The 57,671-nt window shown below is 37.3% G+C and carries 51 protein-coding genes and 4 pseudogenes (1 of these 55 running past the window's edge); 22 read left to right on the top strand and 33 right to left on the bottom strand.

Translation table 11 applies throughout. The annotated features are described in order from the left end of the window. Both ACM03V_RS14880 and ACM03V_RS14875 read right to left on the bottom strand, forming a co-directional pair. On the bottom strand, positions 1-224 hold the start of the coding sequence (locus tag ACM03V_RS14880) for a hypothetical protein (RefSeq protein ID WP_414621567.1). Its footprint begins 280 nt before the window's first position; 224 of the gene's 504 nt are visible here — the first part of the coding sequence; its start codon is at positions 222-224; its stop codon lies off the left edge, out of view. A gap of 123 nt (positions 225-347) precedes the next feature. After that, positions 348-836, bottom strand: a complete 489-nt coding sequence (locus ACM03V_RS14875) for a hypothetical protein (protein ID WP_414621566.1) — start codon at positions 834-836, stop codon at positions 348-350. Positions 837-2,068: 1,232 nt separating this feature from the next. On the opposite strand from ACM03V_RS14875, the gene ACM03V_RS14870 reads away from it, so the two are divergent. Beyond that, positions 2,069-4,657 carry a choice-of-anchor U domain-containing protein gene (locus ACM03V_RS14870; RefSeq protein ID WP_414621565.1) on the top strand — a complete coding sequence of 863 codons (2,589 nt, stop codon included), beginning with the start codon at positions 2,069-2,071 and terminating at the stop codon, positions 4,655-4,657. Positions 4,658-5,241: 584 nt separating this feature from the next. Here ACM03V_RS14870 and ACM03V_RS14865 read toward each other — a convergent pair. Both ACM03V_RS14865 and ACM03V_RS14860 read right to left on the bottom strand, forming a co-directional pair. After that, on the bottom strand, positions 5,242-7,674 hold the full coding sequence (locus tag ACM03V_RS14865) for a chloride channel protein (protein WP_414621564.1): 2,433 nt from the start codon (positions 7,672-7,674) through the stop codon (positions 5,242-5,244). Positions 7,675-7,688: 14 nt separating this feature from the next. Beyond that, positions 7,689-9,284: a CHAT domain-containing protein gene (locus ACM03V_RS14860; RefSeq protein ID WP_414621563.1), complete on the bottom strand. Its 1,596-nt coding sequence runs from the start codon at positions 9,282-9,284 to the stop codon at positions 7,689-7,691. 769 nt (positions 9,285-10,053) lie between these two features. On the opposite strand from ACM03V_RS14860, the gene ACM03V_RS14855 reads away from it, so the two are divergent. Then, positions 10,054-10,434 (top strand): VOC family protein, encoded by a 381-nt coding sequence (locus ACM03V_RS14855; protein WP_414621562.1) that lies wholly within the window; start codon positions 10,054-10,056, stop codon positions 10,432-10,434. A gap of 474 nt (positions 10,435-10,908) precedes the next feature. On the opposite strand, the gene ACM03V_RS14850 is transcribed toward ACM03V_RS14855, so the two are convergent. From ACM03V_RS14850 to ACM03V_RS14840, 3 genes are all read right to left on the bottom strand, one after another. Next, positions 10,909-11,883 (bottom strand): hypothetical protein, encoded by a 975-nt coding sequence (locus tag ACM03V_RS14850; RefSeq protein ID WP_414621561.1) that lies wholly within the window; start codon positions 11,881-11,883, stop codon positions 10,909-10,911. Next, complete coding sequence (locus tag ACM03V_RS14845) at positions 11,837-12,139, bottom strand: hypothetical protein (protein ID WP_414621560.1); 303 nt, start codon at positions 12,137-12,139, stop codon at positions 11,837-11,839. The genes ACM03V_RS14850 and ACM03V_RS14845 overlap by 47 nt, the downstream gene beginning before the upstream one ends. 67 nt (positions 12,140-12,206) lie before the next feature. Next, positions 12,207-12,341 (bottom strand): hypothetical protein, encoded by a 135-nt coding sequence (locus ACM03V_RS14840; RefSeq protein ID WP_414621559.1) that lies wholly within the window; start codon positions 12,339-12,341, stop codon positions 12,207-12,209. Positions 12,342-12,368: 27 nt separating this feature from the next. On the opposite strand from ACM03V_RS14840, the gene ACM03V_RS14835 reads away from it, so the two are divergent. The 8 genes from ACM03V_RS14835 (at position 12,369) to ACM03V_RS14800 (ending at position 20,336) form a co-directional block, all read left to right on the top strand. Then, positions 12,369-12,521 carry a hypothetical protein gene (locus ACM03V_RS14835; RefSeq protein WP_414621558.1) on the top strand — a complete coding sequence of 51 codons (153 nt, stop codon included), beginning with the start codon at positions 12,369-12,371 and terminating at the stop codon, positions 12,519-12,521. An 87-nt stretch (positions 12,522-12,608) separates the two neighbouring features. Then, positions 12,609-12,806, top strand: coding sequence for an AAA family ATPase (locus ACM03V_RS14830; protein ID WP_414621624.1), 198 nt, complete (start codon positions 12,609-12,611; stop codon positions 12,804-12,806). Between the two features lie 4 nt (positions 12,807-12,810). Continuing rightward, positions 12,811-13,272 (top strand): transposase, encoded by a 462-nt coding sequence (locus ACM03V_RS14825; RefSeq protein WP_414621557.1) that lies wholly within the window; start codon positions 12,811-12,813, stop codon positions 13,270-13,272. A 992-nt stretch (positions 13,273-14,264) separates the two neighbouring features. Beyond that, entirely contained in the window at positions 14,265-15,410 is a 1,146-nt protein-coding gene (locus tag ACM03V_RS14820) for an acyl-CoA dehydrogenase family protein (protein WP_414621556.1), read from the top strand. Beyond that, on the top strand, positions 15,407-16,906 hold the full coding sequence (locus tag ACM03V_RS14815; RefSeq protein WP_414621555.1) for an amino acid adenylation domain-containing protein: 1,500 nt from the start codon (positions 15,407-15,409) through the stop codon (positions 16,904-16,906). The genes ACM03V_RS14820 and ACM03V_RS14815 overlap by 4 nt, the downstream gene beginning before the upstream one ends. Before the next feature lie 115 nt (positions 16,907-17,021). Continuing rightward, a complete protein-coding gene (locus ACM03V_RS14810) occupies positions 17,022-18,152 on the top strand; it encodes an alpha/beta fold hydrolase (RefSeq protein WP_414621554.1) in 1,131 nt (376 codons plus the stop codon). Between the two features lie 100 nt (positions 18,153-18,252). Continuing rightward, entirely contained in the window at positions 18,253-18,969 is a 717-nt protein-coding gene (locus ACM03V_RS14805) for a class I SAM-dependent methyltransferase (RefSeq protein ID WP_414621553.1), read from the top strand. Positions 18,970-19,085: 116 nt separating this feature from the next. Continuing rightward, positions 19,086-20,336, top strand: a complete 1,251-nt coding sequence (locus ACM03V_RS14800; RefSeq protein ID WP_414621552.1) for an NAD(P)/FAD-dependent oxidoreductase — start codon at positions 19,086-19,088, stop codon at positions 20,334-20,336. Between the two features lie 137 nt (positions 20,337-20,473). Here ACM03V_RS14800 and ACM03V_RS14795 read toward each other — a convergent pair whose 3' ends face one another. Continuing rightward, positions 20,474-21,028 (bottom strand): carboxymuconolactone decarboxylase family protein, encoded by a 555-nt coding sequence (locus tag ACM03V_RS14795; protein WP_414621551.1) that lies wholly within the window; start codon positions 21,026-21,028, stop codon positions 20,474-20,476. 1,074 nt (positions 21,029-22,102) lie between these two features. Here ACM03V_RS14795 and ACM03V_RS14790 point away from each other — a divergent pair. Beyond that, positions 22,103-22,198 (top strand): IS1096 element passenger TnpR family protein, encoded by a 96-nt coding sequence (locus ACM03V_RS14790; RefSeq protein WP_414621623.1) that lies wholly within the window; start codon positions 22,103-22,105, stop codon positions 22,196-22,198. A 58-nt stretch (positions 22,199-22,256) separates the two neighbouring features. Here the strand turns inward: ACM03V_RS14790 and ACM03V_RS14785 are convergent. The 3 genes and pseudogenes from ACM03V_RS14785 to ACM03V_RS14775 form a co-directional block, all read right to left on the bottom strand. Continuing rightward, positions 22,257-22,823, bottom strand: a pseudogene (locus tag ACM03V_RS14785) (N-acetylmuramoyl-L-alanine amidase family protein); the annotation flags it as partial. Between the two features lie 235 nt (positions 22,824-23,058). After that, positions 23,059-23,289: pseudogene (locus ACM03V_RS14780) on the bottom strand (phosphopantothenoylcysteine decarboxylase); the annotation flags it as partial. A 320-nt stretch (positions 23,290-23,609) separates the two neighbouring features. Further along, positions 23,610-24,263 (bottom strand): PEP-CTERM sorting domain-containing protein, encoded by a 654-nt coding sequence (locus ACM03V_RS14775; RefSeq protein WP_414621550.1) that lies wholly within the window; start codon positions 24,261-24,263, stop codon positions 23,610-23,612. Between the two features lie 275 nt (positions 24,264-24,538). On the opposite strand from ACM03V_RS14775, the gene ACM03V_RS14770 reads away from it, so the two are divergent. Both ACM03V_RS14770 and ACM03V_RS14765 read left to right on the top strand, forming a co-directional pair. Continuing rightward, on the top strand, positions 24,539-25,543 hold the full coding sequence (locus ACM03V_RS14770; RefSeq protein ID WP_414621549.1) for an HNH endonuclease: 1,005 nt from the start codon (positions 24,539-24,541) through the stop codon (positions 25,541-25,543). A 309-nt stretch (positions 25,544-25,852) separates the two neighbouring features. After that, positions 25,853-26,266 (top strand): Hsp20/alpha crystallin family protein, encoded by a 414-nt coding sequence (locus ACM03V_RS14765; RefSeq protein ID WP_414621548.1) that lies wholly within the window; start codon positions 25,853-25,855, stop codon positions 26,264-26,266. Positions 26,267-26,436: 170 nt separating this feature from the next. On the opposite strand, the gene ACM03V_RS14760 is transcribed toward ACM03V_RS14765, so the two are convergent. Next, positions 26,437-26,673 carry a helix-turn-helix domain-containing protein gene (locus ACM03V_RS14760; protein WP_414621547.1) on the bottom strand — a complete coding sequence of 79 codons (237 nt, stop codon included), beginning with the start codon at positions 26,671-26,673 and terminating at the stop codon, positions 26,437-26,439. A gap of 181 nt (positions 26,674-26,854) precedes the next feature. Between ACM03V_RS14760 and ACM03V_RS14755 the strand changes: the two genes are divergently transcribed. Continuing rightward, entirely contained in the window at positions 26,855-27,007 is a 153-nt protein-coding gene (locus tag ACM03V_RS14755) for a hypothetical protein (protein ID WP_414621546.1), read from the top strand. 244 nt (positions 27,008-27,251) lie between these two features. On the opposite strand, the gene ACM03V_RS14750 is transcribed toward ACM03V_RS14755, so the two are convergent. From ACM03V_RS14750 to ACM03V_RS14740, 3 genes are read right to left on the bottom strand one after another with little or no spacing between them, the layout of a single operon-like run. Beyond that, positions 27,252-27,530 carry a hypothetical protein gene (locus tag ACM03V_RS14750; protein ID WP_414621545.1) on the bottom strand — a complete coding sequence of 93 codons (279 nt, stop codon included), beginning with the start codon at positions 27,528-27,530 and terminating at the stop codon, positions 27,252-27,254. Continuing rightward, positions 27,517-28,176 (bottom strand): hypothetical protein, encoded by a 660-nt coding sequence (locus ACM03V_RS14745; protein ID WP_414621544.1) that lies wholly within the window; start codon positions 28,174-28,176, stop codon positions 27,517-27,519. Before ACM03V_RS14745 ends, ACM03V_RS14750 begins: the two co-directional genes overlap by 14 nt. Positions 28,177-28,231: 55 nt before the next feature. Next, positions 28,232-28,591: an XRE family transcriptional regulator gene (locus tag ACM03V_RS14740; RefSeq protein WP_414621543.1), complete on the bottom strand. Its 360-nt coding sequence runs from the start codon at positions 28,589-28,591 to the stop codon at positions 28,232-28,234. Here ACM03V_RS14740 and ACM03V_RS14735 point away from each other — a divergent pair. Beyond that, entirely contained in the window at positions 28,582-28,809 is a 228-nt protein-coding gene (locus tag ACM03V_RS14735) for a CHAT domain-containing protein (protein WP_414621542.1), read from the top strand. The genes ACM03V_RS14740 and ACM03V_RS14735 overlap by 10 nt on opposite strands. 128 nt (positions 28,810-28,937) lie before the next feature. On the opposite strand, the gene ACM03V_RS14730 is transcribed toward ACM03V_RS14735, so the two are convergent. After that, positions 28,938-31,154 (bottom strand): caspase family protein, encoded by a 2,217-nt coding sequence (locus tag ACM03V_RS14730; RefSeq protein ID WP_414621541.1) that lies wholly within the window; start codon positions 31,152-31,154, stop codon positions 28,938-28,940. Positions 31,155-31,661: 507 nt separating this feature from the next. Here ACM03V_RS14730 and ACM03V_RS14725 point away from each other — a divergent pair. The 5 genes from ACM03V_RS14725 to ACM03V_RS14705 all read left to right on the top strand — a co-directional run bounded on the left by ACM03V_RS14725 (position 31,662) and on the right by ACM03V_RS14705 (position 36,847). Further along, positions 31,662-35,666, top strand: coding sequence for a CHAT domain-containing protein (locus ACM03V_RS14725; protein ID WP_414621540.1), 4,005 nt, complete (start codon positions 31,662-31,664; stop codon positions 35,664-35,666). Between the two features lie 174 nt (positions 35,667-35,840). Continuing rightward, complete coding sequence (locus ACM03V_RS14720; protein ID WP_414621539.1) at positions 35,841-36,083, top strand: hypothetical protein; 243 nt, start codon at positions 35,841-35,843, stop codon at positions 36,081-36,083. Further along, on the top strand, positions 36,080-36,211 hold the full coding sequence (locus ACM03V_RS14715) for a hypothetical protein (protein ID WP_414621538.1): 132 nt from the start codon (positions 36,080-36,082) through the stop codon (positions 36,209-36,211). The genes ACM03V_RS14720 and ACM03V_RS14715 overlap by 4 nt, the downstream gene beginning before the upstream one ends. A gap of 179 nt (positions 36,212-36,390) precedes the next feature. After that, a complete protein-coding gene (locus ACM03V_RS14710) occupies positions 36,391-36,612 on the top strand; it encodes a hypothetical protein (protein WP_414621537.1) in 222 nt (73 codons plus the stop codon). Beyond that, positions 36,590-36,847, top strand: a complete 258-nt coding sequence (locus ACM03V_RS14705) for a type II toxin-antitoxin system RelE family toxin (protein ID WP_414621536.1) — start codon at positions 36,590-36,592, stop codon at positions 36,845-36,847. Before ACM03V_RS14710 ends, ACM03V_RS14705 begins: the two co-directional genes overlap by 23 nt. Positions 36,848-36,892: 45 nt before the next feature. Here the strand turns inward: ACM03V_RS14705 and ACM03V_RS14700 are convergent, their stop codons facing one another. Beyond that, a complete protein-coding gene (locus tag ACM03V_RS14700; protein ID WP_414621535.1) occupies positions 36,893-37,150 on the bottom strand; it encodes a hypothetical protein in 258 nt (85 codons plus the stop codon). A 95-nt stretch (positions 37,151-37,245) separates the two neighbouring features. Between ACM03V_RS14700 and ACM03V_RS14695 the strand changes: the two genes are divergently transcribed. Further along, positions 37,246-37,725, top strand: a complete 480-nt coding sequence (locus tag ACM03V_RS14695) for a CHAT domain-containing protein (RefSeq protein WP_414621534.1) — start codon at positions 37,246-37,248, stop codon at positions 37,723-37,725. Between the two features lie 19 nt (positions 37,726-37,744). Here the strand turns inward: ACM03V_RS14695 and ACM03V_RS14690 are convergent, their stop codons facing one another. Beyond that, positions 37,745-38,374 carry a restriction endonuclease subunit R gene (locus ACM03V_RS14690; protein ID WP_414621533.1) on the bottom strand — a complete coding sequence of 210 codons (630 nt, stop codon included), beginning with the start codon at positions 38,372-38,374 and terminating at the stop codon, positions 37,745-37,747. 232 nt (positions 38,375-38,606) lie between these two features. Here ACM03V_RS14690 and ACM03V_RS14685 point away from each other — a divergent pair, with 232 nt between their 5' ends. Next, complete coding sequence (locus ACM03V_RS14685; protein WP_414621532.1) at positions 38,607-39,047, top strand: CHAT domain-containing protein; 441 nt, start codon at positions 38,607-38,609, stop codon at positions 39,045-39,047. A gap of 31 nt (positions 39,048-39,078) precedes the next feature. Here ACM03V_RS14685 and ACM03V_RS14680 read toward each other — a convergent pair whose 3' ends face one another. The 15 genes and pseudogenes from ACM03V_RS14680 to ACM03V_RS14610 all read right to left on the bottom strand — a co-directional run. Continuing rightward, positions 39,079-41,265: a S8 family peptidase gene (locus tag ACM03V_RS14680; RefSeq protein WP_414621531.1), complete on the bottom strand. Its 2,187-nt coding sequence runs from the start codon at positions 41,263-41,265 to the stop codon at positions 39,079-39,081. 117 nt (positions 41,266-41,382) lie between these two features. Then, positions 41,383-42,069: a DNA-binding response regulator gene (locus ACM03V_RS14675; protein ID WP_414621530.1), complete on the bottom strand. Its 687-nt coding sequence runs from the start codon at positions 42,067-42,069 to the stop codon at positions 41,383-41,385. A 253-nt stretch (positions 42,070-42,322) separates the two neighbouring features. Then, on the bottom strand, positions 42,323-42,739 hold the full coding sequence (locus ACM03V_RS14670) for a putative toxin-antitoxin system toxin component, PIN family (RefSeq protein ID WP_414621529.1): 417 nt from the start codon (positions 42,737-42,739) through the stop codon (positions 42,323-42,325). Beyond that, complete coding sequence (locus tag ACM03V_RS14665; RefSeq protein WP_414621528.1) at positions 42,729-42,956, bottom strand: hypothetical protein; 228 nt, start codon at positions 42,954-42,956, stop codon at positions 42,729-42,731. Before ACM03V_RS14665 ends, ACM03V_RS14670 begins: the two co-directional genes overlap by 11 nt. A gap of 62 nt (positions 42,957-43,018) precedes the next feature. Beyond that, positions 43,019-43,333 carry a helix-turn-helix domain-containing protein gene (locus ACM03V_RS14660; protein ID WP_414621527.1) on the bottom strand — a complete coding sequence of 105 codons (315 nt, stop codon included), beginning with the start codon at positions 43,331-43,333 and terminating at the stop codon, positions 43,019-43,021. Between the two features lie 324 nt (positions 43,334-43,657). Beyond that, positions 43,658-43,885, bottom strand: a pseudogene (locus tag ACM03V_RS14655) (CHAT domain-containing protein); the annotation flags it as partial. Positions 43,886-43,979: 94 nt separating this feature from the next. Then, entirely contained in the window at positions 43,980-45,293 is a 1,314-nt protein-coding gene (locus tag ACM03V_RS14650) for a CHAT domain-containing protein (RefSeq protein ID WP_414621526.1), read from the bottom strand. 84 nt (positions 45,294-45,377) lie between these two features. Continuing rightward, entirely contained in the window at positions 45,378-45,896 is a 519-nt protein-coding gene (locus ACM03V_RS14645) for a tetratricopeptide repeat protein (protein WP_414621525.1), read from the bottom strand. A gap of 214 nt (positions 45,897-46,110) precedes the next feature. Beyond that, the gene (locus ACM03V_RS14640; protein ID WP_414621524.1) at positions 46,111-46,452 is read right to left on the bottom strand and encodes a hypothetical protein; all 342 of its coding nucleotides are present in this window, start codon (positions 46,450-46,452) and stop codon (positions 46,111-46,113) included. 216 nt (positions 46,453-46,668) lie between these two features. After that, a complete protein-coding gene (locus ACM03V_RS14635) occupies positions 46,669-47,367 on the bottom strand; it encodes a DUF928 domain-containing protein (protein WP_414621523.1) in 699 nt (232 codons plus the stop codon). Then, positions 47,364-49,793, bottom strand: coding sequence for a CHASE2 domain-containing protein (locus ACM03V_RS14630; RefSeq protein ID WP_414621522.1), 2,430 nt, complete (start codon positions 49,791-49,793; stop codon positions 47,364-47,366). Before ACM03V_RS14630 ends, ACM03V_RS14635 begins: the two co-directional genes overlap by 4 nt. Before the next feature lie 241 nt (positions 49,794-50,034). Continuing rightward, positions 50,035-54,702 (bottom strand): tetratricopeptide repeat protein, encoded by a 4,668-nt coding sequence (locus ACM03V_RS14625; RefSeq protein WP_414621521.1) that lies wholly within the window; start codon positions 54,700-54,702, stop codon positions 50,035-50,037. A 162-nt stretch (positions 54,703-54,864) separates the two neighbouring features. Continuing rightward, on the bottom strand, positions 54,865-55,431 hold the full coding sequence (locus ACM03V_RS14620) for a Uma2 family endonuclease (RefSeq protein ID WP_414621622.1): 567 nt from the start codon (positions 55,429-55,431) through the stop codon (positions 54,865-54,867). 288 nt (positions 55,432-55,719) lie between these two features. Continuing rightward, a complete protein-coding gene (locus ACM03V_RS14615) occupies positions 55,720-57,063 on the bottom strand; it encodes a DUF1822 family protein (protein ID WP_414621520.1) in 1,344 nt (447 codons plus the stop codon). 71 nt (positions 57,064-57,134) lie between these two features. Beyond that, positions 57,135-57,671 (bottom strand): annotated as a pseudogene (locus ACM03V_RS14610) (hypothetical protein); the annotation flags it as partial.

The following is a 57,671-nucleotide window of genomic DNA, read 5'->3' as shown; positions in this document are numbered from 1 at the left end:
CTTTCATAAACAACTGCATCAACACTATAGGTTAATTTCCAGGTTCCATATATTGGATTATTCGCATTTCCAACTTGAGCAATAGTATATGATAAAGAGCGAGAATTTTCTGGAGAATATATTGATTGACTTGGGTTACTTCTTGCTTCAACAGACTCTAATCCGAATAATCCAGTTATACCAATAAATAAAATTCCCAGTGAAGCAGATTTCTTTAAATTCATAGTCTTGATTCTTTACATTCCTAAAAGTTTACAAACTGTGAAATAATGATGGAATAAATTTGGGTTTTAGATTTTAGAATCTAGGTTTATTCCAATCTCTAAATCCCAAAATTTAATTCACTTTTAAAACTTATAGCCAACACCAACCTTCCAAAGTGTTCCACCTCCATTAGTGAAATAAGTTCCATCACCATAGAGAACAACATTTTGGCTAATAGCTCCCTCAGCACCAGCTTGCACCACAGCACCAGTACCCAAAGAAACAGAAGAATTACTATCACTTAAAGAAATCGCAGAAGCACCAAGACCTGCATAAATATTTGCATTTTTACCAATACCAAAATCATAGGTGACAGTGGGTACTACCAAAGTTGCACATAAACCACTATCACAAGCACCAGTAACAGTAGTTCGTATCGAAACTGGCTTTAAATCGATACGTCCCGTTACAGATGCTGCTGCACCACTTCCATCAGCACTAACACCAATACCTACATAACTCCCACGCATTCCTTCATCCGCACTAGCAGACTCGGTTTTTAATAAAACTGGGACAGATGCGATCGCACAAACAGCAGTCATCGTCACCACAGACTTCAAAAAGTGTCGCATAATAACCTCTATTCAACTAAGTTCTTAATTTTTTGGAAACATTTACTCAAACACTTCCATCATTGCTTTTTGGCTTTAGGGCTTGGTGTTTGAACCTAAGGGTGTTTTTACTGACACTTATAAGATAGAACTGTTACTGTATAGATAAAATAACCCTTCCTACCAGTTTGTTGGCAGGAATGGTAATGAGCAATGGCACAAAACTGCAATAGAGATAAAAATGCCAGAAATATTTTTGAATCTTGCAAATAATCTCAGTTCTTCGGCATTGGTAACAAGTTAAGATAGTTGATTATTTGTCAATAAGCAGTAATGCTTAAAATATTGAACAAAATCAGCGTGAAAAACACTATTTTTGAGTTTGCGATAAGCGAAGCTTAACGCCAAGGGCGTATCGTATTACAGGAGTCATCGCACTAAACGACGGTTTTTGCACGTTAAGGAATGGAATTAGGATAATTGCCAAAAGTACTATCAAGCAAGACTTTCAGTCTGATGTTTTGGAAGAATCTTTTTACTACTTTTAGACAGTAAATGCCAAAAAAATCAATTTTTTCAATTGTCTAAAACGCTCGCTTAGTATGAGTTTTAGCCTTCTTAATATTTTCTTAGAGTACAAAAAAACCGTATTGGCACAGTCCCGTCTAAGATGTCCTTTGCTGCCAAGTTATCGTTCTAGTGACATATTGATAGATTAATTAACATTTTTAGACACAGAAAATCATCACAATAGCAACATTTCATGTGACACTTTTGCAATGTAATAATGTAGCACGCTTATAAGTAAGTAAAAAGTAAGAATATTAACTGTCACAGATTGTAATATATTCTTTAACCACAGTACTTTTGGGAATTGATGTCTCGCATCTTCCCTGCTCGTTCTTAGCGGAAATGGGGGTGAAATGTTTGCTGAATAAGCGTTTGGACAGTTGTAGTATTTTATCTCGCTTTTTGCTCGGTTTTGGTTTGAAGAGAAGATTAGTAGATAAATAATTAGTACATTACATCGCTTTTTCCCTTCAAATTATAAGGTGAGGGCAATGTATTTACTTTTAACCAAACGGAAATTTTACAAATTTCTGATAAGGAGATTACCAGTCGCGAATTAATTACAACTTCTCCTTATTATTAAAACTATATGAATAATTAATTAGATGTAAATTACAAATGGTACGATCATATTTGTTTTGACTGGTTTACTTTAAAGAAAGCAAGCAAATAAGGATATATAAATGTCAGAAACATTGATTACGATAAAAGGGAAAGCTCAATGGACAGATAGTGCAGGAAACGAACATCCTATTCGTAACGCGCAAATTCAGCTTTGGGAAGATGATGTATTTGATGATGATAGTCTTGCTAATAGTTTTACAAAGGATGATGGAACTTACGAATTGAAAGTTTCTTTAAGTAAGCTTCTCTCTGACGGACTATGGGGTTTAGGTGGTAAGACAGAACTCTTCATTATTATTAAGCCACAAAATAACCCCTCAGAGAGTCAGGGAAATTCATTCACAGTAAAAGACGCAAATTCTTTAAATCTTTCGGTATTTCAAGCGGGTTTTGATTTTGTTCTGGCTAATGACTTTTTATCAAATCCATCTTTATACGGAAATACAGCGATCCTAAACCTTCAAACTCCACAAAATAGTCTTAAAAATCAAGCATTTTCTATCTTTGATGCAATAAATGTTGGGTATCAATATCATGAATTAGTATCTCCTTCAATTGGAGCTCTTCCTCGCCTAGATGTAAGATTTCCCAGTCGTGAAGGAAGTGCCTATGTTGGTGAACCGCAATACTACATCAAAGGGGCAGAACCAGACTGGAAAGATTGGGATGTAATTCTTCATGAATTTGGACATTATCTAGCTGCAATAGATAAGCTTGGATTTTCTCTAGGAGAACTTTCTCATCAAAGAGGAATAAGTGGTATTGGTAGAATAGATACTAAAACTGGGAAAGTAATGTCGAAAGAGGAAGGGAGTTTAATGGCTTGGAATGAAGGATTAGCCGATTATTTATCCCTTGCGATTCAGCACGTTGCAGCATCTGAAGGTTTTCTTCCTAAAGATTTACCTAATGTAAGTGACAAGAATGGGAAGCCAGATACTTTCGTGACTGCGAAACAACATGACATTGATATTAACTTAGAAAACAAACTTGATCCGAAGCAATCAAAAAGATTTTCATTTGTATCTAATCCTAAAGGAGAAGGCGACGAGGCTTCAGTTTCGAGAATTTTATGGGATTTAGCCGATGGAAAAAATGAGCCTCACGATCAGATCGAAGTCGTTTTTAATTCTGGAGTAGGTACAGTAGGTCACGTAGCACTTTATAGGATTCTTGACACACAAATTCCGGAAGGATCGTTAGATAAACTTGATGATATATGGAATTTCTTCGTCAAAGAAGAGAATAAAGATAATCTTGATTACCTTGGTTTACCAAGTCAATTAACAGACAATGCTAAACGAGAAAAATTAGGAAAAATTTTTGAAGAATATGGTGTTTCCCCTAGTGTTGAAAAAATCGAAGAAGATAAATTAAGTTTATTAGGTTTAATAGAAGAATCTCTAGGTATAAAGAAATGGAATCCAAGCATAACTTGGCAATTAGGAAACAACAATGCCAATGATACGTTTGAGATTATAGTTTTTAATGAAGATTTTTCTCAGAAAGTCATTGAAAAGTCTGTAAATGGAGAGTGGACACCTGATAGTACAGGTACAAAGGGAGAATGGAAACCTAAGTTAGATATCAAATACGGGATGTGGACTTGGAGAGAACTTTATAAAAATCCGGGTGATTATCATCTTGTAATTACAGGTAGGGATACTGATGAATTTACAACAGATTCTTATTGGAGTGGGGCTAAATCTTTTACAATTGAACCTTATGACCAAGATAATGATACCGATGGTATTCTCGACGCTATTGAACAACTAGCAGGAGACAGAAATCAAGACGGTACTCCTGACAGCCAACAAGCAAATGTAGCTTCTTTCCCTAAATTAGGTGCTATTAGCAATAATCCTAATGATTTTATTACCCTTGCTTCTCCTAATAAAACCACTCTTTCCAACGTATCTGTAACCGATACTCTTCCTCTTAACGCTCCTCAAGATACTAACTTTCCCCTTGGCCTTCTCAACTTTAACCTTGAAAATATAACGAATGGTAGTGCAAATAAAGTCAATCTATTACTCCCTGAAGGAGTCACCGCTAATACCTATTGGAAATACGATACGAATCAAGGTTGGTACGAATTTCTCTATGATGGTACGACTGGAGCAGAATTTCAGGATAAGGATGGGGATGGTGAAAATGAGTTGGTAATTCTCCATCTTTCTGATGGTCAAAGGGGAGATATTGACGCTACTGCTGATTCTATTATCACTCACATGGGTATACCAGGACTTACTAAAAATCCTCCTATTAACTCAGAAAAAATTAAGGCTCCTTTTAGTGGAGGTCCTTCAGCAGTAAAAACAACCAACAGTTATAGTGGTTTAGTAGAAATTGATATTACTGGTACTGGTCAAGCAGCAGGAGCATCATTCAGTGACAGTTTTTATCGTTTCAGCGACAGCACTGGTAGCGAAATTACTCCCGTATTAGCAAACGAGTTTGGACTTTATATTAACGGAGAACCTGCTGAAGTTTTATTTCCTCAATCTCAATCTCTACCAACTTATAGCTCAGACCATTCCTATAGTTTTATGATTGATGCTCCAGGTGGAGCGTTAACATTTGGAGTAGGAGATACCTACACTATAGATAATACTGGTTTTTACGATATTGCTATAGAAATTATTTAAATGCTGCTACTCAACATGAGACCAACGCGATTTTATGAAAACCATTGCGATCACCAAACCCACACTTAGAATAAAAAAAACACAAAATATTACATCAGGAAGCTCGTGGCTGGATTTTGGATTGCAAGGGGGGAGTGGAGAGACATCTACTTAAAATTGGAACAGATAAATCGTCGAACGAAAGTAGAGGCTGTCTTATCGGTTACTCGAAACAATCAAGCAGGGATTACAAGATTTACTTGAGGAAACTTCCAAGTACAAAAAATAATTATGGTTCGCCACTTAAAATCGCGAACCTTTTCTACCTTTTCCACATCCCGTGAAAAGTCAGATACACATCAAGTTGAGTTGTACCCATGATGTATATACAAAAATATAACCGCTGCGGTATTGTCACGGTACACAGCATCGCTCTCAGAAAGTACTACACCAATTAATCACCTAAGAAGGTACGTTACTTTCTTCAGAGGTAATGATTTGCATGGAATATCGCAAAAAAAACTAGGTATTTATTATACCATCTTAAATATTATGTAGTTTATGGTATTACAGCTTTACCTTAGTTTTTGCTTAAATATCGCTTGTTAGTTTTGAACTGCCCTTTCTCGTACCCAACGCTTAAAAAGAGGAACTTCAAAGTTATAATTACCGCTTATATGCTCGATAATATGGTATCTCTGTAACCTTCCTAAAACTACTTGTATTACCTCATCGTTTGCAACTAAGCTTACTTTAGAATCTCGCGCTAGCGCCAACAATAATTCTTGACCCACCGCTATTTCTGCGGAGGAATTGCCAGTAAACTCAGTCCAGACATTCATGAAATAGGGTTCACCCGTTGTCAGTGCCTCCTCTATGGCGGTTTCGAGCAAATTAAAATTAACCCGCCGAGTATGTTGCAAGCTGGCTTGATTAACAATAGATGCACCAATCAATTGTAGGAGGTATGGATGACAGCGTGTTAAAGTGATTATTTTATCAATAATTCCTGCTCGATATCGTAGATTAAACTGTGGGTCTGGATTAATTAGTAACTCAAAAGCCTCATTACGTTCTAAATAAACCATTTCAATTGGTACAACACTTATAAAATAGCTGCTCCAGTTGGGACCAAGTTCGTTTAGAGTCTGCACTCCAGAAAGCAGAAATCGTAACTGTTCATAATGCTGAATTAAACTGCGGAGTTCGTCAAACAGGCGTAGGCTTAAACGTCCATCAGCAATTGCACTACCTAGTTTTTCAAACTCATCGAGATTAAGCATAACACTTCGCGAGCCTAATAGTGGCAGCGCTTCATCTAACCATTCTTCTAAAAGAATGTAAGGGTTTGTGCGAAATTCATTAAGCTTCGGAATAGGAGGCAATTCTATTCCTAATCCACGACTATCACGACTAATTGATCGTACTAACGAAAAGCAGAAAGAAGGTTCATCATTTGTAATAGCTGCACTTTGTAAATTAATGTAGACTGGCAATATGTTCTGGGGTAATAAATGCAGTAGATTAAGCAGGAAAGAGCTTTTTCCAACACGACGTGGACCGTATAGTACAACAGTGGGACGGCTACGATCTAGCACTAATTGAACAACTTGGTTAGTGAAAGAGATTCGTCCTTTGAAAAGATATGCTCGATTAAGGCTTAGCGGGTTGCCATATTGGAAGGGATTAATAAGTTCGCCTTCTATATAGTTATTATTCAGTGCTAGTACTGCATCATAAATAGATCCGCTTGCTATACTTTCAGCTATCCAATAAGCTACAACAGAACCAATCATTAAAGGTAGTACTAGATTGAAATCGTTAGTTATCTCAAAAATAATCATAATTGCGGTAATTGGGACTCTAAACACCGCGCTAAAAAATGCTCCCATTCCCACCAAAGCGTAAGTATTAGGCGAACTTATCCCCAAAATTTGAAATTCGACAAAGCCAACCAAGTATCCCAAACAAGAACCTAATATAAGACTCGGAGCAAATAATCCTCCCGGCGCTCCCGAACCAAATGCGACTAATGTCAGAATAAATTGAGCTGTAAACACTAGCGCAACTCTGTAAACGCTTAGATCGCCAGTATTAATAAATTGTCTTAAACCAGTATTATTAATGCGGAAAGTTTCGGGTAGTACGGCGATGATGATGCCAGAAATCAAGCCAGCTAAAGCTATTCTTAAGGGTAAACCTACGGGTAATTTCCGATAGTAGCTAAGGCTTAACAGTAAACCTTTTCGGAATAATGCAGCCAGCAAACCTGCTGAAATACCTAAAAACAAATAAAAAGGAAGTTCTGTAATAGTAAAACTGCTGGTTGACTCGATTAATTCCAGGTTTAGCTGCAAACTTCTACCACCGAAAAGCCGAAAAACCACCGCCCCAATAAACGAAGCGATTATTGCTGTTCCCAAACTTAATCCCGATAAATCCTGGAGCAATCCTTCTCCAACAAAAAGTATACCCGTAATGGGAGCATTAAAAGCTGCTGCTAATCCCGCACCTGCACCAACTGCTATCATATACCGACGTTGGGATGCTGAACTAGAAATCCAATGGCTTATCTGGGCACTAAATGCAGAACTTATGTGTACAACAGGTTCATCCCACCCCAAGGGCATCCCAGAGCTGACTACCAAAAGTGCGCTCATGAACTTAACGAAAGCAACCCGCAAATCCAGTGCAATAGTTGAACCGCTAAGTGCAGCCTTAACCTGAATGATTCCGCCATTGTATGCCTCTGGTGCCAAGCGCTCAATCAGCGTACCTGCAACAAATCCAAAGAAGAGTCCAATTGCTGGTAGAACCAGCCATGCAGGCAAGATATAAGAACTATGGACTCGCCATGTCCCAAGCCATCCCGTTCCAATTCTTAATAAAATGGCAGAAATACCTGTAACTAAACCAATGAGACAAGCTTCAAAAATAGCAAAACGCTTAGGAGGTAAAAATCTCCGTAACCATTGCAATTGCAAGATAGAAGTAATTTTGGTCAAAAAGGTAATCGCTTCTCCTAACTTCTGTTTCATAAGAACAAAGTACTTCATCGCTGACCTCGGGTAAACTCGGCGAAAGCATTGCTAAACAGGCGACCATCTGTGCGTAGCAAACCATATCGCCGAAGCGCGCTCCTAATTGCTTGTGTTGGTTCAGCTACTCCGGAAACACCGGCAGCAAAGAGCAGTGCATGACGTTCTCGTTCATTTAAATCATCCCAAAGCTCAATAAATCGGGATGTGGCTTGAAAGACAAACTCCTCCCGCGCTTGTTCCAAGTTGTCAAATTGCCACAACATTGCTGCTGCCATTTGTACGTAATACGCTAATCCACCGGCTAAATCATCAATCCATCGTAGATATTTCGTATCTAACGTCTTTAGCGCAAAACCATCTCGCACCAATTGTTGCCAAGCATCTTCTTCTAAAACTCCCAAAATCGTAGTGCTGAAAATATTGCTGAAGGGTGAAGTCAAGTTCATCCGACTATAAACTTCACTTAAGGGACGTGTACTAGCAATTACCAAAGCGAACAGCCCATCTGAGGCCTTAGCACGCCAGTCTTCTCCCCAGCCTTGAAACTCTTCTAGCCTTGCTCCAATGCGTTCGAGTTCATCTAGCATTACAATCAAGCGATAACCCTGCTCGCGCAGTTCTATTAGCCCATCTTCCACTGCATAAGGATCTTCATTTGCATCTTGCGCCCAAGGCTCTATTCCTATGCGTTTTTGGATATAACGCCGCAACCCTTCAATAATTCCCTCTGAAGTATGAAATCTACTATCTTGCAAGTCCAGCTTGACAATTAACGGTTTGTATTCCTGCGGAAAAAAAACTTCACGGCGCTCTTCAATGTATCGCAGTAAAGAAGTCTTACCGCTGCGTCGTAACCCCACAATGTTAATGCACTGGGCAGTCATCGCACCAATGCGGTTTTTAACATCAGCAATTACTCGGTATCGTCCATAAAAGCTTTCTGGAGGTACAGGGCTTCCGTAGTTAAAGGAGTTGCTGCCTGGTTGGCTGAAACCCACTACCTCATTTACAGTAAAGTTAACCGTTTTACTTAAAGTTTTTTTAAGAAGTTTAGGAGTCAAGTTCTCTGGAATTCCTGCCATCCTAATGACTCTACAACCAAGTTGGTAAGCAAATTCAATATTTCTACCAGATCCTAAAGCATCATAAAAGCCAACGGCAAATTCAATTGCTGCTTTATCTCCAATTTCCTGACTCATGCCAATCACATAATTGACATGTTTAGCTATCTCCTCCCCCTGATACTTCGAGTAACAAGCATTAAGAACAACACACTCAACTTGGTCAGCAAACAGTTCAAACAATCCGGCTATTCCGTCCGCATCCACTAACCTTACTTGACCTACCTCATCTTCAAACACCAATCCTTTTTCCTCTACTCCGTGACCCGAAAAGTGAATAATATGTGGTTCATATTCCAGAATGGCTCTATGTATGTCCCTATAGCGTACTGCTTCTGCTGTATCTATTGAATACTGGTCACGCTGCTGAGAACGTTTTAGACCCTCCTTAATTTCACGTTTTTCTTCATCAAGGCGAAGCTTATGTGTGCCTCTAGGATTTGCTGATAGGATTAGTATTCTTCGGGCTTGAGTATTACTGCTCATTAAAAATCTGTGAACATTGCCTACATAAGTAGTATATTCACTAAATAAAAAAGTTCTCTTCTTACTAAGTCTGTGAAGATTGGTAACGATAAACCTTCAGGCTTTAGGCTTAAAGTAAGCAATAATTAAGAATTATTTTTACGCATTGCAGCAAAAGCTCATTGCATGAGGCTTTCAGCCGCCACACCTCCTACCCCGGTTGCGAAGCAGCAGTCAACCTTTCCGCAAGCTACATTCCTTATACAGCAATAGTTAGGGCTTGCTGAAAAAGCCACTTAATCTAAAATAGAACCCACACCGCTCGAAAAATACTAGGTTCTGCGGCTTGAATTCTAAACTTGAGCAATAATTTCTAAAAAAAATGCAAGGATTTTGAGCCAGTATATGGCGACCTCTTGCACAAGAAAGGAAGAAAAAGGTTTGAAAGCCTTATCTGACAAGACTTATAATTTTATTCAGCAAGCCCTAGTTATAGAGTTATATAGAAAGTAAGTTTTTTCTCCAAAAGCAATTTATGCTTACTTTTAGCTTACTTATGGATAGTTAAAGGTAGTTTAAGTGCATAGTGTATTGGTTATAATGCTAAGCATACGGGTATAGATGTTTAGAGTAGTAAAAATTTAGGTACGTTTTAAATTGATGTTTTTTAATTTTCGCTGCGACTTTTTCAATGTTTAAAGATGTGCAAGTGGAGATAATAATAAATATGAGCTAGCAACTTACGGCAACAAGAGCAAGAAGACGAACAGGAGGAGGAGGGATTTTAATAGTGAGATTAAATCAAGTCACTATTGGAGTTACGGATATGGCTTCATCAGTCAACTTCTACAAAAGATTAGGACTGATTCAGATTGTTGCAACTCCTGACTTACATTATTCGCGTTTTCTTTGTCCAGATGGAGATGCTACTTTTTCTTTAGAAGCTGTTGATTGTGTAACATCAAATTCCACAACAACCATTTATTTTGAGTGCGATAACCTTGATGAAACAGTTAAAGAACTAGAAGCAGTTGGTTATGTTTTTGATAGTCCACCTGTTGAACAAGAATGGTTATGGAAAGAAGCCTATCTCAAAGACCCAGATGGTAATCTAATTTGCCTGTACTATGCAGGAGAAAACAGAATTAATCCTCCCTGGAGATTGAAATAACGGGGCGTGAGTATCATTAGAACAGAAAACTGGGTTAAGCTTAAAAGCTTTCTTGTGTAAGGATTTTATTGAAAGTTGTAGTAGCTCACTTTTCAAATTACCAACTACTGCTTAACGATAAATCAAGAGTTTCAACACCTAATTTTTTTTAGTATTCATGTGATGCTTCTTATGTCGGCTCAATGCCTAAACAGTACGAGTGGGTAGGAAGAACTTTTGAACGACATAGGGTAGAAATTCGTGAGTTTTTGGGATTTCGATAATTCACCGTTCAAGACACAGAAAAACTAACTGCTTGGCGGGAGCAACAAAAGGTTGCCATATGAACGCAATGCATCGTACTTAGAAAGCGTTTTTACCAACGCTTGCGAGACTTATCTGGATGCAATCGCCAGGAATTCACCTCCCTGACTTGGCTACAAAACGGAGCGTGAATCTTTCGACTCACTCCGTTCCTCAGTAATACAGATATTATCATGAGTACCCATTTTTACAACCAAGGTTTGTGGTCTTCTTTGGTTTTATGATGGTGACAATGTTTCTGTAGAAGTTGAAGATTATCCCTAGAACGCGGGAGAAATTGGCGGTAAGTGTAACCCAACACCCGTGTTCGGTTACAACCTTCATAAAAATTCCTTCTACTGGGTTATCTAAAGTTAGCTTGAAGTTAGCACCATGATTGGAAACCGACCCGCCAAAGTCATCTTCAAGCTCATCATTTCTGTAGATGAGTGTCCCTAAAGAAACAATTCCATCATCAGAAGGGACTTCCCATCGCCATATATTGTCTTCTGTGTTTTTATAAGCAGCTTTAAAAGAGTTTTCATAAGCTGGGGCATCAACCAAAAAAGAATCTCCGCTGAAGGAAAGAGAGCCTCCAGCGTATTCTTTTGAGTCGATTAAATCCGCATGATTTTTACCCCAAAATTGCAGGTCGAAATCTCCTGAAAGCGTTAGGGGATTTTGCAAAGGTTTATTTATCTCAGGAATAATTGGAGGTAATTCATCGGAAACAGGAGGTTTGGGTTCTTCCTCTGGTATGGGCGTAGGTGTGGGTACAGGTACTGGCTCTGGAGTAGGAGTTATCGGTAATTCATCGGAAATAGGGGGTTCTCCCTCTGGTACAGGAGCAGGTACTGGCTCTGGTGTAGGAGTTACAAGTTTGTTAATAGTTGCTGTATTGTCGTCGTTTCGCACAAAAGAAACGTTAGCATCATCTTCCCAAGGAAGCTCCCACCCGTCTTCGCGGAATTTATCAAAAGACTTTCTAGTTTCGCCGTATTCCCGAATCCGATCACCTAGCTTTCCCTCTTCAGTAATCTTATAAATTAAATGCTGAATTAATTCAGCATCGTAAGAGTGAAGTTCGCTGACACAAGAAATTGCATCTTTAATTAATCCTTCATAAAGGAAAATATTGACTTTCGCAAATTCCCAAGTTATAGCCACAATTTCCCGGTAAAGTAAAACCTTGCTGGGCAATTTCTAAAGCTTGTTGTAATGCACCTTGGCTCTGTAAAGTTTGAGCCAGAGCAAAAGCTTCTTCCATTGTTGACATTCGGGATTGAGCAGTTGTAACAGCTTGTTCCACTCGTCCCAAACGCCCTAACATAGTTAAATATTGCTTAGTTTGTCCTTCCGATCTGGCTAAATACAAGTATTCTTGATAACGTTCTTGACGTTCCAGGATTTTCAGGCGAATCAAGGCTAAATCATTTGCATAGTCAGGAATCTCCTGGTCTTTCCAGATCCCGCCTTCAGTAATATTCCCATCAAGTATTTGTAATAATGGTGAGTAATTCCAACCCTGTTGCAGCGCGGCGATCGCAATCTTTAACTTCCTGTCCGGCGGTAATCATAAGGGTAAAGTCGCAACCAGTTACTGGGGTGGTAAACGCGAGAAACAAAAGGCTAAACGTAAAGCTACTCTTCAAATGGCTAAACCAATCCGCAACTCAGTAGCGCTTTATGTCGGTACTCCACCCGATATACGATCGCAAATTGAAAAACAATGGTTTGAGAAAGGATTACTCAAAACTAAACCTACGTTTACTCAAGAACTGCTCCCGGTGGAAAGAGCCAGATAGAACGTTATATTTTCCTGATGCTCAAAGAGGAATTTCTGCCATCGGTGCAGCAGGTTCGGGTAAAACGTTCTCAGTTATAGACCTTCGATACAAATTTTAGGAACTTTGCTTACTTCGTTGCAAGATAAAAAGACTGCGGTGTTTGTGGTTGGCACTCTTAATAGACTTGATGTGTTACCACCAGAGTTAACGAGGATGGGAAGATTTGATGAAATATTTTACGTGGGATTTCCTCAAGCTTACGAACGTAAGGAAATTTTGATGATGCATTTGGCTAGCCATTGACGGTTTGGGTTCTTTAAGCATCTTAGTACTACTGTCTGAAGTTGGTTTAGACCCCACACGCTTTCCTACAGTCAAGCATTTTACTTCATGGCTTGGTTTGTGCCCTGGTAGTCGTATTACTGGCGGCAAAGTTAAAAGCTCCAAAACTCGTCTTGTTGCCAACCGCGCTGCAACTGCTTTCCGCATGGCTGCACAAACTCTATGCCGCAGCAACTCCGCTTTAGGTGCATACTACCGTCGTATGCAGTCACGGATGGGCGCTCCGAAAGCAATCACTGCTACTGCTCATAAACTAGCACGTATTTTCTACCATCTTTGGACATCTGGAGATGCTTATACTGACCCTGGTATAGATGCCTACGAGCAGCAGTACCGAGAACGGATACTTAAAAATCTCAAGAAAAAAGCGAACACTTTTGGCTTTGAACTTACTGCTATTCCAACACCTGCTGAATGTGTTTCTTAGAAGCTAATAATTATTACTGTATTTATAAGATATGTCGAATAATGCTCTACTTTTCGGAGTAATTTTAAACTTGACCGTATCTATAACTGCTATTTGTCAAAAATTCGCCAACACACGTACACAATAGTAATAACTGTATAGATAATATTGCCAATCTGAAAAATATGCATAGAATTACTTTTTAAACAAGATTTTTGTATAATTTTATTTTATGCATACAGCATACAATTTATATGCTTGGATGTATTGACAATAAAAATTTTCAAGAATATTATCAATGAATAAAATTAATTAGGTGTTATTTAGATACAATTGCAAAAAAAATTAAATTATATTAAGAAAATAAGTTGAAGGAAATAAAAAATTTATACTATAAGGTGTCTGAAAAAATTATTACTCTAATAGATGTAAAGAAACCATTCTTTATTTTACGAAAAATATTGAATCAACTAACAACATAATGTACTATTTTAATTAATGAAAACGGATGATGCGGATAATTAATTTTGGTTTTTCAATTTAAACTTGTACGTTTTGGTCAAGCCGTTGCTAGAAGGATGCTTTTCAAATATTATTTTGTAATTCAAAATTTAAAAATTGGTCTTACCGATTTTCTACAAAAAATATTTTTTATAAGCTTCTCTTCTTGTAGTTAAAATATTTCAAGTAAAATTGAACATAAGGCTTTTAATTATTTAAATAACCTTTAAAGCAAAAATTATAGCTTGAAATCTGGAGATTTGCTTTTTAAAATTTCATATAAAATTTATGATAAAAAAACTTATTGTTTCAAAACTAAGGTTTTTGTACAACAAGTAAACCAAATCTTCAATTCTCAAGAAAATTAAGTTTAAAGGATATTTAAAAAGTTAAAAAGACCTTGATCAAAAGCATTCTGTTAGTATAAAAATGCCATAGTATAGTACGAGGTATGTTTAAATTTACCTTAGATAATACTTGCTAAATATCTTTTTAGAGGATGGTAAAAGTCCATGAACTTTAATTGGAATCCAAAGCAGCAAGAACTATATGAGCAAACACTGAAGTTTGCCGAGTGTAATCTCAAAAAAATATCTTCTGAAGCAGTTTATCAAAACTTTTTTCCTTGCAGTCAGTGGCAAAAATGCGGGGAAGTGGGCTTATTAGGTTTATCTGTTTCTACAGAATATGGAGGCATGGGACTGGATGCATTAACCACAGCTAGAGTTGAAGAAGCTTTAGGCAAGGTATGCGAAGACAGGGGTTTTGTCTTTTCAGTCGCAGCTCATTTATGTGCTTGTGTAATGCCAATTTATGAGTATGGCAGTGAAGAACTCAAGCAAGTTTTTCTTCCTTCTCTGTGTTCTGGAAGATTAGTTGGCGCAAATGCGATGACAGAAACAGAAGCAGGCTCGGACATTTCCCATCTTCAAACTCTAGCAATTCGTGAGGGCGATGAATATATTATCAATGGAACTAAAAGCTATGTGTCCAATGCCCCAATTGCCGATGTTTTTGTTGTTTATGCAACCACTAATCCATCTCATGGACACATGGGTATTAGTGCCTTTGTTGTTGAAAGAGATACACCAGGAGTGAACATTGGTGAACCTTTCAAAAAAATGGGGTTACACACATCCTTAATTAGTACTGTTACCTTCAAAAACTGCCGAGTTCCTTCTAGGCAGCGAATCGGAGAAGAAGGAAAAGGGACTACTATCTTTGCTCAATCTATGCAATGGGAAAGGAGTTGTTTATTCGCTACATATTTAGGCATGATGGAACGCCAGTTAGAGAAAACTATTGCCCATGCCTCAACGCGAAAACAGTTTCGTAAGTCGATTAGCAAAAACCAGGCTATCTCTCACCGGATAGTTAACATGAAACTCAGATTGGAAGCGGCTCGTTTGTTGGTTTATCGAGCTTGTTGGTTAATGGATAGAGGTGAAGATGCTGTTATGGACGTATCCTTAGCCAAACTAGCAGTGAGTGAAGCGGCGATTCAATCTAGTTTAGATGCAGTACAAATTCACGGTGGTATTGGCTATTTAACCGAAACAGGTATGGAACAGATGTTGCAAGACTCTATTCCTACAACTCTGTTTTCCGGAACTTCAGAAATTCAACGGGATTTAATTGCCAGGAGACTAGGTTTATGAATCTATCAGATTTAGTCATAGAATCTGCTCGTAAACAACCACAGGCTTTGGCAGTGCGATCGCCCGAACAAAATCTTACTTATGGCGAATTGGATGCTTTGGCAAATCGTTTGAGTCAGGCTTTAGCTCAACTTGGTGTTCAACAAGGAAGTAGAGTCGGAATTTGGTTAGATAAATCTGCTGTGGCTATCGCTTTAATGCAAGGGATTCTTAGACTAAGTGCTGCTTATGTACCCATAGATCCTTTGAGTCCCGTACTGCGAGCCGCAACTATTGTACGAGACTGCCAACTTAGTGCAATCGTTACTAGTTATTCTCGTGCCGAAAAACTTTTAAAAGATGATTTGGCAGACATAAAGTGTTTAACTATCGATAAATCTTGGCAAGGAATTACTTGGCAAGATATATTGTCTTTTTCCGAGCAACCTATAGAACGTTTGCCTCAAGACGAGCATGATTTGGCTTATATCCTTTACACATCAGGTTCTACTGGTAAACCAAAGGGAGTCTGTGTGAGTCACCAGAACGCTTTAGCCTTTATAAAATGGGCTGCGGAGGAAATCGATGCCCAATCTACAGATAGATTTTCTAATCACGCTCCTTTTCATTTTGATTTGTCGGTACTAGATATCTATGTACCTTTTTTAATAGGAGCTTGTGTTTGTCTAATTCCAGAAGGAATTGCCTATCTTCCATCTCGATTAATTAACTTTTTGATTCAGGAGAAAATCACTGTCTGGTATTCTGTTCCTTCTGTTTTGATCTTAATGATGCTGCACGGCGACTTACTAGAAGTGCAACATTCCTTGAGAATTATACTTTTTGCAGGAGAAGTTTTTCCCATCAAATATCTAAGACAGTTACGGCAACAGTGGCAAGCAATTCGTTTACTTAATTTATATGGACCTACAGAAACTAATGTTTGTACCTATTTTGAAGTAAAAGATATTCCAGAACAACAAACAGCATTAATCCCAATTGGTAAAGCTTGTTCTGGTAATAAAGTGTGGGGAATTAGTTGTCAAGGAAAAGTAATTGAGGTAGGAGAAGAAGGAGAATTAATGGTGTCTGGACCCACGGTTATGTTAGGTTATTGGAACCAAGCACCACAGGAAAATAGACCATACGCTACAGGCGATATTGTTAGGAAGCAAGATGATGAAAATTATGTTCTTATAGGTCGTATTGATTCTTTAATCAAAGTACGGGGTTATCGTATTGAATTGGGGGAAATAGAAGCTGCACTGCTTTCCCATCTTGATATTATTGAAGCTGCTGTTGTTGTAGCAGATCGAGGAATGGCAGCCCGTTTATTGGCATTCCTAGTTACCAAAAATCATGCTTTATCTTTGATAGATATCAAGCAATATTGTTCTTCAAGATTACCTCGTTATATGATTGTTGACCGAGTTTACTTTTTGGAATATTTACCTCGGAATCCCAATGGAAAAATCGATAGAAATAAATTGCTTGAATCCGCAGGATATCATAGCTAAAATCATCCGCCATATTTGTTTTTTACTTCTCTTAAAGTAAGAATCTAAAATCATAAACTGTTTAAACATTCTATTTTCGGAATTATCATCAGCACATTTACTTTGGTTCAACAAGATGACAAGCACAATAACAAATGACACCAAGATTCAGGCAGAACTTATTGCCTTTATCAACGCAGAAATTTTGGAAAGTGAAGATAGTGGTTTAGACATAGATACTCCTCTACTAGCTATTGGTATTTTAGATTCTTTAGCAATGGTCTCTTTAATTGCAAAAATTGAAGATACCTTTGATGTAAGGGTACCTGATGAAGCTGTTACCCCAGAGAATTTTCAATCTGTTGCTGCCATTGCTCAAATGGTAGATTTAATCCAAGAAACAAATGCTCAATCATCATCTTTAGAAAGTCATTTAGATCCTTACATTAAATCTTTAACAGACTCTCTAAAAATTTTAGAATCTGCTGGAATTAAACGCCACAAATTACAATTAACGCAACAGCAAGGAGAGTTACATTATCTTCAAGTAACAGGCAATACTGATTACAGTTACGTATTTTTACCTGGGGTAGGAAATCCTTCTAGCAGTTGGGGAAATATGCTACTAAGTTTAAAAGGAGAGCAAACTGCGATCGCAATTGATTTATTAGGATTTGGTTTGTCATCTATAGATAGCGACAGTCCAAATTATGCTGACAATATTCAAGCTGTTTTAACTTTATTGGAAACTCAAGAAATACCCCAGCCGTGGGTTTTAGTAGGTAGTTCAGCCGGAGCCATAATTGGTGCAGCAATTAGTCGTTTAAAACCACACTCAGTTAAGGCTTTGGTGATTACAGGATTTGGTTTTATTCAAAACCCAACTACATGGTGGGAATATTTGATGGATTTGTCCGAATCTCCTAAAAAATTTATGGAGGCTGCATATTATCGTTCTCCCAAACTTACTAAGTCTTTGCAAAAGTTAATCGATGGAGTTCTTTCTCGCCCTGCATATCAGAGTTTTTTAGATCGAGGAGGATTTGAATTTATGCAATCTTGTTTTGAAGATATAAAAGTTCCGACGTTAATTGTTGCTGGTGAAGAAGATAACATTATTCCTCAAGCAGATGTACTCAAGTTATCAGAAAAACTACCCGATGCTCAATTGGATTGGTTGGCACGGTGCGGTCATTTTTCACCTAGCGAACAACCAGAAGAATTGCTCTTTTTAATTAAGAATTTTCTTAAACATAATTACTCCTAGCTCTGTGAAAGTAACCTTCTTTGAAACTGATACAAAGACACAGAAACGCGGAAGTCGAAATTTTGATAGGTAAACTTAGACCATAAAGGGAATAGCTAATATGCTAATAGAAGATCGACAAAACTGGGATAGATATTGGAGTAGTATTAATGACTCTTCTGAAGTCTTGTGGAATGTTCCACATCTTCTAGGTGTCAAACTTGATTTTGAACATTTCCAGCCTTTTTTAAAAGACTCTCATTTACCACTAATTGATTTTGGCTGTGGAGACGGCACGCAAACTCAGTTTTTTGCCCAGCATTTCAGTCAAGTGATTGGGTTAGAAATTAGTCATAAAGCGATAGAATTGGCAAGCTTTCAAGCACAAAAGACAGGATTATCTATTACTTACTACGTTATAGATAGTTTAGAACAAACACAACAAATTCATGAGCGGTTCGGTGATGCAAATATTTATCTGCGGGGTGTTTTGCATCAAATTGAGCATCAAGAACGCCCTCTAATAGCAGAACAATTAAAAACTTTGCTGGGAGATACAGGAAGTATATATATAGTGGAGCTTTCTTCCCAAGCTCATAATTTGCTTCAACAAAAAATCCAAAACCAGGAAATACCACTAGGATTAGCCAAGGTTTTAGAGTCCAAAATTAAACCAGGTGCAGTTAGTTTAGAAGATATCCAAAGCTTATTTCCTCCGTCGGATTTTTCCTTATTGGAATCAGGAGAAACATTCATTGCCACTAATGCTAATTTTAACGACGAATTCATAAAACTGCCTGCTAAGTATTTCATCATACGTAGTCTTCAACATAGTTAATTAACCAATTTACAATTATGTGTTGTATCGGGATTAAAACGCCGATACAACCCAATCTGCTTCTATAAGCAGAAGAATTAACCCTTAACAACTAATAAAAAAAGGATACAAACATAATGTCAAATCAAATTAAATTTCCAATCTCAGAAGAATGTTCAGAAGAATGTTTTGATGTTGTCGTGATTGGATGTGGTGTATCTGGTTCAACTTTAGGTGCTTATCTTGCTGCTTCAGGTGTGTCTGTATTGGCTATCGAAAAGGAATCCTTTCCCCGATATCATATTGGAGAGTCTTTAACTGGTATGGTAGGAACCATTCTGGCTGAATTAGGATTGGAGACAGAAATGTCTCAACATCAATTTCCTGTGAAAGGAGGAGTTAAAGTTCTTGGTAGAGATGCCAAAAGCGAATTTTTTGTTCCAGTTTTACGTCCAACTTGGCAGGTACGAAGAGAAGAATTTGATCGGATGCTTCTTGATAAAGCGATTGAATTTGGTATTGAACATCGCTATGGCACTGTAAAAGAAATATTAAAAGAAGCTGATAAAGTTGTTGGTGTTAAATATATCCCCAAAGGTGAAGAAAAAGCAATCAAAATTCGTGCTAAAGTTGTTGCCGATGCTAGCGGACAATCAACATTTCTTTCCCGCCAGAAAGTTGCAGGAGAACGTCGCAATTACGACACTTTTAAAAAACAAGTAGCTGTTTTTACTCAATTTAAAGATGCTATTCGCGATCCGGGTGCAATGGGAAATAATACATTTTTGTTTTATGCTCAACTGTATCATTGGGCTTGGTTTATTCCCATTTCCGAAGATACCGTCAGCATTGGTATTGTTGTCCCTACTTCTAAAATGGCTGAATGTGGCGGTAAACAAGAAGTTTTAGAGTGGGGATTGGAAAATATTAACCCCGATCTCAAAAGACGGGTTGAAAATCTTTCCTATGGAACGGTACGGACAATTTCTAATTACTCCTACTCTGTCGATCCATTTGTGGGTAATGGTTGGCTTTGTGTTGGAGATGCTCATCGTTTTTGCGATCCAATTTTTAGTTTTGGGGTTTCTTTAGGAATGGTTGAGGCGAAACAAGCTAGTATAGCGATTAATAAAGCATTAGCTGATAATAACTATACCCACCACTTCCAAGAATATGCTACATTTTGTAACCGGGGACAGAATGTAGCACAAGATCTGGTCCTCTACTTTTGGCAATATCCAACTTTCTTCGGCTACCAGGCTAAAAGCACGCTCAGAAAAGATATTGTTCATTTACTAGGAGGAGATATTCATCAAGTTGAAGAGTTCCCAGCAATAAAAATGATGCGGCAAGCCTTAACTAAGGAGCTGTCAATAAAATCTGCATAAAGTATTGGAAAGTAAAAATTTTGGTTCTTGATTACTTGTGATATCAAATACTCAAGAACCAAAAAATCGATGAACCGTACAACAAGTGTGCTATAAGCCATGCTAGAACCACAGGGCTTGTATCCTATTATTTTCGGTCAATCTGGGAGAGTTGGGACACTCAGGTAATCATCAGTAGTAATTTTCTGACCAATACTTTTGTATATGTCCGCATTCTCTGGAGTCCATGTTCCAAGACCATCAACGTACCGATTAAACATACAAAAAGCAGCTGCAATCAGTACGATGTCATGAATTGTTTTATCGTCTGCACCAACTTCACGCACGCGATCTATATGGGATTGATCGACGAATTGCCCACCTTTTTGTACAGCTAAAGCTAACTCGATAAAAGCTTGCATTTTTTCTGACAAAACAGATAAGTTTTGCTTAGTTATTACTTCTTCGACAATTGAAACTTGGTCCTTGGGTAAGAGATTGCAAGCAGCTGATGCATGAGCCTGGGCACAAAACATGCATTCATTAGCGCGAGACACGCTCGCCGCGATCAGTTCCCGTTCAGCGGAAGATAAAGAAGACCTACCGCGTAAAATTTGCTGAGTAAGAGCTAACAAAATTTGCCCAGTTTCAGGATATGTACTTAAAAGACCGAGTATTCCAGGATTAGAATCAGGTAACGAGATGTATGCCATTAGCTTGCTTTTCTAAAATCCTTGCTAAAGAACCGCTGAATTTATATTGTCAATAACTCTGTTTATTATTCTCAAAAATTCTATCATTTCTAATTGAAATTTTATCATTCTTGATTCTTTTTCCATTTTCCTTGTTTGCTGCATTTATAGCAAGCGTATGCTGATGTACGGCTAAAAGTCCCTCTGAATCAATAAATATATATTTCTACAGCTTTAATACTAATTGCTCCAATTACTGTAACTTTTGCACCCCTGTAAAATGGTTTTAGCTCGTACACTCTTGTTCCTAGTTGTGAACGCGCATGAGTTCTTATCAAGCCGAGTAAAACCCCTGTCTCCGGAAAGGAAATACTAAATTTTCTGGATTTGTATTTCTTACACTTTCCCAGTATTCTACTCTTAGTTTTTGGACTCTTTCAGTTGCCGCTTGGCTACTCCGCAATGTTTTTTTTTACGATTCAATCCTAACTTTTGTCTCTCAACGACACATTGCAGTTCGACTCACCCAATTTCCAGACTTCAATGCAAATAATTCACATAACTCTACTAACGTTGCATCCTGATTCTCTACAACCAGTTCTCTTAACTCTACTTCAGCATTTGTGAGATGACTAAACTAGTGAAAGCATTTAACATCTGAGGAGTAAATGTTAATAAGTTAGAAACACTTAGGGTTAGTTTCGGTTTTTGCATGAATAATGTATATCCTGCTTGAGCAGAAGATACGTTAAGTCGATTAGCAGAAGAATTCCAATTAGCTGAGAAGTAGGGGATGTGAACCAAGCGAGTTTTTAGTTGATTTTTCTTATTAAGTTTAATATCATCAAATACCCATTTGAGCTTTGCTTTTGCATAAATTCCTAAGCTCGATTCTGAGGATAAACCTTGGATATTTGGATTATCGTTAGCGATATTATTTTTTACACCAGGAGCAGAATCTGGATAAGGATTATACTAAGTACCTAATGCAAAAGAATAATGAAAGTTATCTTTAGAACTAATGAATGCACCTTCTATTGCTGGTAAGTATAAAGAGCCTACATAAGAGCTTTCTTCTATTGTTGTAATGCGTAGCTGATCCGACCGCCGATTTGGAGAAGAGTTTTGGTTGACAGCGATATTAAACTATCTTCATTACATTCAATTGTTCAAATAGTGATGGGTTGGTAATTCATTAATAAAAAGGATTGTTAAAGTAGAAAAAATATCAATAATTATCAATTGGTAATTACAGAGTGGTTACACTTTGAAACCACTCAACAATACCATCTGCCAAAACTCGCGCTAATTTTTTTTGTTCATTGGTGTTAACTATCCATTCAAATTCTTCAGGATTAGTCATAAAACCCAGTTCCATTACTACTGATGGTGCTGTAGAAGGACGAGTTAAAGCTAAGTTATTCCAAAACACCCCCATTGATGAACGTTCTAGCTGGTTAACTAGATAATTATGCAAAAAAACGGCTAGACTATGAGCCTGGGAATGATACCAAAAAGTTCTAATACCCTTGCTATTTTCCGCATCTCCGTCGTCAGGTACTGCTGTGTAATGTATAGTTATAGCTATGGCTGGTTCTTGTTGATCAATCATGGCTTGGCGATCAGATAAACTTAATTCTATGTCATCTTCTCGCGTCATCACCACTATTGCACCTCTTAACACCAGTTCATCACGTAGCAACTTAGATACACTCAAGCTGACATCTTTAGCTAAGTATCCTGTTGGACCAGCTGCACCAGTTTCTTGCCCTCCGTGTCCTGGGTTCACTAAAATTTTGATACCAGATAATGGTTGTAATTGTACCTGTGCAAAAGCTGGTAAAGGAATGAATATGGAACTGATCGCTAAACCTAAAATTGGTTTCACTTATTATTAAACTCCGATAAAATTGGTTTTACTTATTATTAAACTCCTATTTGACCAAAATAATTTTAGATTTGAGGTTTGAGATTGGAATTTTAAAGTTTCAACTCTTTAGCTTTAGGAGAAGGCTATACACAATATTTCAAATCACATAATTTAATTTTTGTCAAGTCCAACTTTCCCGATCCATCTGCTGAGAATAATTAACCAAGTCTAATATCCGATGAGCCATTTCCAACTTGGAACACATGGGAATCTCAACTTCTTTCCCTTGCTTATCTATATATATAGCTTTATTCGTATCGCTGCCGAAACCGCTACCAATTTGATCTATGGGATTAGCAATAATTGCATCTAAATTCTTTCTTTGCAACTTCTCATAAGCTGGAGTCAGTATATGGCATTGAGCCGAGATACAAGTAATTTCCGGCAAAATGATCTAAAAACCCTTACCATGTAAGGGTTTGTAAATTTGCTACATTAAAGTTAAAAAGTCGTTATTTACAACGCGCTCATCAAGCCTTTTGAGGGCATATTGCAGGTTTTTACACGCATCCTGGCTCAATGCCATATTCAACCATCAACTGGGAACTGACAGCATTTTGCTGAGTTTGCAGCTTCAGTATGCAAGTTAGGCGATCCCTAACCCGATATTCAACATCTATAAAAAAGCTGACTTTTGACGGATACTATCGCACTGCAAACCTGAATGCATTGCTATTTCATCGACAGTAAAGATGGGCTTTTTTGAGAGGTTAGCTTCTTGCGTTTAGGCAGGAAACCAGCGCCGAGAATGCCGAGGGCAAGTAGGCTAAGGATAGAGGTGGGTTCGGGAACAGTTATTATAGTTGCAGAAAAACTAACAGGTAGCTCGCTATCGGGCGATACCAAATTTTCAAAACCTGGTAAGATTGGCGGCGCAGAAAAAACCTCTAAATAACCCGGTGTCGGTAAAAAACTAGCAAAAAACGGACTAACAAAATTTCCCCCAGAGGTAGAATACCCAAAACCGTCACCCGTTAACTGCTGAGCGTTAAGACTAATTAAATTGTCAACATTAAAAGGTTCGTTGCCCGGTATTGGAGTCCCGGCAGCTTGCAAGCCAGTAATTGTTTCACTATTGCGCGTACCTGTAATTCCCAAAATCTGGTAAAAGCCCAAATTGTTAGGGGTGTCATTAGTAATGAAAGTACCGTCCGCCGCGATGCCAGTGCCAGAATAATTCCAGTTCCAATTTAATGCAAAAGCGACTTGCATTGTCCCGAAAAGTAATCCAGATGTGGCAGCGAAAACTGTGGCAGACAGTAAAGCTAGATTTTTTATTAAGGTCAAAATCTGAGATTTTTTGTTTAAGTGTACTGATACTAACATTTGTATCAAGATTAGCTTAACAAAAAATGTGATATTACGGATAATTAATCAGAGCGATCGCTAAACTCGGCTCTCATCATGGGCGATCGCAGCAAAATTGCAACTAATGCTGCATATCTAGTGTCAATTATATTGAGGTCATGAGGTTCAGCCATAATTAAAGTTTAAGTAATATAAAATACAAACTACTTGCAAAAATTTACTGTTATGGTGATAATTTAATAATTACTCTATCGCCTATAAGCGATGATAAAGGCGTTTTCACAACTATATATATGATAAATTTATTTATTGAAGCGAGTAAGTTAGCTGACACAGCCAAAAATGCTGTTGAAGAAACGGCAACTCGTGTTAATGAAGCCTTGGATGCGGCTAAAACGAATGCGGATACCGCTATAAATTCGACTCTATCTACTGTTGAAAGTGTCAAAGAGCAGTCCGTAAAAACTATAAGTGCAATCGACCGAGCAATAGAAAACGTCAAAACAGTGGCAGTTGATGCTAGTGCGGCAGGTATGACAATTGTTAATTCGCTTGCTGATGTACCGAAAACTGCCCAAGAGCTAGCAGCAGAAATGCCGAAAATTGCTCAACGTCTGCGGTATCGAGCGGGGGTTAGGGTAGGGGATGCGCCGAGAAGCGATGCCGATGTGATGAAATTATTCGAGAAAATTCCCGGTACATCTAAGCTTGAAGGACAAGAACGTGCAATTAGAGAGTTTCTTCGGGATAAGCACGGCAGTCATATCTATCCGCGATCGCAAGGTGGCTCGAATAGTGCAGACAACATTGTTTGGGAAGTAGGCGCTGATAACATCCGTCGCGGTGCTAAGGTGATGACGGTCGGCGAACAGTTTCATATTCGGGTATACAACGCAATTGATTCGATAATTGTGAATTCGGGAACTATTGCCCGTCTTGGTATTACTGCAACGGGAACGGCGATTCTCACGCAAGTTATAGTGACGGCGATTTCTTACTCGCTCGACCTTTACCGAGGTGATATTACTGTTGATAAGTACAAAGAGTTAATTTTTGAGGCAGCTAAGGCAGCGGGGATTGCGACACCAATTGTTTTCATAATTTTGATTGCGGTGTTGGCTTTGTTACCCGAATTTGCAGTTCTATTATCTGCGCCAATAGTTGTTGCGGGTTTTAATGCTTTGTTTGGGATTAGTATTGCTATGCCCATCATCGAATCGCTGGGTCGTCACCTGGAAGCTGGAGGCTTTGGAGTGGAAGTTGCTGAGAAATGGGGAAGTTCAATTAGTGCGGGTTAAGGAGTGTGATGCCTACGGCAGGTCTAATCGCTGCGTGAACGACTGTCGTTCTAAACTATTCATTTGCGTCTCTTAAATATAGTTAGCAGCTTAAGTATAAAAATCAAAGAATGTTATCGAGTAAACCGTATCAATAATATTACAGTTTACCGTACCTCTAATTAACCTTATTTAATTGGTCGGTATTCATCAATTAATTAGTGATAAAAACCGAATTTACTACTCATTTAATAATCACTACTATAGGAATCAAAGAAACAAATTAAAACTACTCATTAACTAAACCTTCCATCTAGGAGTTAAAAAGATATGGCTATTGCACGTTACAATCCTTGGGCAGAAATGAACGCAATGCAACGTCAACTTGACCGGGTTTTTGAAGATATTCAAACACCAGCATTTAGAACTCCAGCAGCCGAACTGACCGAAACTGAAGATGCGCTGCATTTAAGACTCGAACTTCCTGGGATGTCGCCTGAAGATGTAGATATTGAAGTTACCGCCAATGCAGTCAAAGTAATTGCAGAACGCAAAGCAGAGCATAAAGATGATACTCGTTCTGAATTCTACTACGGTAAGTTCCAGCGTGTAATTCCCCTCAAAGTAAGAATTCAAAATACTAACGTTACCGCAGAATATAAAGACGGTATTTTGAACTTGACACTACCTAAAAGCGAAGAAGAAAAGAACAAGGTAGTTAAAGTTAGCTTGGAGCAAAATTAAGGTTTCTTGTACGTAAGTGCAGTGTGACGTTGTAATGTGTGAAGCCTGGTTGTTAAGTCAACTGGGCTTTTTTTTGTTTATGGTGGAAACGCGATCGCAAGCATCGAAAGCCACTACCTCATTACTATAAACGGTAGTAATGAGAAGATAAATTAATTTGCGTCTTGAGGTTAATCGTCAAATTTGACTCCAAAATCAACATCAAGTACTTGCTCAATTCTTCTAAGAGTGTTTTCAGGTAAAGCATCGCGTATCCTTTCTGCCTCAACATCATGCCAGTAGGTGCGACTAATCCCCGCTGCTCCCGCTAAAACTTCAACCGATCGCCCCGATGCCTTTCTAGCTTGCTTAATTTTCTCTCCTATTCCAGATGCCTCAACATCTACATAACGCCTGATTTTCACCATATTTACCGTTCAACATCTCTAACATGTAAACTGTCGTCCTACATTTAATATATATTATTGTTGTACATCAGTCAACAAGTGTCGTACATCAGTATACAATCAGAAGATAAAGAACAGGCACCCTCCGGCAAGAGTAACGTGCCCGCTCTGCCCAAAACGTAAATAAGGAGCAGTTGAAATTATGACACAGTTATCATTGGCTGATGTTGTTGAGCAGACAAAATCAGAAATTGAAGTTGATGCCCAAGGTAGAGGGAAAGCTAGCGTTCGAGCAGCAGCGAGATTAGCAGACGTAAGCGGCATCGTGCCATTTAGTTTAAGAACCACGACATAAAATGACGTAGTGAGTGATATAACAGCTATATTAGCTACATCAAACCACTAGCGTCTCTAAATATTTTTACTGAAATATTGCCTAATTATAATTCGATGTTTTGCACAGCCTGAGCTATGTATATACGGAATTTACAAGCTTAAATGTTTGTATTTGAACAGCAAACACTGTCAATATTACTACAATATTCCCAAAAATATGTATAAATACATACAACAAATTGCGAATAGGTTCTTTTTCACGCTCAGTACTCTGCAACTACCGACAGGGCTTCTCCCATAAGTGGCGATCTGCGTTTCGCTTTACTCGAAGCGATCGCTCTATTTGCAGTTAAGAGCGATCGCACCTCCATAAAGCAGAGTGTAAAGAGCGATCGCGCCAAATCCTCTGTTTGAGAAGTGGTAGTTGATGCTGGACATAAGAGCGAATCGATTTTATTTAGGTTTTGCGGTTTCACGATTAACGATACGCACTTCAAGACATCGGCGAAGAACGCCACGACAACCAAACTACAAAACAGCACCAGTTTTTACATATTCTACATAAGACAGCAGGTCTTCGTTTTCATTAAAAAACTTATTCTCCCGCAGAAATTCATCCACAACTTGCTCCACTAACTTTGGTGCTTCCATATGGGTGTGACCAAGCCCATGCAATGCACTTTCCACACAAGCAATATTTGGTGATTTAAGAGCAAATGCGTAGACGGCAATAACCTGTTCATATAAAAACTCTTTATCATCACAGCCTTCCCAGTAATTAAGAGGAGTAAGATCCCATAACATATAACAAATACTATTTAACGGTGAACCAGGCTCATCAAGATGGCTCAGAGTGGGAGTACAACGTTTTTCAAAGCAGTCAGAATACAAATGTTTGATAGCAACAATTGCTCTTGCTTTATCCTCACGAGGAACAGAAACACTCTTTAGTTGGAACATATAATCAGAGCAGGCATTAAAGAAAATATACCAAAGTCCCTGATTGACCTGAGCATCATCGAATTGTAACAAGTCAATGCCACATCTATCCATTGTTTTTATAAATAGAGAAGTAAACTCTATATCGCTCACCTCAAAGTACGGTGCATTAACATCGAAATGCCATTTTGTCTCATCAACCGGATGATTGAAAGCATGATTTATCCATTCAAGATAGCTGTCTATCATACATGATTCTTCTATTACTTCTAACAACTGTACGCGATCGCCTTTATGTCTATTTTTATTTTACTGTCTCAGGTAGTATTTTAGACCCAACAACAGTTAAAATTTTGGCGGAATTAAAAAAATCAGTGACATCTGTTCCAAGAGCAGTACAAAGCACGTTGAGAAGTTCAATCGAAACCGTCAAAGTGCCACTCTTAATACGTTTGGTGAATAAATGTGGTTGTTCTAGCTGTTGAATATATTGATGTGCAACCCGCAAGCCCAATTCTTGAGTTTTTAAAGATAATTCACGGCGGGACATATTACCCCGTAAAGACTGTAACTTAGATGCTTGTTCAGTTGTCCACCTAAATGTGGCAATATGTTCAATATCTATCATTGTAATTTGTTTTTTACTGTTACCACTTGTCAGCATCGCAATTTTTGTATATTGTTGTGAGCAGTAAAGGTGGTGATATTCGCATTAATACAGATTCAATGAGTGCTTTTTATGCACAACTGGTAAAAGCGAAAGAAACGGGTATATCCAAAGCAGAAGCCTTACGTCGCGCACAAATTAAAATTTTGAAAGAATCAAAATATGCATCACCCTATTATTGGGGTGCCTATGTGTTGTTGGGCAATTGGATTTAAGTAGGATTAAGGATTGGGGAGACGATATTGACGAAAGAAATTGGTAATTAGCCGGGGAATGCAATTCCCCGGTGGTGTAAGAATGTTGCCAGAAGTCGATTCAACCAACCACATCAAAAGCGATCGCCCTAAAGAGCGACGCTAAAGCGTATCCCCATTGCTGCAAGTTTGTTGGTATCAACTCCCCGTACTCCTGCTGGTAACTCTACTCCTTCGACATTTAAACCACCACGAGTAGCAGTATCTAAATCCGACAGTAATTTATCCGTAACGTCCAAAAATTCATCTTCTGTTGTACCAAATGCACGTTTATTGATACCTCTCGAACGTGCTATTTCTTTGAGCGCTTTGAGAGAAGTCCGTAATGGAGATGTACTGGCAAGAATTAACGCTTCAGTCATTCCAAATGGTTCACCAACTGTTAATTTAAATCCGTCTTCCTGGCTGGGAATTATGCGTTTTTCACCTGCACTTAATAATGCTGCATCGTCAGAAACACCCCAATCATTAGGAAATATTACCGCCATGTCACCAGCAGCATCAATGACTAAAATACTAATATAAAGCGGGACGGATTCAAGATTTTCAATTTGAAATGCAACTTGTGTACCGATGGGTAATTTAGGAATACCGTTTTCTGTAATTACTGTTGGTTTTACAGGTGCGGTTTGATTGGCTCCTTTTTTTAAACCCCTAACTGGAAAAGTCTCAGCGATAACTTTTTGGCTACCAGCTATATTCATAGAAGCGGTAACTTTGATTTTTGAAGTATTAGTATTACCCAGCATTTGTTTCACAATTCGCGCTGCTAAAAGTGATTTAAATTTAGGTGTTAAACGTTTTATTGCGGCTGTAACTGTTTCTCCCGAATCTCCAAAAGATTTAGGAACAATTTCGTCTAATGTTGCTAAAAATAATCCGTAACTACCTGCTGGTGGAAGATTCGAGATGCGACGTTTTTGAAAATCCCCATGTCTTGCACTCGTCATCGCACCGAAGATATATTGTACTTCTTGCAGTCTTAAAGGTAAAGCAGATACGCGGTTGATTGCTTGAAAAGCTTGTTTTGCTTCAGTAAGAGTGTTACCGTCGAGAGCATCATCAAGTCCGATATTTAACTTAAGATTTGCGGGAATACCTCGAATTCTTTCTTGTAAAAGCGTTCCTGGTTTTAATTGTGCGGCTTTAATTAATCTACCTTTACCAACCAAACCTTGACGAGATTCTAATTTTACAAGTCCTTTTCCTCCACCGTCAGCAACCGTAAAAACTGCATCTTTCTCAAAGGCTGCTAAAGATTCGGAATCTACACCACCTAACCATAAATCTACCTGATTACCATTAATTTTAGTAACTACCGCTTCGGCGTAATTTGTATTAAAAGGAGTAAAGTAAAGTGGTGGATTGGGTTGTTTAGTATTTAATTCTATTTCAGGAATTTGGTTGTAACCTTTTGTGTCAGAATATATATCAGTACTGCGACTAACATCAACTAATATTCTTTTAACAGATGCATTTTCTGGTTGTTGCCAAAGGTATTGAGTAAATAGATAAGTAAATGCACCTGCGGAGAAGTCATCAAAGGAAGCGTCAACCGCTAATTGTTCCCGTTTTGCAGAAGCAATAACAACTCCTTTGGCGATATTTTGACGGCGTAATCTGATAAACTCTTGAGGAGAAAGATTGAGTCGTTTTAACAAGGAGCGTTGATATTCAATTTCGTTGGGACTAATTTGTAATTTTTTGCTACTATTACGCGATCGCACTACAAAATTACCACGTTTTGCACCGCCAGAATGACAGCTATCTAGTACAACAGTGACATTATCCGTTTTCAGCGCATACATGAGTAAAAACAGCGTATGTCCCATGATATCTTGCACTACACCACCAGAGGAATTAGATTGAGAATCAATCGGAATCAGCGTACTATTGAGTCCGTCGGGGCTATCTTTATCTGGATCTTCAACTTGTCCACCGTGTCCCGAAAAGTGAAATACTACGGTATCCCCAGGTTTAGCTTGTTTAATTAAATGTTCTTCAAATGCAGTTAGAATACCTTGGCGAGTCGCTTGTGAGTCTGTGAGGGTAAGTATATCTTGGGGATTAAAACCAAAACGATAAGTTAATAATTGTTTTTGTAACAACACATCATTGACACAACCCCTCAAAGCTCCAATATCCGCAGAGTAATTATTAATTCCTACCAATAAAGCTAATTTACGTCCCTTATTTTGTGCGAGAGCTTTTGTGTATTTATTCCCCTGCTGGATAATATCTAGCTGACTGATACCAATTGCAGTTAATGCAGAACCAGTGAATTGTAAAAAATGACGACGTTTCATAGGATTTTTGATTATGGATTGTTGGAATGAACGATGTTTGATTATTTATATATCTGAGATTTGTAGGGGTATGCAGTTTTTCTCGTTATTCTCAAACCATCGGGGAATACAATTCCCCGCTTTTTTCGCGAAAGTCCTATAAACAGGAATAAAATGCAGCCCATCATAGTTAACGAGAAGGAATACCAGCAATAGAATGTTACATTTTGCTACGTATTACCGCTGATGTTTTTAAAGTTTTGACATACACAGTTTAAGTTTATGTAAAGTTGCATACCCTTACATCGGAATGATAAAAAGTATGTGCAAAAAAACTCTGCGTTCCTCTGCGCTTACCTCCGCGTCACTTTGCGTTAAAAATATATAATTACGATACAAACGGATTTGATATCAAGCAACTACATTTTTCTCCTACCGACTAGCAGCAAAAAAATAGATTTTTGCATACCCCGTAAAACCCTGAGAACTATATTAAATTGTAAATATCAAAATACAGTATAATCACGTATGAATAATCAAAATAAACCTCAAAAAGTAGGGCAAAGGCTTCCTATGTGGACTTCTCGCGCTGTAGCTTTATTTTTCACTTTATTCCTGTTGTCGGAATCAACAATCGTTAATGTCAAGGGTTATGGGTTGGAAATAGCACAGCAGACAGTACCAAGTCCGTCAGTTCCCTTGAGTAGAGATAAGCAGCAGCGGTATCAAGATGCATTTAAGTTAGTTGAAGAAGGAAAGGAGTTAAAGAAGAAAGGGACTAGAGAAGGATATCAAGAGGCAATTGAGAAATATCAACAAGCATTAAAAATTGTTCAGGAATTGGGATTACGAGCAGATCAAGCTCTAATAAATCAGTCTATTGGTTTTATTTACTTTACGCTTTCAGACAATTTTAATGCACTCAATTATTTAAGTAAATCGTTAGAAATTTGGGAAGAACTAAAGCAACCTATACGTCAAGGTGAATTACTCTCTATGATTGGGGATGTTTATGCCAGCACAGGTAATCCCAAAAAAGCAATTGAATATTTAAATCAAGCGCAGTCAATTTTCCTGTCGAATAGGAAGTTTGAGAATTTAGCTGCAACTTTTTACTCAACATCAGGTGCATATATAAGATTAGGAGATATGAAAAAAGCTATTGATTCTTTAAATGAAGCGCTAAAAATTTATCGTGATATATTGAAAGACCTGTCACAAGAAGCTAATACTCTTAATCACATTGCCTCAATGTATTCTCTTATAGGTGAAACGCAGCAAGCTTTAAAAGCTCATAATGAAGCTTTAGAAATTCAGCGTAAGAATAATGACTTATCTGCTCAAGCGATTACTATGAGTGAAATTGCCGGTGTTTATGCTAAATTAGGGAAACATCAAAAAGTTATTTATTCTATTAAGGAAATATCTAAATTACAACAAGAAGAAATTAAAATAGGGTTTACTGATCAGGGCATTATTTATCGAAATATTGCGAATAGTTACTTCTTACTTGAAAATTATCAAGATGCACTTAGTTTTTATACACAATCAAAAGACTCTTTTGATCAAGCAGGAAATTCTATTCTGAAATCACAAATAATAGGATTAATTGTCACCATTTATAAAAATTTCTTAGGTGATAATCAAAAATCACTTGAATATATTGGTCAAGTGATTAAATTTCAGAAGGAAAATGGATTTAAGGGAGACGAAGCTTCAAGCCTTAACCAACAAGCTGATATCTATGCTTTACAAGGAGACTATCAAAACGCATTAGATTCTTACAATAAAGCCTTGGAAATTGAGCTTTTGATAACAGATACGAGTTCGCAAGCTCGCACTCTTGGCAACATAGCAAGACTATATAGCTTACTAGGTGACTATAATTCCAGTATCAATGCTTATAATCAGTCACTTGAGATATACAAAAAATTACAACATATACCTAACCAAGCTGGAATTCTTCTTAATATTGGTAATCTTAACTTAGTATATGGTAATTATGAACAAGCTTTGAAAGCTTTTCAACAGGCACAATCATTACATCAAAAGGAGCAAGATTTTTTATCAGAAGTTCTTGCACTTTGGGGTATAGCAAAAACCTATCGTGACAAGAATGATTACTCTAATGCTTTTGAAGCAGCTAACCGTGCATTAGCACTATCGCAAAAGCATAACTATTCATTCCAAGAAATAGCTTCTGAGGGAATTATTAGTAGTATATATCTAGTAAAAGGTGATTATATAAATGCTTTAAATATATATGAAAAAAATTTAGTAAGCTTTCGTAAAATTGGCTCACTGAATAAAGAAGCTGAAACATTAAACTCAATCAGTATTCTTTATGAGTTTCAAAAACAATATCAACAAGCCATAAATACGCTCAATGAAGAATTAAAACTACGGCAGACTTTACAAGACAAAACAGGAGAAGCTCAAGTTAACTATCAAATAGCCATCAACCAACGCAAACTAGAAAACCTAGAAACCGCCTTAACCAACATCGACTCAGCAATAAAAATCGTCGAAAACATCCGCACTAACGTCCAAAATCCAGACTTACGTACATCCTACTTCGCCACAGTTCAAAACTACTACAAATTCAAAATCAACCTATTGATGGAACTCCACAAAAAAGACCCATCAAAAGGATACAATGCAATTGCAATTGAAACCAGCGAAGCATCCCGCGCTAGGGGACTGGTGGAACTTTTAACCGAAGCACGGGCAAATATCCGCAAAGGTGCAAATCCCGAACTTTTAGCTGAAGAAAAACGCTTACAAGATTTAATTAATGCCAAGGAAAAAATACGATTTGAAATTATTAATAGTGAGAAGATAAGAAACCCAGTTCTTAAAGCCAATGCTGACAAATTACAAACAGAAATCTCAGAACTTCTCAACCAACAAAAGCAATTAGAAACGAAAATTCGCCAAAGTAATCCCAAATACGCCAATCTCAAATATCCCCAACCCCTGAAGTTACCGCAAATTCAACAACAACTTGATAAAGATAGCCTACTTTTACAATACTCCTTGGGTGAGGAACGCAGTTTTTTATGGGTGGTATCTCCCACTTCCCTCGACACTTATGAATTACCCAAAAAATCAGAAATTGAAAAAGCCAGCATTAATTTATTTTGTTTAATTAGCCAAAACAGTTCTAAACCACCTTCAGCGACTGGTAAAGAAAATCCTTGCCAAGATACAAAAAATATCAAAACTCCACGCATTGATTTAGCAGCAGAGGAATTGAGCAAACTTGTTCTTACACCTGTGAAAGATAAGTTAGGCAAAAAGCGGTTGGTTGTTGTCGCTGATGGTGCTTTGCAATATATTCCCTTTGCAGCGTTGGCTGATTTAACTGCTCAATCGGCTAGTTCACGTAATTCGGGAAACCCCCAATTCGCCAGGGATTCAAAATCCCTGTCTAATAGCAAAAGTCCTCTAAAGAGGACTGAGAATTTATTATATCATCTACCAAATTCCCTATCTTCAGTCCGTTTCAACGGACTTGAGCTATTAGCCAGGGGTTTACAACCCCTGGTGGGTGGAGTGTTTACTCAACCCATCTCCAAACAAGAGAAAGACAAACTACCAACCGAGGGAGAAGTCACATCATCCGATAACAGAGGTGGTGGTTTAATTCCCGAAATAGATAATCTACCTCCGGCGATAAACTCGAATTACCAACCTCTATTTATTAATCATGAAATAGTTAATCTACCTTCCGCGTCAACTATTGCAATTCAACGTCAAGAATTACGCAAGAAGGCACCCAAGGCTTTAGCAATCCTCGCCGATCCAGTATACAACGCTGACGATGCCAAGATTCGTTTGCAAAATGCCCGTAACAAGGAAACAAAAACAAAACCAAAACCATCCGATTCTCTAGGTATAGAACTAGAACGTTCTGCCCTCAAACGTTCTGCTGATATTCTCAATCGTTCAGTTTGGAATCGACTTCCCGGTACACGTACAGAAGCTGAGACGATTTTAAAACTAGTACCTAAAGAAAACAGCTTGGAAGTTTTCGATTTTGATGCTAATTACAACTGGGCAACCAGTAGCGCTTTAAATCAATTCCGCATCTTACACTTTGCCACTCACGGTTTTGTTAACGATGCAAATCCAGAGTTATCGGGTATTGTCCTTTCTTTGGTGGATAAACAAGGTAAAGATATTCGCGGATATCTGCGTTTAGGAGACTTATTTAATCTCGATTATCCAGCTGATTTAATTGTATTAAGTGCTTGTGAAACCGGATTAGGTAAGGAAATTCAAGGTGAGGGATTAGTTGGCTTGACAAGAGGACTAATGTATGCAGGTGGCGAACGGTTGGTAGTGTCGCTGTGGCAAGTGAGCGATGAAGGTACGGCAGTATTTATGCAGGAATTTTACAAGGAAATGTTGCAGGAAGGTAAGTCAGCGAATGAGGCTTTGAGAGCGACACAGTTGAAGATGTGGAAAGATGATAAATGGCGTAATCCTAATTATTGGGCGGCTTTTGCGTTTTTGGGTGAGTGGCGGTAATTTTGATTTTATATATGTAGAGACGTAGCCGGGCGTTACGTCTCCATGTTTGGGAATAACGCAAAATCTTTGTACAATCGGCAAAATGTTTAATAATTTCAACCTCAACCCGACGCGGTATTACATTGCATCAATTACGATAAAAAATATTAGCTTTCTCCTGAAACCGGCGTTATGTTAAAAGAAAAACTGAAGAAACAAATAGATAACCTAAACGAAGAACAACTCAAAAAACTTGCTGCTTTTATCTCTTCTACTGAATTTCAATCCGAACAAATTGAATCATTAACTCCATCCCAGGATTCAACACCAGCAAAACGAGCAGCAGAATTTCGGGGATGGGTTTCACAACTACCATCAAGCGGTGTAAGTTTAGCTGATGAAGCCTTAAGCCGGGATAGTATTTACGAAGAATGACAAGATATTTGCTTGACACTAATGTTGTTTTGCGTTTTTGTAATCCTTGTGATGTGCAGCATAGCCTTGCCGTAGATGCAGTATCTTTGTTATTAGCACGGGGAGACGAATGTTTTCTTGCACCTTAACTAATTGTCGAATTTTGGGTTGTTGCGACTCGCCCAATTGACGTAAATGGTTTGGGATGGAATGTAGAACAAACACGTAACATAATAGATGAACTTTGCGATCGCGTAGTAGTTCCCCTAGAGCATCGCCATCAAACACGATAAAATAAAGTAAAATCTATTGAGGAATTAGCTTCACAATGGGTAATTTGCCAGAAATAGAAGCTGCGATTAAACAACTACCGGAAAATGATATCCGTCAATTGGCTACATGGTTGGAAGAATATTTAGAGCAAATGTGGGATAAGCAAATAGAAAATGACTTGACATCAGGAAAATTAGATCGGCTAATTGCTAAAGCCGAAGCTGATATTGCAGAAAACCGGGTGCGAGATATAGATGAAATCCTTAACAACTCCTGATTTTTGGGAAGCTTACGCTCAACTACCAGAAAAGATAAAAGAACAGGCAAAAAAAGCATATCAACTGTGGCAGGAAAATCAATCGCACCCATCTTTACATTTTAAGAAAGTTGGCAAAAATCTTTGGTCTGCACGTGTAACTGGTGGATATCGTGCTTTAGCTTTAAAAAAGGGAGATGATTATTACTGGTTTTGGATAGGTACTCATGATGAGTATGATGCATTATTAAATTAACACCAAAATCGCAAATAAAATCAACCCAAATTAAATTCATCTTCGTTAAGCGATTTTAATCATAGCCACCGGATAATCGGGATGTGCTGGATTAGGAATCAATCGCTGATTTTTACAATCTACTAATAAATCTAACTTCTCTAAAATCACTTGACCGATTAGCACTTCATTCCCTACTACTAGTGCTTCATCTAAGGTTTCGCGATTCTCCCAAGTTACAATCACAGGACCTGTAAATCCGATACTTTCTTCACTACCATTTGCATATTGAGCTATTCTTTGTCCCCGAATTCTCAAACCCAAATCTTCAACAACTTGTTGAGGAATAACTAAGTAGGTTGGTACGGAAAATCATCGTTGAGACAAGGCAGGGGGCAGGGGGCAGAAGGGAAAAGAGTTTGAAGCTGATTTACTTTTCTTTACATAGCATTACAACACATGGATTGCTTGATGGTAAGGATTTTGGGGAACGTACTCCTGGAGCGATCGCACTTGCACCAGATACCCCTCTTAATAAAGCCGATCAATTGAGCAATGTAAACGAAGGTTTACTCAAAACCACAGAAATTATCGGTTTAAAACTAAATGCCGACTTAATTGTACTCAGTGCTTGCGATACGGGTAGAGGACAAATTACCGGGGATGGGGTGATAGGCTTATCTCGCTCGCTGATAACTGCTGGTGCATCGAGTGTAATTGTTTCGCTATGGAAGATTCCCGATGAATCCACATCAAATTTAATGACTGAATTTTATCAGCAGTGGGAGAAAACAGGAGATAAAGCCAAAGCCTTGCGTAATGCTATGTTGATAACCATGAAAACCAATCCTGAGCCTATCCATTGGGCAGCGTTTACCTTGATTGGTGAAGCGGAGTAGTATTGTATAACACTGCTAATCAAACGCTAGCAATCTGTATCAAACCCTTCAAAATACGAAGAACATCATATAATTCATTGCCTGGGTTACGCATTAAAAATCCTTTTGATAAAGCGTAACGGGGTGTATTTGTTTTAACTAATTTAACGAAAATAAACTCGCTACCTGTACCAATCATACCAAAGCAGGGTTTGTCAGTTGTTGGACTACCTAACATATAAGTAAGAATTTGTGCTAATCCTTCTTCAATAGAAAATGAAGCTTTTTTAGACTCAATAATCATTATCCATAATTGTTTTTGCAAAACTAAAGTATCAATTCTACCTTTAATGATGACATCTTCATCTGGTACTGCAATATCTATAGATTCTTCTGATTTGACATAAAAAGGATTGAGATAAAAGTCGCCAATAAAAAGTATGGGATCGATAATTGCCATTCTCACAACATCTTCCAGTAAAGGAGGATAATTAAGCAAATTAAAATAACCCGCTTTGACTTTATCTAAAAGTTGTTTATCTAAATCTGTGATTTCTGGTAAATTTTCTTGCCATTCGCTGAAAAATTGGTCATCTAAAACTAACTCAATACCAAAATTATCAATCAAGTAGCGTAAATTGATATCTTTTGCTTGGATTGTTTGCACCATAATTACTTGGGAAGAAGCAATACTAATGTTGTATATGTTATTCTAGCAAACTTGAAATATGGCGTTGTGCATTTATAAGACTCACGCACGGGTAACGTAACCATAGTCATTGCGACGTAAGGAAGCAATCACAAACGTTGGAAAATCGTAACGAGTGCGTAAGTCCTGATTTATTCACCTAAAACTTCACATAAAACCCCGGCAAAAAAACTTTATAACTGGCTAATTAAACATGCACGAAAATGACCTCAAGCAAGCCAAAACCAAAACTATTATTTATGCTCCCGACAGTCAACTGCGCTACATACCCTTAGCGGCACTCTACGACGGAGAACAATGGTTAGTCCAACGTTTAAATATTAATAACATCACCGCTAAATCACTCACCGATTTTACCGCCAAACCCCAACCCCAACCAAAGGTTTTAGCTGGAGCGTTTGTTAATGGTAACTATAATATTCAAGTCATAGGAAAAAACTATCCCTTCAAAGGATTAACTTATGCAGGGAAAGAAGTAGAAAATCTGACACAATTACTTCCCAAAACTACCAAGTTAATTGACAAAGAATTTAGTAAAGACGATACCATTGTCAAAATGAACGAATATAATATCGTTCACCTCGCTACTCACGCTGCTTTTGTACCGGGAGACGCTTCGTTACCTGACTCTTAAACCGCTATAATTTATAATTACGAATAACAAATTACTTCTTCACAGCCCTAACAGCAGCCGATGCGTTAATCAATCCGCTACCGAAGAAAAGCTGTTTATCCGTTACCGTTGAAGGAATTGCACCTCCACTAACTAAAGTACGATATCTTTGTTGTTCTTCTTTAGTAATATTCAAATCTTCGTAACTAGCTGTTGATTTAAGAATATCAATTAACTCAACCCGGTTCAATTTTCCTTTATCTTCACCTTTCATCAAGGCTACCACTCCCGCAACTGCTGGAGAAGAAAAAGAAGTACCTTGCATCCACCAATATTGTCCCTTGAAATCGATTACATTTGACCAACGCGAGTTAGGGAAAGCTAAACCCTGCCAAAATGTATCCATCCAAGTTCCTCCAGTGGTGGGTATTCCTCCCAACCATCCTGCGGGTGTACTAAAATCTCCTCCGGGAGCAACCACGCCTAATCCTTTACCATAATTACTATAGGGTGCGCGATCGCCATTTAAATTACTCGCTCCAACTGACAATACTCCATCATATCCAGAAGGATAAGCGACTGAGGCATAATTTTGGTTTCCAGATGAAGCAACTACAACTAACTTGGGATTTTGCTGTAATATTTGACTGAATGCGAATTCTTCCACATCCGTTGGTACATAACCACCCAAACTCAAGTTAATTACATCAGCACCACGGTTTGCTGCATAACCCACAGCTTCAATGTATGAAGAGGTGAAAATACTTCCATTTAATCCAAATACCCGTACAGGTAAAATTTTCGCATTGGGTGCAACTCCCGATATCCCTTGAGAATTTTCGGGTTTTGCTGCAATCACCCCGCTAACTAAAGTACCGTGAAATTCGCCACCGACATTAGAGCGAATCATCCGACGCAAATATTCAGCCAATTCTTTTTCAGAGAGTGGGGAAGTTATGCGTGCTTGTATTCTCGGTGTTAAATATCGCTCGATTAATTCTCGATCAGATAATTTAAATGTATCGTGTAATTTTCTTCTCAAAATATTGAGTTCTAAAGGACTCATACGGGTATCGGAATCACCAATTTCACAAGGCTGATTACTGTTACTTGGTTCCGAAAAGTCCCATCCATACTCTTCTCCAGGACATTTATCTGCTGCGGATACTTTGTATAAACTATTTTGTAAATCGGGATGATTCCATTGAATCAGACTATCGATTACTGCTACAACTACACCTTTTCCACCATTACTATTTTGCCAAGCTTCGGTAACTCGCAAATCGGTACGAGATGATGTTGATTTTGATTGTTTATTCTTTGCTGTTTGTTGCTGAAGACAGTTTTGTAGAGAATCAAAACTATCGATTTCCTGTTGGATACATTGTTTGAGGGGTACACTATTCAAATGCCACTGTAAACCTAAATAATTTGTTGTTGAATTATTAGCATTTGGGGCAATAGTTTGATGATGATTTGTATCTTGTTTATCGATTGACTCGATATTCAAAGACTTTTTATTATCTCCCATATCAATCGAATTAGCTACCGATTGTAGGAAATTTGGTGCAGCAGAATTAACACCTTTAACTTGATTTAGCTTATTAGCAACATTCAATACAGCCGTACCAGAAGCATCAGTTGATTTGACAATATAAATATTGGGAAAAAATCGCAAAGAACGAACAACTTCTAAATTATTTTGTTTGAGAATAGATACTTTCTCATTCTCCTTCATATCTGGTTGAAAATTAACAATAATTTCGTTGGATAAAATAATCGTATCTTGCTGATTTGCGCGACTTAATACAGGTAAAGAAGTTTTCACATAACTTTGATTTTGGATTTTATTTCTAATGGCATCAGTATTACCATTACTACTAGCTAAAGTCACAACAGCATAATTTTCCCCTAAAGGTTTAACTTGTACCTGGGAATTACCACCACGGGTTCGAGTACCTGTTTGTAAATCTTGCTCTAACTGTAAATAAAGAGGATTAACACTACGAGAGCGAGTTTTAGGCAAAGCTTTGAATTCAACAGCAACAGCATCTTTTTGTTCAGTTAAAGGAACACGCTGTCCTTTATAAATGTAGAATAATTCATTATTGTTTGATTCTGTAATTTGAGCCGAAACAGTTGAATTAAATTTAATATTTGCTGTAAATGGCAAAATATTTGTGAAAGCTAAAATACTACTAGCGAGAAGAATACCTGATACAGTGCGTTTGTGATTCATAATTTAGGTTTGCAGTTGAATTATAGGATATTGATAGCGAATGTTAAAGTATGCTTCTTTACCCGCTTCAAGTATGTATATATCTGGATGGTGTGGGGGTATGCAGTTTTTACGAAATCAATCAATTAACCCCACTTCCCTAGCACGGATTTGAGTAACAATTCGTAAATTTTTACCTTGATTTTTCAACTGATCGCAATCAATACTTAAAGCATCTTGCAATCCATCCCAGTAATGCCTTACCATACGTTCCGATACACAAATATGTTGGGCGATCGCCTTATCTTGAAATCCTTCTTTAAAAGCTAAATCTAACAATCTTAACCACTCTGGCTTAACTTGTGAGGCTCCATTCATGTGTGGGATATCTTTTGTATGAGTTAATCCCTGTAATGCCCATTCAATTGTTTGTAAAAATTCAACAGTGGAAATACTTTTATCAGCAACAGTAAAGCCTCCAGAGTGAAGATCAATTTCAGATTTGATTCGGACTAATGTTTTAATACAGGTACTTTGAACGACAATATTTAACTGTGGATAATTATGGATGATTGTTTTTAAAAGCTGTATTCCTGTATTAATTAATGGTATTTCTTGAGGTTTTTCTGCAATAGAGATATCCATCACAATTAAATCGGGTTTATATATTGACATTTGATTGAGAAAATCTCTCGCATTTGTAGCCGTAATAATTTCAGCATTTGGATACTTTGAACGTAATACCTTAATTGTTCCATCTATACATAACTCTTGACTATCAACTACAAAGAATTGAAGTGATGGTTTATTTAGTAATTGATTCATAATTTCTTTCCTCTAAAATATTTGGATGGTTAAAAAAGGCAGAATATAGCTGCATTATGCCAATTGATGCACCTTGATGACGATTCGGTTATTTATGCTCATCAATTGATGAACTATATATGTATATCTCTGGGTGTTGTAGGGGTTATGCAAAAACTAAAATAATCATCTTGCAACGGGTGTATGACGTTTCGATCTTTACTGTGCGTAGAAGCCCCGTCTTTTTACGTGATTAGAAAACGCTATATTTGAATCAATCAAGGTTAAGAAAGTCTCTGGGAGTAATAATCTGGTTTTGATATTCGGCTAAAGTCTTGAGTGATAAAAGGTCTCGATCCCCTGTGATTAAAAACTCAGCATTGGCATCTTTAATAAGTTCTAAAAATTTGTTGTCATTTGGCTCTCTACAGATATTTACTTGAGATTTTATTTCGATAAATTGACTGTATTTTTTAACTACGTTCAAAAAATCTTGTCGGTCTGTATCTGAGATATATTTATCAAACTTAGGTTTATAGATTCGGATGTTTAATTCTTGGAAAGTCTCCTCGCTTTGAGCGATTTTGAATACTTTATAGGCTTTATCTAAAGCTTGACGGGCTGTTCCGTTAGGACTGAGGACAGCACTAAGTAAAACATTTGTGTCAATGACAATTAGTTTATGATTCATCGGCGAGCAATTCTTCTAGAGTTTCTTCAGTTAGTCCTTTGATTTGAGCATTTCTACCGATTCTGTCAAAAACACTAAGTAAATCTTCATCTTGATTTATTGCAGAAGTTTTCTTGATTTCTTGAATGAGTTTTTCTTGTTCCTGTGCTGGAAGTTGTAGAACAAGATTAAGAATTTGCTCGAAGCTTAGGGGGAGTTGATAGATTTTTTGAGTCATGGTGGTTTATAAGTTTTAGGTTATGGGGAATTGCTGCATATCGATTTTATATCTAGATTCTGCTACAGCGATATAACAGTTTCCGCAACTTCCTCAGCGCCATTCCGAGAACGAATATGTAAAGTAATTTCCGTATCAAGTTGCTTAAGAAAAATCAACAACTTACCTTCACTAAAACGTTGAAATTCTCCTTTCATCAAATGGGATACTTCAGGTTGGGGAATTCCTAAAAGCTCGCTAATCTCCCGCTGTTTTAAATTGCGTTGTTTCAACAGACGGAGTACGTGAATTCCGATTTTTCCACGGGTAAATAGTTCCTCCGCATTCTCTAAACCGAGGTCAGCGAATACATTACCACTGCTTTCTTCAAATATCATTTTATATGAGATGTCCTATATTAAAATATGTTCGTAGTTGCGATGACCGCGCTTCCGGCTAAGAGGTGCTGTAAGCGAAGCTTTCTCGCAGAGTGGCACAACTACGAACCTTAGAGAATGTTTTAAAAGTCGGATTTAATACCTTGCCTGGCGATTAAAATCACGCGCCAGTTGCTTCAAGTCGGGGAACCCGCCCAACGCACTGGCTTGGCTACACAAGCAAAACCCGCCTGCGCGGGTTAAAAATAACTAGTCCACGGAGGTGGACTTTGCCTGTGTAGTAGCGGTTTTAACCGCCAGATACTTTTAAAACATCCTCTTATATTACTCCGCTTCCCCAATCAAAGTAAAAGCTGCCCAATCAACAGGATTTGGATGCTGTTTCATCGTCGTCAATATCGTCTGTCGCAACGCCTGCGCCTTATCAGGGCTTTTTTGAATATTTTGATAAAATTCCGTCATCAACTCGGCTGTTGGCGCATCTGGAACCGACCATAACGACACTAAGACACTGGGTACACCCGCACTAATCCAAAAACGCGATAAACCGATAAACTTGGAACAAAAGAGGTAGATAAAATCACCAATAAACTAACAAAAACACTCCGCCCAACCTTGTAATAAGACATTTATATAAATCCCCACATCACAACAAACCAATCAACGTAAAACCAGCCCAATCCCTCGGATTAGGATACTTTTTCATCGTCTCCAGCATCGCTTGACGCAACGCACCTGCTTTACCAGTGTTTTTACTTAAGTTACCATGAAAATGCGTCATCAGTATGGCTGTAGACTCATCGGGAACACTCCACAGCGAACCAATAACGCTATCCGCACCAGCAGCAAAGAAAGCACGGGATAACCCGATCACACCATCACCTGTGATTCTTCCCAATGCTGTATCGCAACCTGACAAAACAACTAAATCGGCTTTGAGGTTTAAATCCTGGATTTCTGATGTTCTCAACCAACCGTCATCTTGACTGGAATCAGCAAGCGCAATTACACCGGGGGAGTTATCCGTTTTACAGTCTTCGGGATAAGCCATTGCTGCTAAATGAATAATTCTCGCTTGTGACATTTTGTTCACAATTACGGTTTCTGTCGCAGCATCACCCGTTAATGGTTGAGTTTTAAATATCTGTGCAATGTTTTTTGCTTCTTTTTCTGCACCCGGTAACGATGGTGGTTTACAAAAATCTCCTTTTGTCAGAGAAACTTTTGGGGCAGTTGGATTTCCGACTATTAATAATTCATCACCCTTTATGTTCCCAGGGACAAATGATTGTTCACCTTGACGCTTAATTTTTCGCTGGTAAAGTAAATCTAATGCTTGAACTGATGGAGCGGTGGAAATTGTGTGTTTCTCGATCAGATATTTACCGTTGTTATCTTGTAATGCTGCAAAGGGAATGAGGAATAATTCATTTTGAGGGATAAAAATAACTCTTTCTTCTGCTTGTTTGGGTAATAAATCGGCTATGGGTTGAATTAATACTTGATGGAGTTGTTTCCAGCTTTTTGGAGAAGGTTTTTCTCTAGATTCTCCCGATACGGTTATAATACCTTTGTTATAATTGCTTCCGACACCGATTTGATTGCGAATTTTTGCAATTAATTCTGCCAGCGAAGTCTTCTCTTTTTGTTGCCAAGCTTTTAAATCAACGCGACGCATGGTAATTTCACCTGTAGGTTTAATCACCCAAATTGCTAATTCTGATTCTTGTGTTTCTTCATTCAAGAGCGAATATTGAACTAATGTAGCATTTTGATTTTTTGCAACTTGTTTAATTTGCTCAGTTGATATTGAGTTAGTTGTAGTTTGCGTTAGAAGAAAATTATTTTTTAGACTAGTTGGTGATTTTTCTAAAGCTATTGCGGTATTCAAAGGTAATCCGGAAGAAGCGAATATAGCGATAAACGATAGCGCTATTTTAGGAAATAATTGTGAAGTCATTTTTTTAATTTTGCTTTTGTTTTAAAGGTTAAGATCCCCCCAACCCCCCTTAAGAAGGGGGGCTTTTTAAGGCTATTTCAGGTATCAAGCATTACGTAACTGTTCAATCACATTACGAGATGTTTGGGCTAGTTCTGTTTCTCCATCTTTCTCAAATAACTTAGCTGCTGTTTCTAAATCGGTAATTGCGTTGTTGTTATTACCTAATGCACCGTTAGCAATTCCCCGGAAGAAGTGAGAGTAAGCTATTGAAGAATCGATCTCTATAGATTTATCTAAATCAGTTTTTCCCTGCTGGTATTGTTCTAATAGAACGTAGGAAGCTCCTCTACCTAAGTAAGCATATTGATTATTTGGCTGGATTTTGATTACTTCGTTAAAAACCTCGATTGCTTCGGGATAGTTTTTATTTTGAAAAAGACTAAATCCTTGTCTTAAGTAATTTACTGCTTTGTCGCTATCTGGATTTGGGCTTGATTCAACTTGCATTCTCTCAATTTGTGGTTTGATGTTAACTTCTGGCAAGGTTTGAGCGTTTACTCTGGGAGTAATTACCATGAAGCTGAGTAGTGCGATCGCGGATACTGTTTTTAAACCTTTCATTTTGCGTTCCTCTTGTTGTAGTAATAAATTATTGGGACAGTAGATACACCCTGGTGTGTGGTGTTCTATTTCTTTATATTTCTGAGTATTTCGGGGTTATGCAGTTTTGGAAATTTTGGAAATTGATTTAATATCTCGCTTTCCTACTTTTTTATATATCTGGGTGATGTGGGGGTTATGCAAAAATTGTGTTTATCATGTGCGCTGTCAGCAGTTAAGATTTCATGTATGTATTTAATGCGATCGCGACAGTTGGCAATTCGATTGCTTGGAAATCCTTGAATAAATAGACATAAAGTGTTGAAGAATCTATTTCTATGTATTCATTCAAATCTGCTTGTGCCTGCTGATATTCTTTTTGCTCTATTCCTGGTTCTAAATAATTTTTTACGTCTTCATTATTCTTAGTTAAATCTGGATTTGGATTTGATTCAACTTGCATTCTCTCAATTTGTGGCTTGATGTTAACTTCGGACAATGTTTGAGCGTTTACTCTGGGATTAATTACCATGAAGCCCAGTAGTGCGATCGCAGATACTGTTTTTAAGCCTTTCATTTTGCGTTCCTCTTGTTGTAATAATGAATTGGGACAGTAGATACACCCTGGTGTGTGGTGTTCTATTTCTTTATATCTCTGAGTATTTCGGGGTTATGCAGTTTTGGAAATTTTGGAAATTGATTTAAGATCTGGTGATGTGGGGGGGTATGCAAAGATGGAAAAAGACGTAGCAGTGCTACGTCTCTACATTAATATTGCAAGTTCAATTACAATTTATTTCGATTCACACAATTGATTCGGTAAGTCCTTTATTATCTGCGATAATTCTGGTGAGGGATTTGGAACGGAATAGGCTTGCTGCAAAGCATCAGACCATAATCCTTTTTGAATAAAGTACTCGGCTTTAGTAAAAGCTATTTTCTCTGCATTTGCTCCTTTGTTTTTCTGCAATATTTCTAAACGCTTTAACTCTGCGGTAATCCGATTTCGCTCTGGTGCTTCCATGATTTTGAAAGGAACGAACCGTGTTGGAGAAGCGCTTTCAAGTTCACTTAAGAAGATTAACCATCTATATGTTTTACCGGGTTCTAAGGGTTGACCTGTATAATTTACACTTTGATTTCCGGTCACAATTCTAGTGCCTAAGTATTCTTTACTACCTGGACTTTCTACTGCTATTTTTTTTATATCACCTTTCCACAAGAATAATGGCTTGGTATCGTACACTAAGGTTGGAGGAATATTTTCTGTAAGTTCGGGAGGTTGAGGGGATATCAAACATATACCTCTTAATGGACGTGATATAGGTTTTCTGCGTTTTCGACGAAATATATCTTTAAGACGTTGCCAATAAGTGATTTCTATTGTTTGGGCTGATGTCGCTTCCGGAGCTATTGATAATGCTGGAAAAACTAATACCGATGCGATACTAGCCAATAGCAAACAACGAAAACGTGTAGAAATATCTATCATTTATTTTCCTTTCTAGTTAATATGTAAAACCAAAAGACTGCTGATGGTAAAAATAACGGTAGTAAAATGCTTCCCCAGATATAAAATTGCATTGCGGTTAATGCGTAAGCTACATTTCCACCTGCGAGGGAACCGTATAATACAAGTCGATCGCGTCTGCTAAACTGTCGTTGAGCCAGAATTATTTGTAATGCTTTACCAATCAATGCTGTAATTGCGATCGCCCATAAATCGGGTATTGGATTTACGAGACGCTGTTTTAGCAGATGGTGAATCATGTATGCATTGATTTCAACTCCCGTAATTGTGGGGATATAGTTTTTAGTAGTACTTTGCAGTCTCCAATAAGCCACTCCTTTAGGAATAGGAAAAATATCGGGTTCGTTACGTGCTAATCCAGCATCTCCATACCCACCTGCACCAATTAATATTATTTGTTGTTTGAGTTGTTCTCGATCGAAGGACGCATTCTCTTTTTTCAAGAAATCACTAGCACTAATTACTTGATAAACTCGATTTGGTGGTATGGAAAAGTCAATTATTGGATATAACCAAGTTTGTCCAAAAATTTCAGAGTTAGTAGTCAGTTTATTTAAACGCAATTGATTTAAATATCTTGTCTGAGATGAATTGTCTGGGTTACTAGCGGCAGATTTGATTAATTTGGCGCGTAAATCCTGATTTTCTAATATTTTGAAGTATGAACTAGATTGTTGTTTTAGAAACGAATGGCTTAACGCCAAAAGATAGGTGAAAGGACAACTTTTAGTACAGTCACTATCTGCACTTAATAAAGAAAGATGTCCTGGTATCTTATCAACATATCCTTGCAAAACCTGATTAGAGCTAGCAATACTATCACGTAAACCTTGCTCTTGATTTTGATTATTTAATATACTACCAAATACAAATAGCGTATTATTCTTTTGTCGCGAGTTTTGGATAGATTCGGCTAATATTTTATCTTCATCTGTTCTGCGGTCTAATAAATAATCTATCCCAACTACATTAGCATTTACATCTGTTAGTTTATCAATTATTTTTGCTAAATAGCTTTTATCAATAGGATTAAATTTATAAGCACTAGTATCAACATCATTTAATGATTTTTCATCAACATGAATCAATAAAATAGGTGGAGGTGATTTTTCCTTATGTATTTGATGGGTTACTTGACGATAAGCTGATTGCACCCCAATTCGCCAATCAAGTAAAGCATCTTGAATTGATGGTAAACAACTTAGAATCGCTAAGGTTCCAATAGTAACGATTTCACGACGCTTGGGAAACCACTGTTTAATTTGATGTTTAAATCCAGAAGGTTCGATACGAAATAAATCTGCTGCTGGATGACGGAATAATGAAGGGATAAGATAAGAACTTGGATAGATATAATTGTTTTGGTTTAAATATTCGCTAGCTGCCAGCAAACTTTGATGAACATCTTTATATTCTGCTAAAGCTTGAGAAAACTGCATAAAAAACTCAACCGCAACTTGATTGTGGATAGGTTCGCGCATAATTGCAACTTGACTGAATCCTAAATCAATCAATTTGTTTGCAATACTCAATCCACTACAGGAATTAAAAATTGCTACCTGTAAACCATTTTCCTTAGCAATAGTTAAAGGTGTTTGTATTTCATTCAGATATAAAGCAGTATTTGGAGCTATAACAATTTCTCCACCAGTTAAATTAGTTTCGTTACTGTGTCCCGCAAAGAATAAAATATCCCAACCGATATTATCAGAAAGCTCATTGACAATATCCTGTTTTAATTGATTAATATCTTTTCTTGGCTCCCAACCGATAAATTTAACATCAACAACTTTTTTTAATGAATTTAAAGCCTTTTTTTCTTCTGCAAATCCCAAACCAGTATCATCACCCAAAATGGCTAAAATTCTCGCTTTGCGGTGACGAATAGGAATTGTATTCGGTTGACTAATATTTATTGGTTTGCGAACAATCCTAATATCAGAAGTAATAGCAAACTCATTCCCAATATTCCACGCTTCCCAGGGTAAACGTTCTAATTCTATAGAATTACAGGTGAGAAAAACGTTTGTTTGGGTAATTGGTATACCTCCCACCTCCGGTGAATGGTAATTGGTAATTGTAGAGCGGATTTGATATAGTTCAGCACTGCGTAACCAGTGACGAAACTCATATAAAAACTTTGTTTCTGCTTCCACCAATTTAGCACGGGAATCAATGGGAGGTGGTGCTATAGTGCCAATATCAGCGACTCTTCCTCTGAATGAATTTTTATAAAATTTAAGATAACATTGCTGCCATTCGTGATATAAATTTGCGATACTTTGAGGATAAGTTAAAGTCGCATTAAGTTGTTGACTTTCACCCCAAGCAAGTTCAAATAAACAGGTATTTTCGATTAATTGAATTTTCAGATTGAAATTGGACATGGGGAATTGGTAATGGGTAATGGGTAATGGGTAATGGGTAATTGGGATGTCATTTTATAGTCTAAATTCAACGCGATATTTTACAAGATTATTCAAAAAACGTTACAATCCCTTATTACTTAAAACAAACGGTACCTAATAACAAGAATCAAAATATTATTATTTCAGTCCATTTTAATGGACTTATGCTATTAGCCAGGGGTTTGCAACCCCTGGTGGTTGTGAATTATCATCAGAAGCGTTACAAACCATTACCAATTAAAACAAATGGCGACCAATAATAAGGATGAGCAAATGTTTGTTGTTCAGCTTTTTTACCCGATGATGGTATTTCTTGTGGAATTAAACCTCCGGCTCTTTTAATATCGCTTATAGTTACATTTTTGTCATAAAGTAACTGCAATTGAGCTAAACGCATCGCTTCGGCTTTGGTAATTGGTTGTTTGCTGTTGGCAAGATTATTATAGAAGTTTTGCATCAAAGTACTGGTGCTACTATCGGCAACTTGCCACAATGAAGCAATGACGGATTTGGCTCCTTTATTAATAAAAGAATAGGCAAGACTTGCTATTTCTACACCATCTTGACGCTCACCTGCTAGGGCTGTTTGACAAGCGGAAAGTACTACTAAATGAATGTTGCTTAATCCTGCTAAGGTTTTAATATCAGATATTGCAAGTTTTTGTTTTTCACCTTCTCCTATTCCTAATAGTAAGTATGATGCTTCTTTATTACCGGGGACAAATACTCCATGAGTCGCAAGATGTAAAATATTGTTACCTGTAAGATTATCTCGCAAAGTTTTATAGTCAACGGATTTATCAAGATATTCTTTTCCTGGATATATTCCTTTATCTGTTTTGCTACTTCTAACAATATTATCTACTTCTATGGGTACATTATTTAAAGCGGGGAAACCACCTGTCGCTTCTGATACTCCCATTGCTAAAACTTTTGTATCTTGAATTTTTGCAGGTAGTCTGGAATTAGTATCGGTTAAGTCTGCTGAAAGTACGTTGTAAATCGTGTAATTTTCAATTAAATACTGCTTACCGTCGTACAATGCACTCATGGGAACGTAGCGGGTGACTCTATCAAGTGCAAATACTAGATTTTTGACTTTATTTTCTTTTAGTTCACTTTCTAAAGGTTTAATCAACCAGCTATAAAGCTTTTCACTGACTGGTTTAATTTTCGCAATATCTTCAGTACCACAATAAGCGCGTTTTTCGCATTTTTCCATCAATTCACGGAATTGTTTAACGGTGTTTCCTAATTCATTCCGAGATACTTTGACTTCAAACTTTTTCGCAGCATCACCAGAATACAGCAACAACCAAAGTTTATCTTCCATCACCAACGGATAAACCATCACAGTCACAGTATCCTTTTGTGCTTTGACAATATCTACAGCTTTGGGGCTATCTGGACGAAATGTGTTGGGATCGGTTGCAATGCGATCGCTAATTTCTTTTTCGATTTTTTCTAAGTCTTGGTTAAACTGAAGTGATAAAGCTGTAAGTCTATCGTTGAGTTGACTTTTCTCTTTACAATCCGTCTTTTCGCATTCGCTAATTTGTTTAGATAATGCAATAACGGACTCACTTTTAGTTTTAATTTCTTGCTCTTTATCAGTTAGCAGTATTTGAGGTTTTGCAGTTGTATCTGTTTTAGCTGAAGCAAAATCACGAATTTCTTGAATCTTCAACAAATCTAATACCTGTCGTGCTTCTGCTTGTCTTCCTTGGGTAATCAATAATTCGGCTAATTCGCGGTAAATATCCGCTGTTTTGGTTCCTTGAAAATCAATTACCGTATCCAAGAAAGAGTTTTGTAATTCTGGTGGTAAACCTTCAATACCCCGACGAATTTCTTCAATTCCGTTGATTGCTTGTTTGTAATAACCGATAGCAACGTTCGTTTGATTTAACTTGCGGTAAACTCTACCCAAACCAGCATAAAGTCCCCAGTTATTAACAGTTAAGTTTTCAGGAGTTTGAATTGAAATTGCTTGTTGATAAGAAGAGGTTGCTTCAGAATTCCTACCAAATCGATAATGAATCATTCCCAGCAAGTTAAGAGCATTTTGTTCAAACACAGGATTTTGAACTTTTCTAGTAAACTCTAAAAAGCTTTGGGCTGATTTCATTGCATTCGCATCATTACCCAAATCACCATAACCAATACTTAGCATTCGATGAGCGAAAGCTTGTAATGATGGTACTTTAATTTCTTGGAAAATAGTTAAAGCTTGCTGAGACAATTCAACAGTTTTCTGTGGTTTACCTTGAGTAAAATGGGTATGAGCAATAGATAATAAAGCTACACCTTCACTACGACGGTTTTTTAGTTTTCGCGATGTTACCAGAGCTTGTTGATAGTAATCGCGGCTTTTTTGATAATCTCCCAAATTGTTGTAAATATCGCCCAAATTGAACTGAGGAGAAATTAAGAAAACTGGACTTTTGAGTTGTTGAGCAATTTTCAAACTTTGCTGCGTTAATTCTAAAGATTTCTGATAATCATTCTGCGAAGCATAATAATAACCAAGACTATTTAAAGCATTTAATTCTAAGTTAGGGCTTTTAAATTCTCGTGCTATTTTCAATCCTTGCTCAATCAAATCCTTGCCTTTGCTATACTCACCAACAACTCGATAAGCATTACCTAAATTAATTAATAACCGTACTTCTTCATCGCTTTTTCTTATTTTCCGTGCTAATTCTAAATTAGGTTGAGCGACACTAATAACTTTTCCATAGTTCCCTAAAGCTTCGTACATTTCACTCAATCCAGTTGAAAATGTTACTTCTCCCTGAAAGTTTTTCATTTCTTTTGTAATAGCTAAACCTTGTTTCGCTACTTCTATACCTTGCTCATATTTACCTTGATATTTATATGCTTGAGTCAGATGTGCTAAACTTACTGTTTCTCCATACTTATTGTTATTTGTTTGTGATAAAGCTATAGCTTGCTTTGCAGTTTCCTCAGCTTTAACTGCATCTCCTAATAAAAGATAACTTTGACTTAGAGAATTAATAGCAGGTGCTTTTAAACTAGTAATACCTGCTTTTTCTGATACATCATAACTTTGTTGAGCAAACTCCAATGCTTTTTGATAATTCCCCTGGTTGCGATAAATCTCGCTGAGATTATTCAAAACTGTGTAGTCTAATTGGGGATTTTTCAATTGTTGAGCAATTAATAAAGTTTTCTCACCTGTTTCCAATGCTAAAGCATAATTTCTTTGTTTTTGATAAATGCTGCTCAGTTTAATTAATACATTTAGTTCTAGTTCAGGTTGTTTAATTTGTTGAGCAATTTTTAGAGCTAATTGAGAAAATTCGATTGCTTTGGATAAATTTCGGAAACCATTTTCATATAAAAAAGCTAAATGAAGCAGCGCTTGTACCTCTAGCTGAGGTTTTTGAAGAGATTGAGCTTTTGTTAAAGCTTTTTGAGCAGCATCTAAAGCTTGATTATATTTTCCTAAACTTGCATAAGTAAAACTTAATACGTCTAAAGCATTAAAGTCATATAGGGAAAATATGTCTTTTTCAATGGGTGATAATGTATCAATGTCAATTTTCTGTAATACAGCTAAAGATTGTTGAATTGCTGACAATGCTTTTTCATGTTCTCCTAGAGCATTATAAGTCGTAGATAAAGAGATTAATGTACCCAACTCAGCTACTAAGTCTTTCTGCAATCGAATAATTTCTAATTCTCTAAGACTAACTTCAATAACTTTATCATTTTTTGCCTGTAACGTGTAGATATAATTAAGCTTTGATAAAGCCAATGATTCTGTGTCTAAATCTTTGACTTCTCGCGCAATTGTTACGGAATTTTGTAAAACATTTAAAGCTTTATCGTAATTATTTGATAAAATATATCCTTGTCCTAAATGATTTAAAGCTTCAGCTTCTAATTTTGGTTGTTTTAACTCTCTAGCAATATTTACAGCATTTTGAGCGTATTCAATAAAGCGTGAAGGAGAGATATTCGTCGTAGTATAAACATTTAACAGCCAATTTAAACGACGCAATTCTTCCAGACGCAGATTATTTTTTCTTGCTAAACCTAAAGCTTGTTCTCCAAACTGTATCGCACGTTCTTTATCTTTTTGTCGGAAATACAACCAAGCTAAAACAGCAATTCGCTTAACTTCAGCAACAGGGTTATCTATCTGACTATTTACTAATTTAGCTTTCTCTAATGTTACAAAAGCACGGGGATTTTGATTTAAAACAGCATACGTTTGAGCAAGATTATTAAGGGTAAAACCTGCTTGGTATTTATCTTCTACCTCTTCATGAACACGATTAGCTTGCTCTAAAAACTTTAACGCTTCAGCCTCTTCGTTAAAGCCATAACTATAAACTATACCAATATTTGCCAGAGTTTTACCTTCACCTTTTCTATCATTTACCTGACGACGAATAGCTAAAGCTTGCTGTAACAACTCTAAAGCTTTTTTATATTCCTTCTTAGCAAAATAAACATAGCCAATATTATTTAAAGTTTCCCCTTCACCCTTAGTATCTTTTAATTCCCGACGAATAGTTAAAGCTGACTGTAAAACTTGATTTGCTTTATCGTTTTCATCCAAGCGAATGTAAACCTCACCGAGATTATTCAGAGCTAAAGCAATTCTCGCTTTATCCCCCTGCTGTCTTCGTATTTCCAACACCCGTTGATAAACTGGTAAAGCTTGAAAATACTGTCCCTGACGATATAGCTGCACCCCTTGCTCAAATAGCTTGTCTGCATCTGCTGTGGGGTTTTGAGCTAAGGAAGAGGGATTTTGAGTTAACAACCGCAATTGGGTTTCCCCATATACCGGGAGAGTCAGTGAAAATATCAAGCTAACGGACATCAAAGCGATTAATTTTAAGCGGGAATACATAAAGCCAACTCTCACAGAATACTAATATTTTACATATAACGTTAGTAGTTGTACTGGTATCAGCAAAGATTACCGCGTTACGTTTATGTATATATCTGGAGATTTGGGGGTTATGCAGTTTTTGGCTTAAGAAAATTGAATGTGTTGGTTTTAGCGTATTTATCAAACAAACAGACGCGACACCGGACAAACAAAGTTCGGTAACATAGGTGAAGTTAATTCATCCGCAACAAACAAAGTTTCAACTAATTTCAAAAGCGCTTTATCCCGTCGATAAACTTCAATTTGCTGCAATCTCCAATCCAAAATCCAATATTCGTGGACTCCCCTCGAAGCATATAATTTCAACTTTACTTCTCTATCTCGACGTTGGTTATCAACACCTTCAGAAAGCACTTCAATAACTAATTCCGGCGCACCTGTTAAATGTCCGGCTTCATCAAGTAACATTGGAAGACGTTCTTTACTCACCCAAACCACATCGGGAATTACGTTGTCAGCATCGGTAAAAATTATTCCTGGAGTCTGAACTGCTTCTCCTAAACCAGATGAAATTGACCAAGCTCTTAATTCAGCATAAGAATTACCACTTGCTTTCTGATGTCCCCAATGTGGTGCCCTAGTCAGAAATAATTCCCCATCAATAATTTCATACCGATTGCCGTTATCTGGCAATAGCTCAATATCGGCTATAGTCCATCGTACCCGTTCTTCAGTGCTATGACTCATGGGATATTCGTCTTGCGGTGTTATTGATATTTTAGCTTTGATATCTAATAAATTTTTAATAATCCTCCAGCCCGAAATCAAATATCTGTCTAATTCTTCGACAGTACAAAAGCAACCCAAAAGCAAGGATGTTAGTAACATTTCTTTATCTTGGAGTACCGAATAAAACAAATGATGCCCATTAAGATGGTTCTGGATGTGTTTTTCTTGTCTCTATCATTGCTTTTCGTAATGCTTCGGCAGGAATATCGTTTTACCAATTACCAATTACCAACTACCCATTCCCAATCACCGACTCATATTAAACCCAAAACTCGGTAAAGTCACCTCAACCCCATCCCCCAAACTGACACTAACCAAAAACTTCTCATCAAAATTCCCCACAACTCTCGTAAATAAATAAGTATTTCCCCAATCAGGATTTACTTCTTGCTCTACCAAAATACCAGTTTGGTCGCTAACTCTTAATTTCAAATTTGTTGGTAAACTTTCTAATGCGGGAGTACCCAATATTAACAATAACGTCCATGAATTAGGCTCGGATTCCGATAGCAAATGCCAAGTTACAGCATATAACCTTAACGGAACACCTGCTAAAGATAAATCTTGATAAGCACCACGTGCTTGCACGGGTATTTCTAAACCTTTTTGTTGCAGTTGCGAGCTAATTTCTGTAAATTCTTCTACAGGTGTTCGCATTACTGGTTGTGGTGCAATATTCGGTAATAAATTCCAAGTTTGTTCGGCTAATGTATCTAATTCATCCCACAACCAACGTCCGACGTTAATTGTTGGTTGGGTAATTAATTTAAATATATCTGATAGATGTTTTTGTATAGATGTTATAGATAATGTTTCTTCTTGAGTTTGTAAGTTATATATCCAATCAATTAATTCCCGATTGGTTAAAACTGCGGTTGCTTGTTCCCATGTCAAAGTTTCCCACAGTTCTTTTGTTCGCAATTGAGGTAATATTCTTATAAGTTCTTCTTTCGCTAATTCTAAATTTTGAGCGCGGTTTGTGGGTATTGCAGGTAAAGTAATAGCTGCGGGTTCCAAACAACGTAAATATAATAATAATCTATCTGGTTCGTTACAAAACCAAGTTAGTGGTATGGAGTATGTCCAGTTTAAATCTGGCTGTAAATTAGCGCTTTGTTGTCTTGCTGATAATTCTTTATAAGATAAAAATCCTTGAATAACCGCTTGCTCAACACTTTCTATAACTTCTACTAAAACGTAAAAATGAGGAACATATTCCGGTAAATCTACGACAACTCTAGATATATCAACTTGCTCGTCAATAAAGTTACCCGTAGTAATCAAACAAATTTTAAATTCACCGACTTGTAAATTAGCAACAGTAGGAATTACATTTGCTAAAGTAGGTTGTAAAACAGTACATTCATCTCGATTGAGATTAAAAGAATTTCCTCTAGATTCCAACCAAGTTTCAAAAGCTGATAAACTTAAAGCATTCAAATAGGTTTGCCACTGTTTCGATTCATCTTTAATTTGACTGCTTAACTCTATCGCTTCATCTACTTGCGACGGCGATAGCGGAATTGCTTCTGGTGGTAACTGTTGAAATTCTAGAGTCATTGGTAATATTTCTGTTAATAAGTTAGTCATTTTTCGTAATTACTCTTTATTCTCAAATGAATTAATATTTTTTTGTTTATATTTAATCTTTTTACTGCTCCCTACTCCCTTGCATCTAAATATTCACATAATCTAGAAGCAAATCTACTCCTCGGTGAATCACTTCTCGAACTAGATGCTTCAATTTCCGCTTCTGTAATCAAATTAGTTACTTGTTCCGTCAGAGCAATAGTAATTTGTGATTCTAAAGCTTGTAATTTTTCTAAAGAAGCATAGTTTTTTGCTAAGTCCAACACTCGATTTTTTAGTAATGCTAAAAGTTCGTTTGTAATATCAGCGCGAAATTCTTTTAATTTCAACAAACGAGTTACTTGAAACTGCGCCTTCATTTCTATACGTTTGGCTATTTCTGTCATCGATAATCCCTGACAGTGAAATAATTTTAATCCTGTAATAAATTTGTTAGCTTTAATAGCATCTTTACGCTGCATTTTATTCACTCGTGTTTCCGTAACGGTAGCCAAAGCATTATCCAAACATTCTATAAACTGGGGACGATATAATTTTAAAAATTCGCTGGTTTGTATCCCCTCAAAATTTCGGGGTAGGTGGTTATTGAGGCACCCATGACCAACCAT

The sequence above is a fragment of the Calothrix sp. CCY 0018 genome, assembly GCF_963920925.1.
Lineage (GTDB): Bacteria > Cyanobacteriota > Cyanobacteriia > Cyanobacteriales > Nostocaceae > Rivularia.
Note: the sequence above shows the minus strand (reverse complement) of the source record. Positions and strands in the feature narration are given on the sequence as shown.

Bases quoted from the DNA above. Each gene is read 5' to 3' on its own strand.
- ACM03V_RS14875 (WP_414621566.1), bottom strand. From the start codon at position 836: ATGCGACACTTTTTGAAGTCTGTGGTGACGATGACTGCTGTTTGTGCG.
- ACM03V_RS14720 (WP_414621539.1), top strand. From the start codon at position 35,841: ATGTTAAAAGAAAAACTGAAGAAACAAATAGATAACCTAAACGAAGAA.
- ACM03V_RS14660 (WP_414621527.1), bottom strand. From the start codon at position 43,333: ATGATATTTGAAGAAAGCAGTGGTAATGTATTCGCTGACCTCGGTTTA.
- ACM03V_RS14820 (WP_414621556.1), top strand. From the start codon at position 14,265: ATGAACTTTAATTGGAATCCAAAGCAGCAAGAACTATATGAGCAAACA.
- ACM03V_RS14740 (WP_414621543.1), bottom strand. From the start codon at position 28,591: ATGCTGACAAGTGGTAACAGTAAAAAACAAATTACAATGATAGATATT.
- ACM03V_RS14725 (WP_414621540.1), top strand. From the start codon at position 31,662: ATGAATAATCAAAATAAACCTCAAAAAGTAGGGCAAAGGCTTCCTATG.
- ACM03V_RS14870 (WP_414621565.1), top strand. From the start codon at position 2,069: ATGTCAGAAACATTGATTACGATAAAAGGGAAAGCTCAATGGACAGAT.
- ACM03V_RS14680 (WP_414621531.1), bottom strand. From the start codon at position 41,265: ATGAATCACAAACGCACTGTATCAGGTATTCTTCTCGCTAGTAGTATT.
- ACM03V_RS14620 (WP_414621622.1), bottom strand. From the start codon at position 55,431: ATGAGTCATAGCACTGAAGAACGGGTACGATGGACTATAGCCGATATT.
- ACM03V_RS14705 (WP_414621536.1), top strand. From the start codon at position 36,590: ATGAAATCCTTAACAACTCCTGATTTTTGGGAAGCTTACGCTCAACTA.
- ACM03V_RS14865 (WP_414621564.1), bottom strand. From the start codon at position 7,674: ATGAAACAGAAGTTAGGAGAAGCGATTACCTTTTTGACCAAAATTACT.
- ACM03V_RS14665 (WP_414621528.1), bottom strand. From the start codon at position 42,956: ATGACTCAAAAAATCTATCAACTCCCCCTAAGCTTCGAGCAAATTCTT.
- ACM03V_RS14860 (WP_414621563.1), bottom strand. From the start codon at position 9,284: ATGAGCAGTAATACTCAAGCCCGAAGAATACTAATCCTATCAGCAAAT.
- ACM03V_RS14640 (WP_414621524.1), bottom strand. From the start codon at position 46,452: ATGAAAGGCTTAAAAACAGTATCTGCGATCGCACTACTGGGCTTCATG.
- ACM03V_RS14630 (WP_414621522.1), bottom strand. From the start codon at position 49,793: ATGTCCAATTTCAATCTGAAAATTCAATTAATCGAAAATACCTGTTTA.
- ACM03V_RS14675 (WP_414621530.1), bottom strand. From the start codon at position 42,069: ATGAATCAATTACTAAATAAACCATCACTTCAATTCTTTGTAGTTGAT.
- ACM03V_RS14755 (WP_414621546.1), top strand. From the start codon at position 26,855: ATGACACAGTTATCATTGGCTGATGTTGTTGAGCAGACAAAATCAGAA.
- ACM03V_RS14670 (WP_414621529.1), bottom strand. From the start codon at position 42,739: ATGAATCATAAACTAATTGTCATTGACACAAATGTTTTACTTAGTGCT.
- ACM03V_RS14650 (WP_414621526.1), bottom strand. From the start codon at position 45,293: ATGACTTCACAATTATTTCCTAAAATAGCGCTATCGTTTATCGCTATA.
- ACM03V_RS14625 (WP_414621521.1), bottom strand. From the start codon at position 54,702: ATGTATTCCCGCTTAAAATTAATCGCTTTGATGTCCGTTAGCTTGATA.
- ACM03V_RS14760 (WP_414621547.1), bottom strand. From the start codon at position 26,673: ATGGTGAAAATCAGGCGTTATGTAGATGTTGAGGCATCTGGAATAGGA.
- ACM03V_RS14810 (WP_414621554.1), top strand. From the start codon at position 17,022: ATGACAAGCACAATAACAAATGACACCAAGATTCAGGCAGAACTTATT.
- ACM03V_RS14795 (WP_414621551.1), bottom strand. From the start codon at position 21,028: ATGGCATACATCTCGTTACCTGATTCTAATCCTGGAATACTCGGTCTT.
- ACM03V_RS14800 (WP_414621552.1), top strand. From the start codon at position 19,086: ATGTCAAATCAAATTAAATTTCCAATCTCAGAAGAATGTTCAGAAGAA.
- ACM03V_RS14635 (WP_414621523.1), bottom strand. From the start codon at position 47,367: ATGATAGATATTTCTACACGTTTTCGTTGTTTGCTATTGGCTAGTATC.
- ACM03V_RS14710 (WP_414621537.1), top strand. From the start codon at position 36,391: ATGGGTAATTTGCCAGAAATAGAAGCTGCGATTAAACAACTACCGGAA.
- ACM03V_RS14745 (WP_414621544.1), bottom strand. From the start codon at position 28,176: ATGATAGACAGCTATCTTGAATGGATAAATCATGCTTTCAATCATCCG.
- ACM03V_RS14685 (WP_414621532.1), top strand. From the start codon at position 38,607: ATGCACGAAAATGACCTCAAGCAAGCCAAAACCAAAACTATTATTTAT.
- ACM03V_RS14835 (WP_414621558.1), top strand. From the start codon at position 12,369: ATGGCTAAACCAATCCGCAACTCAGTAGCGCTTTATGTCGGTACTCCA.
- ACM03V_RS14715 (WP_414621538.1), top strand. From the start codon at position 36,080: ATGACAAGATATTTGCTTGACACTAATGTTGTTTTGCGTTTTTGTAAT.
- ACM03V_RS14815 (WP_414621555.1), top strand. From the start codon at position 15,407: ATGAATCTATCAGATTTAGTCATAGAATCTGCTCGTAAACAACCACAG.
- ACM03V_RS14770 (WP_414621549.1), top strand. From the start codon at position 24,539: ATGATAAATTTATTTATTGAAGCGAGTAAGTTAGCTGACACAGCCAAA.
- ACM03V_RS14805 (WP_414621553.1), top strand. From the start codon at position 18,253: ATGCTAATAGAAGATCGACAAAACTGGGATAGATATTGGAGTAGTATT.
- ACM03V_RS14775 (WP_414621550.1), bottom strand. From the start codon at position 24,263: ATGTTAGTATCAGTACACTTAAACAAAAAATCTCAGATTTTGACCTTA.
- ACM03V_RS14765 (WP_414621548.1), top strand. From the start codon at position 25,853: ATGGCTATTGCACGTTACAATCCTTGGGCAGAAATGAACGCAATGCAA.
- ACM03V_RS14645 (WP_414621525.1), bottom strand. From the start codon at position 45,896: ATGAAAGGTTTAAAAACAGTATCCGCGATCGCACTACTCAGCTTCATG.
- ACM03V_RS14730 (WP_414621541.1), bottom strand. From the start codon at position 31,154: ATGAAACGTCGTCATTTTTTACAATTCACTGGTTCTGCATTAACTGCA.
- ACM03V_RS14690 (WP_414621533.1), bottom strand. From the start codon at position 38,374: ATGGTGCAAACAATCCAAGCAAAAGATATCAATTTACGCTACTTGATT.
- ACM03V_RS14615 (WP_414621520.1), bottom strand. From the start codon at position 57,063: ATGACTAACTTATTAACAGAAATATTACCAATGACTCTAGAATTTCAA.